This window comes from Dechloromonas denitrificans, from assembly GCF_020510685.1.
GTDB lineage: Bacteria > Pseudomonadota > Gammaproteobacteria > Burkholderiales > Rhodocyclaceae > Azonexus > Azonexus denitrificans_A.
The window spans coordinates 2,045,625-2,103,295 of the sequence record NZ_CP075185.1 but is presented as its reverse complement, the minus strand read 5'-3'; the positions used below and the strand labels follow the sequence as shown (position 1 = coordinate 2,103,295).

Below are 57,671 nucleotides of genomic sequence, written 5' to 3'. Positions count from 1 at the left end.
CGCAATAACCGTCGGGGTTCTTGACCAGGTAGTTCTGGTGGTATTCCTCGGCCGAGTAGTACTTTTTCAGCGGCGCGATTTCGGTGGTGATGGCGCCGAATTTCTCGGCGGACAGGGCCTTCTGGTAGGCATCCTTGGTTTTCAGGGCGAGCGCCTGCTGGGCATCGTTGTGGGTGTAGATGGCGCTGCGGTAATTGGTGCCGACATCGTTGCCCTGGCGGTTGCCCTGCGTCGGGTTGTGGCTTTCCCAGAACTGGATCAGCACCTTTTCCAGATCGACCTTGGCCGGGTCGAAGGTCACCTTGACCACTTCGGCGTGGTTGCGCTGGCTGGACTTGCCGGCACGCAGCGCTTTTTCGTGGGCGAGCACCGCTTCGTAGGTGCCAGCGACCTCGCCGTTGGCGTAACCGCTTTCGACATCGAGCACGCCGGGGATGGCCGCCATTCGTTTTTCGGCGCCCCAGAAACAGCCCATGCCGAGCACGATGCTATCGGTGACCGCCGGTTTTGCCGCCTTGGCGGCGGTCTTGTCGTCGGCGCAGGCGCCGACCAGAAAACTGGTAGAGAGGACCAAGATGATTCCTTGTATGAGTCGTCGGGGTGACATTGCTTGCCTTTCGCTGGCCGAAGAAGCCGACCGGGCCGAAACGCCCGGTCGCCACCTTCCGCCTGTGGTGGACGATCCGTTTGCGCAGTGGTTCCCTTGAGTCGACGGCGGCGATTTGCTGCCGAGTTCCGGAAAGTACCTCAAATCGCGCTTAAGGTAGCCGCCCTGACTCAAAAGGCGAGGCGTGCCCGCCGAATCAATCCCAGGCCAACGCCCCACCCGTCTGGTACTCGGTCACCCGCGTTTCGAAGAAGTTCTTCTCCTTGCGCAGGTTGGCCTGCTCGTCGAGCCAGGGCAGGACGTTCTCGGCGCCCGGGAAGGGCTCCTCGACACCGACCTGCCTGGCCCGCCGGTTGGCGACGAAGCGGAACTGCCGGACGTGCAGATCGGCGTTGTAGCCGAGAATCGGTTCTTTCAGGATGAACCCGGCGTAGGCGACTTCGGCGGCCTCGGCTTCATCCCACAGTTCGCGCAGCGCGACGGGATCGAGCGTCAGGTTTTCTTCGATGAGCAATTCGCGGATGACGCGAATGCCGAAAGCGCAGTGCAGCACCTCGTCGCGCATGATGTACTGCAACTGCTCGGCGGCGCCCTTCATCAAACCGCGCCGCTGCAGCGCGAAGATCGGCGTGAAGCCGTTGTAGAACCAGCAGCCTTCGAAAATCACCGCGAAGAAGAAATAGGAGAGTGCGAATTCGTGCAGGTTGGCGCGGTCGGTGAGATCGAAGTCCGAACGGAGTACCTTTCCCAAGCGCCGATTGGCGAGCGCGATCTTGCCGTGGATTTCCGGCACGACACGGTAACGGTTGTAGATTTCCTGCTGATCGAGACCGATGCTTTCGATGCAGTGCTGGTAGGTCCAGGTGTGCAGCGCTTCTTCATAGACCTGGCGGGCCTGGTAGATCTGCAGTTCCGGCGCGCTCATCTTCTCCATCACCGCCAGGCCGATGTTGCGCATGGCGAGGATGTCGGAGGTCGTCAGATAGGCCAGCACATTCTCGAAAACGTGGCGCTCGGCCGGGCTGAGCTTGTGGTGGTAGTCGTGCACGTCCTGCGCCATGCTGATTTCGAGCGGCGTCCAGTGGTTGCGGTTGGCCTTGAGGAAGAACTCCCAGGCCCACGGGTACTTGAAGGGCGCCAACTGGTTGATGTCGGCCTTGCCATTGACGATGCGCTTGTCCGCCGCGTTGATCGGCGCCAGGGCGGCGGTGGGTGGCATTGGGGGAAGTACGCCGTTCGCTGGTATTTCAGTGTCGATCGCAGCGGCAACCGGCTTTGGGGCAGCAGGCTGATCCCAGTCGTCAAAGCGGAGCGCGCTCATTGGCAGGCCTCGCATTCCGGATTATCGATGGCGCAAAATTTCGGTTCTTCCGGTGCAACCGCCTCGTCGCGCCCGCCCGCTTTCTCGGCCTGACTGGCACCGAGCGTGCGCAGGTAGTAGGTGGTTTTCAGGCCGCGCGTCCAGGCCAGCTTGTAGATTTCGTCGAGTTTCTTGCCGGAGGGCAGCGCCAGATAGAGGTTCAGCGATTGCGCCTGATCGATCCATTTCTGCCGGCGCGCCGCCGCTTCGATCAGCCACACCGGGTCGATCTCGAAGGCGGTGGCGTAGCGCGCCTTGAGTTCGTCCGGCACGCGCTCGATGCGGGCCAGCGAGCCGTCGAAATACTTGAGGTCGGCGACCATGACTTCGTCCCACAGATCGAGCGCTTTCAGATCGCGGACCAGCGCATCGTTGACGACGGTGAACTCGCCGGAGAGGTTGGATTTGACGTAGATGTTCTGGTAAGTCGGCTCGATGCTGGCCGAGACGCCGACGATGTTGGAAATGGTCGCGGTCGGCGCAATCGCCACGCAGTTGGAATTGCGCATGCCGTAACGGGCGATGCGTTCCCTGAGCGCGTCCCAGTCGAGACTGGATTCGCGGTTCACCTCGAGATAGCCGCCCCGCCCTGCTTCGAGCAGCCGGATCGAGTCGAGCGGCAAAATACCCTGATCCCACAGGCTGCCGGTGAAGCTGGAATAACGGCCGCGCTCGCGGGCCAGTTCGCTCGATGCCGAGTAGGCGTGGTAGCAGACGGCTTCCATGGCTTTGTCGGCGAATTCCACCGCAGCGGTCGACGCGTAGGGCAGGCCGATTTCGTAGAGGCAATCGGCAAAGCCCATGATGCCGAGGCCGACCGGACGATGCCGCAGGTTGGCATTGCGCGCCTTGGGCGTCGCGTAGAAATTGATATCGACGACGTTGTCGAGCATGCGCAGCGCTGTGTTGATCGTGCGGGCCAGCTTGGCCTGGTCGAGCTGGCCGTCCTTCAGATGCGCCAGCAGATTGATCGAACCGAGATTGCAGACGGCGGTTTCCGAATCCGAAGTGTTCAGCGTGATCTCGGTACAGAGGTTCGAGCTATGCACGACACCGACGTGCTGCTGCGGCGAGCGCAGGTTGCAGGCATCCTTGAAGGTGATCCACGGATGGCCGGTTTCGAACAGCATGGTCAGCATCTTGCGCCACAGCTGCACGGCCGGGATTTTCTTGTGCAGCTTGAGTTGACCGCTGGCCGCTTGCGCTTCGTAGCCAAGGTAGGCGATCTCGAATTCAGCACCGAACAAATCGTGCAGATCGGGCACGTCGACCGGCGAGAACAAGGTCCATTCGGCATTTTCGATGACCCGCTGCATGAACAGGTCGGGAATCCAGTTGGCGGTGTTCATGTCGTGCGCGCGGCGGCGCTCGTCGCCGGTATTCTTCCTGAGGTCGAGAAATTCCTCGATGTCGAGATGCCACGTCTCGAGATAGGCGCAGACGGCGCCCTTGCGTTTGCCGCCCTGGTTCACGGCGACCGCCGTGTCGTTGACCACCTTCAAAAAGGGAATCACCCCCTGGCTCTGGCCGTTGGTGCCTTTGATCCGGCTGCCCAGCGAACGCACCGGCGTCCAGTCGTTGCCCAGGCCACCGGCGTATTTCTGCAACAGGGCGTTTTCCTTGATCGACTGGAATATGCCTTCGAGATCGTCGGCCACCGTGGTCAGGTAGCAGGATGACAGCTGCGAATGCAGCGTGCCGCTGTTGAACAGGGTCGGTGTCGAGCACATGAAATCAAAACTGGAAATCAGGTCGTAGAACTCGATGGCACGGGCTTCGCGGTCGATTTCGTTGAGCGCCAGGCCCATCGCGACACGCATGAAAAAAATCTGCGGCAGCTCGATGCGCCGCCCTTCGATGTGCAGGAAGTAACGGTCGTACAGCGTCTGCAGGCCGAGGTAGCCGAACTGCAGGTCGCGCTCGGGTTTCAGGGCGGCGGCGAGGCGCGCCAGGTCGTAGGTGGCGAGGCGCGGGTCGAGCAGTTCGGCGGCGATGCCCTGCTTGATGAAATCGCCGAGATAGTCGGCCTGGACGACCGCCAGCTCATCCAGCGTCACCGGCTGGCCGAGCACTTCGCGGCCCAGACTGGCCAGCAGCAAGCGGGCGGTGACCTGGTTGTAGGCCGGCTCGCGCTCGATCAAGGTGCGCGCGGCGAGGATCAGCGCCTGGTAGACGTCGGCCAGCGGCACGCCATCGTAGAGATTCTTCAAGGCGTGCTCAAAGATGGTCCGCGGCGACACGACCTCGCCCAGACCGAAGCAGGCGGCTTCGCAATTCTTCAGCAGCAGTTCGCGGTCGAGCGGCTGGCGCACGCCGTTATCGAGCACATGCAGCTCGGCGACGTTGATTTCCTCGGCCTGGCTGGCCGCCCGCTCGGCGGCGCGGCGTTCGCGGTAGAGCACGTAGGCCCGCGCCACGTCATGCTCGCCGGCACGCATCAACGCCAGTTCGACCTGGTCCTGGATGTCCTCGATATGCACCGTACCGCCATCCGGCGAACGGCGGGTCAGCGAGCGAACGACGCTCTGCGTCAGGCGGGCGACGAGTTCGCGGAGGCGCGACGACACCGAACTCTGGCTGCCCTCGACGGCGAGAAAGGCCTTGCTCAGCGCAACGGCGATCTTGTCGGCATCGAAGGCAACGAGCGCGCCGTTACGGCGGATGACCTGCAGGGCGGCAACCGCGAATTCGTTTGCGGCAGAGAGAGACTGGACATTGGATTGCAAGGCGATTCTCCGTATCGGGGGGGCGGAGAACCGAGTACGTGTGCCGCCGGAACAGGCCAGCCGATGCGACGGGAAGAATCCCGGCAACGGCTCGACGCGACGGACCAACGGCAACAGACCACGCAAAAACCTCTCGTCAGGGACACCCCGCCCCAAAAACATCAAAAAAAGGACACATTGAGGCAGGTCTCCTGGCTCTCGGCTCAGCGCGTTTCACCCGCCTTCCCGGACGCATCCAGTGGCATGGGGTGGCGAAACGCTCGCCGATTACAGTTGCGGGGGCAGCCCCGGAATTCAGGTCGAAGACCTGGCACCGGATTCCCTTTCAATCCCCTTGCGGGGAACCTTCAATGAACGGCAGTCTAGCTGCCCGGCATTATCGAAGTCAAGAAAAACCACTACATACGGTAACAAAAAACAAAAATTGAACTACATATAGTTTCAGGTCACGCCACCGCAACGATTCATTGGCGCCCGCCGGAGCTTACCAACCGCGACGTTCCTGGCGGCATCTTCACCATTCCGGTCACCGGCTCGTTCTGACGGTATCATCGCGGGCTGTCCGGCACTTATTTTCCCCATGCACCGCAAACCCCTCGCTTTCGTCGACCTGGAAACCACCGGCGCCACCGCCACCTTCGACCGCATCACCGAAATCGGCATCGTCGAGGTCGATGCCGACGGCAGCGTTCGCGAGTGGCAGCAACTGGTCAATCCGGGCATCCGCATTCCGCCTTTCATCGAACAACTGACCGGGATCAGCAACGCCATGGTGGCCGATGCGCCGGCATTTGAAGAGGTCGCCGGCGAAGCCTTGTGTCGCCTGGAAGGCCGCCTGTTCATCGCGCATAACGCGCGCTTCGACTATGGCTTCCTGAAAAATGAATTCCAGCGCCTGGGCATTGTGTTCCGGGCGCCGGTGCTATGCACGGTGAAGCTGTCGCGTACGCTGTTTCCCGAACACAAGCGCCACAATCTGGATTCGCTGATCGAGCGCCATGGCTTGCAGGCCGAGGCACGTCACCGGGCACTGGCCGATGCCCAGTTGATCCACCAGTTCTGGCAGCGTATCCACGTCGCACCCGGCCTGGAAACCGTGCAGGCTGCGCTGAAGACGCTCAACGCCCATCCCAGCCTGCCTTCCCAGCTTGATCCCGGGATCATCGACGAGTTACCGGAAACGCCCGGTGTCTATCTTTTCTACGGTGAAAACGAACTGCCGCTCTACATCGGCAAGGCCAAGGACATCCGCAAGCGCGTGCTGTCCCACTTCGCCGCCGACCACAAGTCGGCCAAGGACATGGCCCTGTCGCAACAGCTCAGGCGCATCGACTGGATCGAAACCGCCGGCGAAATCGGTGCCTTGCTCAAGGAAGCGGCGCTGGTCAAGCAACTGCAGCCGAGCAGCAACCGCCAGTTGCGCAAGAACGACGACATTTGCACCTGGACTCTGGTCGACGAGGGCGAAGGCTGGCTGCGCCCGGAACTGACATCGGCCCGCGATCTTGAATTCGGCATCCATGCCTCCTGCTACGGCCTGTTCAAGAACAGCAAGGAAGCCACCGACGTGCTGCGCGCACTGGCGACCGAATACAATCTGTGCGACACCCTGCTCGGCCTGGAGAAAAACGTTCCCGGCAAACCCTGTTTCGGCTACCAGATCCGGCGCTGCAAAGGCGCCTGCGTTGGTCACGAACCCTATGCCAAACACACGATGCGGCTGGTCGGCGCACTGACCCGGCTGAAGCTGGTCGCCTGGCCGGTGAACGGACCGGCACTGATCCGCGAAGGCAAGGAACTCCATCTGATCGAAGGCTGGCGCTACCTCGGGACGGCCCGTTCCGAAGTTGAATTGCACGACCTGCTGGACGCCACTCGCCCGCCATTCGATCGGGATATCTACAAGCTGTTGGCGAAGCATGTTGGCAAGATGATTCCCTTATCATCGGCCCATGCGTCATTGACGAGGAATTGACATGAAATACCTGACCGCCCTGCTCCTTGCCGCGCTTACCCTGCCGGCAAGCGCCGAGGAAATCGCCTGCACCACGACGACCTGGAAGCTGATCGGGGCCAATCATCGGATCTGCGTCTATGCCTACGACGATCCGAAAATTTCCGGCGTCACCTGTCATGTCAGCCAGGCGCGAACCGGCGGCGTCAAGGGTAGTTTCGGGCTGGCCGAAGACCCTTCGCAATTCTCGCTAGCCTGCCGCCAGATCGGCCCGATCAACCTGCCGGCCAAGCTGCCGGACGATGAAGTGGTGTTCAGCGAAGACACCTCGATCCTCTTCAAGGAAACCAAGATTCACCGCTTCCTCGACGAAAAGCGCAAGGTGCTGGTTTATCTGGCGATCAGCCGGAAGATTATCGAAGGCGCCCCGGCCAATGCGATTTCCACGGTGCCGATCCAGCCATGGGGTGGCAAGTGAGTCACAAGACCGCGTTGAAAAATGCGCCGCCTTACATCACCAAGGACGGCTCGGAAATCCGCGAACTGCTGCACCCGGCCCTGCACCCGGTGCGCCACCAGAGCCTGGCCGAAGCGGTCGTCCCGCCCGGTGTCGCCACCGTGCTGCACCGCCATCTGGCAACTGAAGAGATTTACCACGTGACCAGTGGCAATGGCACGATGACGCTCGGCGCCGAACAGTTTGGGATCGAAGTCGGCGACAGCATCGTCATTCCGCCCGGCACGCCGCATCGCGTAGAAAACCTTGGCCACGATTCGCTGCATATTCTTTGCTGCTGTGCGCCAGCCTATTCGCACGACGATACCGAACTGCTCGAATAGGTTTCCGTGGCAGCCGGCCATCAGGCCAGCTTGGCGTCAGGCCAGATAGAGCGTCGCGTGCTCGAGGTCTTCGTGCGTATGCCCCTGTTGCAGCACATTGACGAACTTTCTCCAGATCAGGTCCGGCTCGCCTACCCGAAAGCCGTAAAACCCGTTGAAGCCATTGGCCTTGCCCCGTACCGCCAGAACTTTGACCACGGAAATCTCGCTTTTCCCGAGGTGTACCGTCGCCGAACTCCAGATGTTGAGCGGCAATTCTTCCTTGGTGTAGGCCTGAAAGCCGAATTCGGAAACTTCGATGACTTGAATCGCGAACTCGTCGGCCTTTTCTTCGGAAGAGTCGAGGCGAATCTGGCCAGGGCATTTCACCGAGAAACGCTGGTGTTGCCGGACCTGAACGTCTTGCTGCGGCACTTCCGGCAACACTTCGCGATAGGCCTGCAGATCGTAGATCGAATGGAGCAACACCTTCTTGCGCGGATCGAGATTGGCAAAGCCCTGCGTCCGCTCGTTGAAAAAATAGTCGAGCAAGGCCGGGGTCAGCACCGGATCATTGGTCGTGAAATATCGCCGATGAGGCAGTATCAGGTTCGGTAACTGGGTTTTGGTGAAGTAGGCGTAGAGGTCTTTACGCGGTGACTTGTTCTGGTAGACGTGTTCCAGAGTGGCGGGCGCCAGTTGGAGATCGAGGGATGCGCCAACCGCCGGGGCGCCATTGGCAAAATCATAGTTCTCGACCACATTGGCCGTCAGGCGCTCGAAAAAGAGCAGCGATTCATACATTTCGATGCGATTGGGATTGACTGCAATCAGCAGATGACGGGTATCGAAGTAGTGCGTCGCATACTCGTACATGAACTTCATCAGAGGAAAAAGAATCGCCCCACCGGTCTTGCGAAAACTGGGATGAACCGCCAGCGCCGAAACCTCGGCCAGTTTCCCGGCCTTTTGCCTGACGCCACTCAGGTCGAAAACCTGTTGCAACGGAAAGCCGAAGGCGCTTTCGCGGATCAGGGATATCGTTCCAACCACCTCGCCATCCCATTTGGCACAAAGCGTCGTCGTCGTTGGCAGCGCATGGTAAATCGTCACCCGCATGCCGGATGGATCGGGCCGCATGAAACCGCTGTCGACATAAGCGTCGTGGAGCAACGAAAAGCACGCTTCCAGTTCTTCCCGACTTTCGGCAATTTTCAGTACCAGCCGCTCACTTGGTGTCGGATCGCAATCGACAAAGGAACGGTAGACGGCAAACCGGGTATCCCGCGGCAGAGCCGAGAACGCCTTGCGCAAGCCCTGATGCAGGCGCTTTCTCAGTACTTTGGTCCAGCTGATTTGCATCTGAAAGCCCCCGCCTTGCCGAAAGTGAATCTCGAATCAATGTTGATGTTATATACCAGACGCCAGTCAAATGAATAGTGCAGGCATCGGCGTGACTTGATCGCCCATGACGATCTATTACTTTGGTCGTAAAGATTTTTTTCCAGACCACGCGTAGACTTGCCGGCCCGTTTGCCACATTCCAGTGCCAGACAGCGTGCTTTCACCCGGTATCTGCATCAGCCAGCCCCGATATCACCCTTGGATTTGTTGTTTCAGCCCTCCGTCATTGGCCAGCCGGAACAGCGAAGCGATTATTTCCAAGGGCGGTGAGCAAGTCCCGCACCTGCCTCTGCGCTGCTTATATCAAGCATTCCCGCGAACTTGAAGTCACCGTGAAATACTACACAAGCAACATACTCCGTCATCACTACAATCGATGCCAACAACTTGCGACTCCGGCACAAACGCCGTGGCGTCGACAAAGTTATGCTCAGCGGTACGCGCAGGCAATTGAAATGCGGTCTGTTATCTTTGTATTTGACGATTTGCGGGACGGAGACCGATCATGATCCGATTGTTCAATCACTGGTTACGCTGGCACTCGATAGGCCAGATGCTCTTTGACTTTTCCTTCGTGATTGTCGGCTTGGTGATCGCCGTGATGTGGGTTGGCAACGGCCTCCCGGTCAACATCAAGCAAGTCCTGATTTTTGGCCTGCTGCTCGGCGTGGCGATGCTGGTGATCAACTCCTGGCTGGGCTTCTATCAGCGCTACAACAACCGGACCATCATGGAAAGCCGGGCGCGCGCCGTACTCTCGCTCTACCTCGCCGTTCCGATTGCCTATGGCATTTTCGCCCTCCTCCCGCTGACCGGGGTGAGCCATGAGTTCCTCCAGCTATCCGCCATGTCGGCCGTTTTCGGCATGCTGGTGACCCGCGTCAGCGCCGCCCATGCGCCCACCACCGGCATGCCGACCCGGAAAATCATGGTTTTCGGAACGGGCGCCCGCGCCCTGGGCGTCAAGCGGGCGCTGAATAAATCCGACCCGTCCGCCGAAATCGTTGGTTTCTTCCCGAGCCCGAATGAAGAACAAACTGCGGTTCCCGGCGCGATGCTCATCTCGCGCGACCGCTCCCTGACCGATACGGCAATTTCGCTGAAAGTCGATGAAATCGTCGTGGCCCTTACCGAGCGTCGTGGCGGCTCAATGCCGTTGCGCGAACTGCTCGACTGCAAACTGCAGGGCATTCGCGTTCTCGACCTGGCCAGCCATTTCGAACAGACGCTCGGCCAAATTCGCCTCGAATCCCTTTATGCCGGCTGGCTCATTTTCGGCGAAGGCTTCCGACAGGGAACCATGCGCACCGTCGTGAAGCGCCTCTTCGACATCGTCTGCGCAAGCATTCTGATCTTGCTCTCCCTGCCGATCATGGCGGTTACCGCCATCGCCATCGTCGCCGAAAATGGCTTTCCCATTTTTTATCGTCAGGAGCGCGTTGGCCTTAACGGACGACTTTTCAACGTCATCAAGTTCCGCAGCATGCGTAACGATGCCGAGAAGGATGGCAAGCCGGTCTGGGCAACGGCGCAGGATGACCGGGCGACCAAGGTCGGCAAGATCATCCGCAAACTCCGGATTGATGAATTGCCCCAGCTGTTCAGCGTTCTCAAAGGCGATATGAGCCTGGTCGGTCCCCGTCCCGAACGCCCCTTCTTCGTCGATCAGCTGACCAAGGAAATCCCTTTCTACGCCGTACGGCACAGCGTCAAGCCGGGTGTTACCGGCTGGGCACAGGTTCGCTACCATTACGGTGCGACCGTCGAGGACTCGGCAGAAAAGCTCCAGTACGATCTCTATTACGTCAAGAACCACTCCCTGTTTCTCGACATTCTCGTCCTCTTCGATACCGTAGGCGTCGTGCTTACCGGCAAGGGCGCCCACTGAAATACCTGATGCCACGCACCGCCGTGGCGTTTTCATTGATCGCTCATGGATACTGAATCAGCCTCGCTGATCGTCTGGAGTTTCGGGATTGCCGCGGTTGCATATGCGCTGCTGGCCACCTATCTCTTTACTCTTGGTAGTGAATGGCGCTCCGGTCAGCGGACCGGAACGATGTTTCTGGCCGTTTCATTTTCGGCACTCTGGGCTGGACTGTCCTTCCTGTCGACCATCAGCCCCCAGCCGTTGTTCGCGCTTTCCGCTTCGCTGAGCGATGTATTGCGACACGGCGCCTGGTATGCGTTCGTGATTTACCTGCTCGGTTCCGAGCGTGGCCAATCGGCCACCCGCGCATTACTTCCAGCCTGGCTGATCCCGGCGTGCTGGGGCCTCGTGCTCGGTGGCCTCGGCCTGCAACTCTCACTGGCCTTTGGCTTATTGCCAGCCGACCAGTGGTTTCGAACCGCGTTGTTTCATGCCCTGGCCATGCCTGTCCTCGGCCTCATGCTGGTCGAGCAGTTGTTCCGCGCCGTATCCGACGACTCCATCTGGAACATCAAGCCGCTGTGCCTAGGCCTCGCCGGTCAGTTTGTATTCGATATCTATCTATTTTCCGACGCATTGATGTTCAACCGAGTCGACGGCGACGCCATCAGCATTCGCGGATTCATTCATGCAATGACCATTCCGCTGCTGTTGGTGGCCACCCTGCGCAGCCGCGACTGGACATCAAAGATCCACCTTTCGCAGAAAGCGGCATTTCACTCCGCCACGTTGCTGATCGCCGGACTCTACCTGCTGTTGATGGCCAGCGTTGGCTACTACGTCCGCTATTTCGGCGGCGACTGGGGCCGCGCCATGCAATTGGCGCTCGTCTGCGCCGCCATTCTCGGCTTGGGCGTCCTTGTCGCATCGGGTTCAATGCGGGCCAAGCTCCGCGTTCTGGTCGGCAAGCATTTTTTCCGTTATCGCTATGACTATCGTGAAGAGTGGCTGCGCTTCACGCAAACGCTTTCCGCCCAAGTCTCGCCGGAAACCATGGGACAACAAGTCATCCGCGGCTTGGCCAACATGGTCGAAAGCCCGGCTGGCGGACTCTGGCTGAGGGAGGCAGGACAGGATAGCTACCGCCAGACGGCCCGCTGGAACATCCCGGTCAGCGACGTGGCGGAAGCCCCCGAATCATCGCTCTCCCGCTTCCTGCTGAATAGCGGCTGGGTAATCAATCTTGAGGAATATCGCTGCTACCCAGGTCGTTATGGCGACCTGGAAATACCGGCATGGATCCCCGAGATTCCGAATGCCTGGCTGGTGATACCGTTGATGGTTGGCAATCAGATGAATGGATTCGTCGTTCTGGCCAGCTCGCGAACCCCGATCGATGTGAACTGGGAAGTCAATGACCTGTTGCGTACCGCCGGTTGTCAGGCCGCAGGATTCCTGGCCAAGATGCAAGCCACCGAAGCATTGCTCGAAGTACGGAAATTCGAAGCTTTCAACAAGATGTCGGCTTTCGTCGTCCACGATCTGAAAAACATCGTCACCCAGCTCGCATTGATGCTGAAAAATGCCGAACGCCACCGTGACAATCCGGAGTTCCAGCAAGACATGCTGATGACGGTAGAACACTCCGTCGAACGGATGCGGCAACTGATGATGCAGCTGCGAGAAGGCGCCACTCCCCCGGGAACCGCATGTGGTGTTAATCTTCCAGACGTCATTCAACGGATTCAGAAGGAAAAGATGGATCAGGGAAGGTCAGTCGAGGTCAGGGTCCAGGAACGACTGGCGACGCGCGGTCATGAAGATCGTCTGGAACGGGTGATTGGCCACTTGGTGCAGAATGCCCTTGATGCCACCGACCCTGCCGGCAAGGTATGGGTCGCACTCGAACGGCGTGGCGACCGTGCCGCGCTGGAAGTCGGCGATACCGGCCTCGGCATGACCCCTGAGTTCATTCGCAACCGCCTGTTCAAGCCTTTTCAGAGTACCAAACGGGCGGGTATGGGCATTGGCGCTTATGAAAGCGCTCAGTACATTCGCGAACTGGGTGGCGAAATGCAAGTCGACAGCGAACCCGGAAAAGGCACGCGGATGACCGTGATCCTGCCGCTTTTCAAAATCAGCACCGAATCCGACTTGCGCACAAAGGAGCATGCTTGAGCACAGATAAGCCCCGTCCCCTGCTGATCGTCGAAGATGACCCGGCTTTGCAGAAACAATTACGTTGGTCCTTTGACCAATTTGAGACCTTGACCGCCGGCGATCGGGAAAGCGCCCTCACCCACGTTCACCGCCACAGCCCGCCCGTGGTGACCATGGATCTTGGCTTGCCACCGGATGCCGACTCGGTCTCGGAAGGTTTTCGCCTGCTTGAACAGATACTCTCGGCGGCCCCCGACACCAAAGTCATCGTACTTACCGGCCAGAATGATCGGAGCAATGCCTTGCGCGCCATCGGCCTCGGTGCCTACGATTTCTTCGCCAAGCCGTTCGAGCCGGAACTCCTTGCCCTGACTATTGACCGGGCCTTTCGTCTGTACGACCTGCAGCAGGAAAACCGGCGCCTGCAGGCCGCCCAGCACCCGGCAGCCCTGGCCGGTCTGCTGACCCGGAATGCCGAAATGCTGCGTGTTTGCCGCACCATCGAGAAGGTAGCCAGCAGCAATGCCACAGTGTTGCTGCTCGGCGAAAGCGGAACTGGCAAGGAGGTACTGGCGCGCGGGGTACATGAAGCATCGCCACGCAAGAACGAACGCTTCGTTGCCATCAACTGCGCCGCCATCCCGGATAACCTGCTGGAGAGTGAACTATTCGGTTATGAAAAAGGCGCTTTCACCGGCGCCGCCAAAACCACACCGGGCAAGATCGAAAGCGCCAATGGCGGCACGCTGATGCTTGACGAAATCGGTGATTTGCCACATTCACTGCAGGCCAAGTTGCTGCGCTTTCTGCAGGAGCGGGTCGTTGAACGGGTTGGCGGGCGCCAGGAGATTCCCGTCGATGTACATATCGTCTGTGCCACCCATCAGGATCTCAAGACACTGATCAAGGAAGGTCGTTTTCGCGAGGATCTTTTCTATCGCCTGGCCGAGATCGTTATCAATATCCCCCCTTTGCGCGAGCGCAAGGGTGATGCGACATTGCTCGCCCATGCTTTCGTCCGCCGGTTTTCAGCAGAACAGAACCGCGGCACCATGACGCTCACCGAGGATGCTGTTCGTGCCATCGAATCCCATCCCTGGCCAGGCAATGTCCGGGAACTCGAAAACTGCATCAAGCGAGCGGTGATCATGGCCGATGGGCAGCAAATCACCCGTGAAGATATTGGCCTGGATACCGAGGATGACGCCAACACCGAATTTATCGACCTGCGTCGAATTCGCGACGATGCTGAACGCAATGCCGTCGTTACCGCGCTGGGTCGCGCCAATGGCAATGTGGTACGTGCTGCGGAGATCCTCGGCATCAGTCGCCCCACCCTCTATGACCTCATGCACCGCCTGGGTTTGAAATAGCTGATATTTTTTGAAAGCACACGTCATGAAAAAACGTCAATCGATCATTTCCACCGCGATTTCAACCGCTTTGCTGGCGGCGTTCCTTGGCGGTTGCGGCGGCGACAGCCCGGATGCGCTGATTGCCTCCGGCAAGGATTTCCTCGCCAAAAAGGACAGCAAGGCAGCCGTCATCCAGTTGAAGAATGCCTTGCAGAAAAACCCGGAGCTTGGCGAGGCACGCTTCCTTCTGGGGAAAGCGCTACTGGAAAGCGGCGATATGGCTGGTGCAGAGGTTGAACTGCGCAAGGCACTCGACCTCAAATATGCCAGCGACCAAAGCATCCCCCTGCTTGCCCAGGCGCTCCTGGCGACCGGCAAAGCCAAGAAAGTCACAGACGAATTTGCCAAAGTAGAACTTCCGGCCAGCGAAGCGCAGGCCAACCTGAAAACCACGCTGAGCATTGCCTACTCCGCCCAAGGCGACCGCCCAACTGCCCAGAACGCGCTTGACGCGGCGCTCGCCGCCAAACCCGATTATGCCCCAGCCCAACTGGCCGACGCACGCAACAAGGCTGGCAGCCGTAAATTCGATGAAGCGCAGACCATAGTCGATGGCGTACTGGCAAAAAATCCGAACAGCGATGAAGCACTGCTGCTCAGCGGCTCATTGCAGGCGGTCAAGGGCAATCAGGAGGCGGCCATTGCGCTCTACCGCAAGGCTATCGAGGCCAGACCGGACTCTCTGCAGGCCCACTCCGCCGTTATATCCAGCCTGTTCCAGCAGCAAAAACTGGACGATGCAGTCAAGCAGATCGATGCACTAAAGAAAGTCGCCCCCAAGCATCCTCAGACTCTCTATCTTGACGCACAAGCAAAATACCAGCTCAAGGACTACAAGGCAGTCCGCGAATTGACGCAACAACTGCTGAAAATTGCCCCGAACAATCCGGCCAGTCTTCAATTAGCTGGCGCTGTCGAGTTTCAACTGGGCTCCTATATCCAAGCCGAAACCTACCTGACCAAGGCACTCCAATTAAGTCCGGCTCTTCCGCTGGCCCGCAGGCTTCTTGTCGCCAGTTATCTGCGCGCAGGTCAGCCGGCCAAAGCCCTCGGCGCAATACAACCGGCACTTGAGAGCACCGAGAAAGATCCAGGCCTGCTCGCGCTCGCCGGGGAAACCTATCTGCAAAATGGTGACGCAAACAAGGCCGCGGAATACTTTGCCACAGCGAGTACGCTCGACCCTGAGGACTCCGCCAAGAAAACCTCTCTTGCCCTAGCTCATTTAGCCCAAGGCAAGTCTGTCGGAGCGTTCGAAGAACTCGAACAGATTTCCCTTACCGACAAGGGCACGACAGCTGACCTTGCGCTGATCGCCGCCTACCTGCGAACCAACCAGGCTGACAAGGCGCTGAAGGCCATCGGCAGCCTGGAAAAAAAGCAACCAAATAACGCAGCCACCTACAATCTGCGAGCCCGCACGCTGCTGACCAAGAAGGATATTCCGGGAGCCCGCCAGAATTTTGAAAAGGCACTCTCAATCAATCCAAAGTTCTTCCCGGCGGCAGCCAGTCTCGCGGCGATGGATATCATGGAAAAAAAGCCCGACGATGCCCGCAAACGCTTTGAGTCGGTTCTTGCCGCGGATCCGAAGAACATACAGGCCATGCTTGCACTGGCGGAACTGCGTGCATCGAGTGGTGGCACACCTGACGAAGTCACCGGACTGATCAGCAAGGCAATCGCTGCCAATCCAGAGGAAGCCGCACCACGCCTGGCGTTGATCCAGTATCACCTGAGCAGGAAGGACAACAAGAAGGCTTTGACGGCGGCCAGCGACGCTTTGGCAGCCCTGCCTGACAAACCGGAAATACTCGATGCACTGGGTAGGACGCAGCAGGCCACAGGTGACTTGAACCAGGCACTAATAACCTACGGCAAGCTGGCGGCCATGCAACCCGCCTCACCGCTAGCCCAGATGCGGCTGGCAGAAATACATCTAGGCAGCAAGAACAAGGATGAAGCCGCAAAAAGCCTCAAGAAAGCACTGGAAATCAAGCCTGATCTAATTGAGGCTCAGCGTGGCCTGATCCTCTTTGCGATGGATTCCAAAAAATTTTCTGATGCCATTAACATCGCTCGCCAGGTTCAACAGCAAAGACCGAAGGAAGCTGCCGGTTTTGTATTTGAAGGGGATATACGCGCTACGGAAAAGGCTTGGCCTGAAGCCATCGGCGCCTATCGCGCCGGTTTGAAACAGGTTGCCGCTCCAGAATTAGCAGTCAAGTTGCATACCGCCCTACTTGCTTCCAACGCGGTGGCTGAAGCAGAAAAAATGGCAACGACGTGGATCAAGGAACATCCGAAGGATGTTGCACTCCGCGTCCACATGGGAGATATCGCTACCGCACGCAAGCTATATCCGCAGGCCGTCCAGAATTACCGCGGAGCACTTGAAATTCAGCCAAACAATCCATTGGTGTTGAACAACCTGGCTTGGGTTTCGGGCCAACTCAAGGCGCCGAAAGCGCTCGAGTACGCGGAGAAAGCCAACCAGTTGTCCCCCAACCAGCCGTCTTTCATGGATACGCTCGCCATGTTGCTCGCCGACAAGGGTGAAACCGTTAAGGCAATCGATCTTCTGCGCAAGGCAATGGCAATTAACCCACAGGCAACGGAAATTCAACTGAACCTCGCCAAGGTATTGATCCGCGCCGGCAAGAAAGATGAAGCGCGTAAGGAACTGGACGCCATCACCAAGCTGGGCGAAAAATTCTCCGGCCATGCCGAAGTCAGCCAGCTACAGAAAGAACTTTAAGATTTTGTTCAACTTTAATTTCAATAATTAATCGCGGGTAAAAAATGACAACAATTGCAGTCGTTGGTCTCGGTTACGTCGGCTTGCCGCTGGCGGTCGAATTTGGTAAAAAATTTCGCACCATTGGATTCGATCTCTCTGCAGAGAAGATCGAGTCATACAAACGCTACGTAGACCCGACCGGGGAAGTCAGCAGTGAAGATCTCAAAGCAGCAACACTGCTTGAGGTAGGCACCAATCCGTCCGCTCTGAAAGAAGCTGATTTTGTCGTGGTCGCCGTACCGACACCAGTAGACGATGCCCACCAACCGGATTTCAGTCCGCTGGTAGGATCCTCAAAGGCAGTCGGCCAGAACCTCAAACAAGGGGCAATCGTTGTCTATGAATCAACGGTATATCCCGGGGCGACAGAAGAAGTTTGTATTCCTATTCTCGAGCGGGAGTCGGGCAAGACATGGAAAGAGGACTTCTTTGTCGGTTACTCCCCCGAGCGCATCAATCCTGGCGACAAGGAACGTACCGTCACCAAGATCGTCAAGGTAGTCTCCGGGGACACACCCGAGACGCTGGCCACCGTGAAGGAAATCTACGGCAGCATCATTACGGCTGGCGTCTATCCCGCGTCGAACATCAAGGTGGCCGAAGCGGCCAAGGTCATTGAGAATACCCAGCGCGACCTGAATATCGCACTGATGAACGAACTGGCTATCATTTTCGACAAAATCGGCATCGATACGCTGGAGGTTCTGCAGGCGGCCGGTACCAAGTGGAATTTCCTGCCATTCCGTCCGGGGCTGGTTGGTGGCCACTGCATTGGTGTCGATCCGTATTACCTGACGCACAAGGCCCAAAAACTCGGCTATCACCCCGAGGTTATTCTGGCCGGCCGCCGGATCAATGACGGAATGGGCAAGTTTGTGGCCGAACAAACGATCAAGCAGCTAATTCGCAATGGGCACCCGATCAAGGATTGTCCGATTATCGTCCTCGGCCTTACTTTCAAGGAAGACTGCCCCGACCTGCGCAACTCGCGGGTTATCGACGTCATTCGCGAATTGGAATCCTATGGTGCCAAGGTCGTCGTCCATGACCCAGTTGCCGATGCCAAAGAAGCAAAACACGAATACGGTGTCGATCTTGTTGCCTGGGACGATCTGCCAAAATCCGGAGCCATCGTCGCTGCGGTGAACCATCGTGAATTCAAAATGCGGTCAACTGCCGATTTTTTGTCTAAACTGAAAAACGATGGTGTGATCACCGATGTAAAAAGCATGCTCGATCCGGCTGCATTCGCAGCCGCGGGCGTGGATCTCTGGCGTCTCTAAGGAGGCTCGCATGAAGCGCTCAAAGTCGACGAAACCAGGTCACAGGCCTTGGGCGCTATGCATTCTTATCGCCATCACCGCACTCTCCAAACCAGCTCAGGCTGATTTGGAGAAAAATGAGCAAGCGGTGGCATTGCGCAACGAAGCGCGCAATTACGAGCACGGCAACGGTGTCCCACGCGACCCGGGCAAGGCTGTTCAGTTGTATTGCGAAGCCTCTCGTCTGGGTGACGTCGAGGCTCAATACAATCTCGGCTGGATGCACGCCAATGGTCGCGGCATTACCCGTGACGATGCGACAGCAGCCTATTTTTTTGCGATGGCGGCGAAACAAGGCGATGCGCTTTCCCAGCGCATGCTGCGTCAGGTTGGAGAACCCGTCAGCAAGCCTCCTGAGTGCCTTTTTGACAGCGACGGTCATGATATCGTCACCACGGCCATGCCGGAGCACCGAAAAGTCATGGATATGGTGCTCAAGCTGGCTCCGGAATATGGCGTATATCCCCGACTTGCAATGGCTATCATCCGTGCCGAATCGAACTTCAATCCGGGAGCAGTGTCCCCAAAGAATGCTCAAGGACTGATGCAACTGATTCCTGAAACGGCCGAACGATTCAACGTAAAAAAGCCTTTCGATCCTGAACAGAATATCCGCGGCGGCCTTTCGTACTTACGTTGGCTTCTTGCCTACTTCAAGGGTGATGTAGCGCTGGTAGCAGCAGCCTACAATGCGGGGGAAGGTGCGGTGAATCGATACGCCGGGATTCCTCCCTATGCCGAGACGCAAGGCTACGTCAAACGCATACGCGATATTTTCAAGCGGGAGAATCATCCTTTCGATCCGACAATCACTGGCCCATCACCTGAATTGCCAAAAATAACTTCGCGCAGGGTGATGTGAGGACCAGTAAATGTTTTAGCGGATGGCTTTTTGCCGCCCTTGGATTATGTCTGGCAACTGAAGCAGTTGCCGAACTGGCCGATACCATTGAGCGCGTCAAACCTTCGATTGTCGTTGTCGGGACTTACAAAAAAACAAATAGTCCACCGTTTGTCTTGCGCGGTACGGGGTTCGTGATCGGCAATGGAAATCTGGTTGCGACAAACTCACACGTCGTTCCGGACACCCTAGAACCGGATGCTCCGGTTCTGGTCATTCAGACACGCAACCTCAGCGGAGAGTCGCAGGTTAGGCGCGCTTATCTCGCCACCCGCGATAAAGAACACGATCTGGCAGTCCTGCGTATTGAAGGGACGGCCCTACCGGCACTTAAACTGGGCAACTCGGACTTGGTGCGCGAGGGCCTGTCGGTCGGATTTACCGGTTTTCCGATCGGGGGTGCCTTGGGCTTTTCACCGGTCACCCATCGCGGCATGATTTCCTCAATAACCCCAATCGCCCTGCCCGGTGCGACTGCCCAGCAACTAAATGAAAAAGTGATCCGTCGCATCAAGGGCGGAACCTTCAACATTTTTCAACTGGATGCCACGGCTTATCCCGGAAACAGCGGCAGCCCGGTCTTTGACACGGAAAGTGGTGACGTGATCGGGATCATCAATATGGTTTTCATCAAAGGTAGCAAGGAAACTGCCTTGAGCCAACCATCGGGAATCAGCTATGCGATTCCTGCAAACTTCTTGAAAAGCATCGTCGATATACCTTAGGAATACATCGACTACACTGGTTGGCGCTCGACGGAAACCTCGGCATCGTTTTTTCCCGGTCGGGTCATTGCCTTGTGCGCCAAATGGCGGGTCAACATAAAAATTGGCATCCGGATCCAGTGCGAACGGATATAAAGCGCTTTTCTTGCCAACCAACTCCCTCGGCTATCGCAACTTGCATGATTCGGACGCAAAACCCTCGTATAGCACAGCCGCATCAACCACATAACCACTTTAGGTGGAGAGATCGACTCGATCTCTCGAACTAGCGTTTCGGGAAACGGCGTATCGAGAATTTTCGCTGAAAAAAAGACGGCATAGTAGAGCGGACGTTCCAAACCGAGCTCTCTGGCTCTCGGCAACAGCTTGCTCCAGAAACCATCTTTGTCACCAAAATGACGGAACATAGAATCAAGATCGAAAAGATCGCGCAATCCGTTATCGAGTTCGCCCTCGTGGAAAAGATGGGTTGCACTATGTAGCACCATGTCGACAGGTTTAAGCACAAAGATATTGTCGAATCCGGCGATCGGCAGGGGGTCTTCAAGAAGTGCGGCGGTATTGACCTTGATGCGGGCTGTTTCCGGCAGGATTGTGTGATGAACGTCGATATTCGTTCCTCGCCGGACATGTAGCATGGGGGGGATTTCATGCATCCATTCCCGGTAATAGCGCTGATCGTACTGGTCGTGATGCGAGCCCTGCCAGCCGTGAATCATCAAGGCACTTTCAACTTCGCAGATCCGCTCCTTGGGAACCAGAATGTCCACATCCGAGAACGTGCGTCCGCGTGATGTCGGCAAACCAGCCATGACATAGGCAGCGCCCTTGAGCAAAATGACTTTCACGCCACTACCCAGCAAGGCCTCCGAGATACATGAGACCTCCCAGCGAATAGCCAGATCCTGGCGGTCAGCCATCTTTAATGCGGAAACGAGATGCGCTTGCGGCGATTTTGGCACGAGCGCCAGACTTTCGGGCAAGAGGTGAAAAGCCAGTTTGCCGAGCAAATTGGCCCGGCGCGCCTGGCGTATCAACAAATCCCACTGTGCCGTATCGAGAGATGCCGTTACGGGAGGCTGGTGCAGAGCCCGCACGACAAGATCAGTTGGGTGCATTGCCTGCCCCAGCAAGCAAATCCGTGAAGATGCCTTCGGCATCGCTCAGACGGCTGTAGGTAAATTGATAACATGAGCACTGCTCGACAAGGTCACCAACAGCATCAAATCCGGAACGACCATGAACGTTGTAATTGAACGACTGATCAGCAATCAGCATGAATGTTCTTGCCTTGGAGTACTTCTCAAGGAGTGGCTCCGAGTCAGCCTGGTAGTGCGGCAGGACTATCCAAGCCGGGAGAGCAGGCTCGGCAACACGCCGAACACTCTCCTCCGGTGGCCTCATCAGCGCCACGGTACCTTTGGTCGTGTCCGGCACAGGAGAAGTCATTACCGTATCCGGTGAATATCCCTGAATAACCTCGATGGACCGGTTCTTTAAATTGACCGGGCGGGCCATGCCATAAATCAGTTTCTGCTCGACATCGTAAAGAGCCAGTTCATCCGACAGCAACCGCCAGCCGCGATTGATCATTGCCGCACACAAGGTGCTCTTACCGGAGCCTGGCGGTGCCGGCAGAATCAGCGCTCGCCCCCCTTGCTCGATCACTGCGGCATGAATGATCAAGTATTGGTGACTATGCGCTGCGACACACCAATTGATTCCCCATTCCAACATAGGGAAAGCCTGATGAGCCGGCAGTGGAATAAACGAAGGCCGACCGTCGAAATAAAACCGCGCGAGCGGCTTTATCCAGCGGCGAAACCCTCGTTCATAGGAAACTTCAACGTGAAAATCGGAAAAACCATCCGGGTCGGCTAGCGGAAAATCTCGGTAAACACGACAAATATCGTCCGCCAAACTTGGAATATCAGAACGCACCCGGACCTTGAACGGGTGCATATCAATCAGCAGATCACCATCTTTAAGACGGTCGAACACTGCATTTCTGGAAAACTCGGAAACTCTCAATTAGCCGCAGCAAAAATAAAACCGGCGCCTTCAAGCTGCATGAGCGCGGCATCAACGCCATCCGTAATCAGGTCCGGATCATCTTCGGGAAAGTTCAGCAGCATGCGGCGCTTTAATTCATCCGCCGTCGCAGGCGAATCAGCTAAAAATTGGCATAACTCATAAGCCACCTCGCCTAGCAGATGGGTATCCCCATTTCGAGCATCGTATACGGTGACAAGTTCTTCGCCGGAAAAGACTCGGAAGATCAGATCGGTATCTCGCAACGAGAACTGCGCAGGCAAAGCTACACGCTTGTTCAAAGCCGGCTCAAGACTACTTATGACGGCCTGACAATCCAGTTGTTATACAGATAGTCCACGATAGACTGCGCCCCCCAAGTGACATTTGGCATATTGGGTGGCGAATAGGAACCAGATGCCATCTGCCGAAGGTCTAAAAGTGTCACACAACTGTCGAGATTGTTGGGGGAACTCAGCGGGGCAAGCAGGATGTAGTTCAACTGCGCAACGATCGTGTATTTTTGCAGATCGGACCCCATGGACAAAATATCCTTAACCATGGCTGTGTCGTTCAGTCCTGTTGGCCTGCCCAAGCCGGTAACGGTGTCAAAAAGCTTCTTTACCGTTACTTTCTTGTAATCAAAACTTCCGCTGGTCTTTGTGGACTTATCGAGGAGCAAAGGGAATTTTTCCTTCAGTTTCACCCACGGCTGACCAAAATTGTTTCGTGCGGTATTGCTCACCCAGTTCGAGATAGTCCAAGTCTCATCCGTATATGAATTGTGTCCGGCATTGGTACTCAAGCTCGTGTTCGGATTGATCTGCTCAGAACCCCACGCCGACGGCGACTTGCAGTGCCATGCCAGCACTGGGCGACTGGCCAGTGTCACGGCAACGACAGAAGCTCCTTGGCGGAACAGGCGGCGACGAGAATGAGCGACACGTTCCTCACTTGGCTGAATTTGCGGCTCAACGGAAGCATCGTTTGTCGCAGCCAAATTTTCTTTATCGTTCATTTCCCGTACCTAGCCTTTCAGGTTTTCTTTGACATCCCGGCCAAAGGATAGCAGAGACCTAATCATATTGTTGTGATCCACTTCACGCTTGATGCATGCGAACAGCGCATTGGCAACCTTATCAAGCACATTTCATACCGGATTAATACAATAAAACTAACACGATGATTATATTGAAATTTAACAAGAAGCCAGCCCACTACCACAAAGACATGAGCATGGAATGTAAAAATTTCCGACAGCTTTTTTCCTGAAGACAATCAAAACCCGCGTTACCGCCAATTATCATCGTTCACTGACATCCCCGTCTTTGCCCGTCGCAGCAGGCTTTCCCGATTTTTCGAGCCATCGGCGAAGGCCATATGCACCGCCCAAGATGATTATCAATATTGCAACAGTCAGTACAATTGACTGCCACCCGGGAGAACGAAAGACGGCAACAATCTGATCAACAAATAGCGTGATCGCCAGAACCCCTGGAATCATCCCGACAATCGTCCCGAGCAAGAAATCGCGCATTCGAACATGCGATGAGCCGATGATCATATTGGCAACGGCAAATGGTGCTGCGGGAATCAAGCGGATGACGATTACCGTTATGACACCACTACGCCCCAGATTTTCGCTGAGTTTTCTGGCCTTTTCTCCGGCCAATAGCCGGAGCGCGTCATGACCAAGGTACTTGCCCAAGACAAAGCTGATGACCGCCCCGATCTCAGCGCCTGACAGCACGTAAACCGGCCCAAGGATCGGCCCGAAGATTAACGCGCCGACAACAATTATGACCGCCAGCGGAATCGCAATTATGCTGGCGAAGACTACCGCACCGATGGCGACCAGCGGATTCTGAAGTACTCCGGAGACTCGTAGCAAACCGATCAGTTTGTCCGGATCAAGAAATGCATGGAGCGAACTCCAACGCCACGCGATGGCCAAGCCAAGTAGTCCAAGAATAAGCGACAGCAATAGCAGAGCACGCTGCCGATGCCGGCCATGAGGGGTAATAACCGGCCTATCGCTCAAGTTTTGACCACCTCCGGGTGGTTAAACTCCGGCAAATCGAGCAGCGCGCGAGCCAGGCTCTGTATGTTGTCCCGCTCGAAAATCGACCCATGCAAGCCCTCAATCAGTATTTCATCAAGCGGCTGTTCCATCTGTTTTCGCCAAGGTTGAAACACCCAGCGCTCCCATCGCACAAGACCTGACGACTTGATAAGGCTCACCGCCCCGCTGTAGCTGTCGAGCCGATAATCGGCCATGGCATTGATCTGGGCAATCAGTCCCGGGTCGCTGAACAAGGCGCCGAGATGGCGACCATTCATACTCAGTTCATGCGCATTCATGTGTCGGGCCAACCAGCCGAGCGACTTCCAGAAAATGGCACTGCGCAGTAAGCGCCCGGGATATACCGTATCGACCAGACAAAGCCGGGGAACGGGAAAGCCAAGTGCCTGCAGATGCCGTGCTGTCTCCAGGGCGGCAATGCCACCGACCGAAAACCCGGCCAGCACGCCCGGTCGGCCATGCGCCAGGATGCGCTCAGCGTAATCTCGAGCCAGTCCGGAAATACTCAGCACTGGCCGGCCAGTCGGCGGTTGCAGCATGTACAGGTCACAGTGCTCGCCCAAGACATCGGCAAGATTCCGGAAACGGATCAGGTCGCCATGCCCGGAGGCGGCAAAATATAGGGGGGTTTTCCCCTGACTCCGGCCAAGGTGCAACATGACGTCACTGGTCAGCCTCTGGCCTTTGCCTTGGCCAAGCGCCAGCGCAAGTTGTTCGACCGAAGGGTTTTCGGTCAGGATAAAGAGCGGAACGCTGCGACCGACCAAGGTTTCCACCCCAACCAGGATGTCGACCGCCGCCAGAGAGTCACCGCCGACATCGAAGAAGTTGTCGGTGACTCCGAAGCCATCCCGCTTCAAGACGACCTGCCATAGCGCGAGGAGCGCGCGCTCCATGTCGTTCGCCGGGAGCCTCGAAGAAGCCACAGGAACCTCGGCCTCCGGCTCAGGCAAGCGGTCATAGGCGATTTTTCCCGTACCGTTGACCGGCAATTCTGGCAGGCGGGAGATCCCAGCCGGCAGCATGTAGTCGGGCAGGCGACATGCAAGGTATTGGCGAATGCGGCTTGCCGACAACTGTGGCGAGCCGGCGACCCAGGCGTAAATGGCCGGCTTGCCGTGCCGTTCGAGCAATTTGATCGCTGCCTGCTGAACGCCATCGACAGCGAGCAGCGTGGCCTCGATTTCCCCTTGCTCGATACGGTAACCACGCAGTTTGATTTGGCGATCAAGGCGACCAAGGAAATACAGATTGCCATCGGTCGCCAGCCAGCCACGATCACCGGTCCGGTACATGCGTTGACCGGGAACGAATGGATCGGCAAAGAAGGCTTCACGATCCAGCTCAGGGCGGTTGATGTATCCCCTGGCAATTGCCGCTCCGGCGAGATAGACCTCTCCGGGAATACCGAAGGGCAGCAAGGCACCGCGGCTGTCGAGTATGTAGATTCGCGAGCCATCAATTGCCCGCCCAATCGGCAGGCTTGCATCGGTCGATTGTTTTTGACATTCCCAGGCGGAGGCGAAGATCGTTGCTTCGGTGGGGCCGTAGACATTGAACAGGCGCGCCCCGGTCTGGTCAATGAAACGATTGGCCAGTTCGACCGGCAAGACCTCGCCACCACAGCACGCGACGCGCAGTTTCAAGGCCGAGAAATCGGGAACCGAATCGAGAAGACCACGTAGCGTAGACGGCACCAAGGCCATGATGGTCACCGCATGGCGGACGGCAAAGGGGCCGAGCGAACGCGGTGAAAGCCGGCCGGCTGGCGGCAAGGCAACGCTGGCCCCATTGATTAACGGCAGAAACAGCTCGATCAGCGAAGGATCGAAAGTCGCCTGGGTGCACTGCCCTGTCCGATCCGATGGCACGACGCTGTAAGCGCGGGAAATCCAGGCCAGCCGGGAACTCAGCGCAGCATGCTCGACCATGACGCCCTTCGGCTGCCCGGTCGACCCCGAGGTGAATAAGACATAGGCGAGATCACCCGGCGTGGGCTGAGGCAGAGCATTCAGGGACGCCCGACTGGCCGGCTCGGGAAAAACGGTGAACAGTTTTGCCTGCAGCGCGGAAAACCGTTCGCGTTGGGCCGGTTGCACCAGCACGGCCAGCGCGCCGCTTTCGTCGACGATACCTTGCAAACGGGCCAGCGGCGCATCCGGGTCCAGCGGCAGAAAGGCGGCACCGACCTTGTTGATGGCCAGCATGGCGGCCAGCATCTCCGGTGAACGCTCCATGACCAGCGCCACGATGCCCCTCTTGCCGGCTTCGAGACTGACTAACTGATCAGCGAGATAGCCAGACCAGGCATCGAGCGCCGCGTAGTCAAGACTGCCGCCATCCCAGACTACCGCACTGGCGTTGGGGGTGATTTCCGCCTGGCGCTGAAACTGACAGATATAGGGCTCCGGTGATGCTTGCGCCGTACTCAGCGCCTGGGTCAGTGCGGCAAATTCAGCCGGAGGGAGTAGATCGAGGTCTTCGACACACTGATCGGGATGCGCCGCCATGCCCTGCATCAGATGAGCGATACGTTGTCCGAGATAGCGGACTTCAGCCGCGGAAAAACAAGCAGGGCTTGCCTCCAGGGTCAGTTCCACATCCTGTACCGACTGAAATTCGCACAAGGTAATGCCCAGCGGATAGCGCGCCAAACCGGAGAATATTTGCCGCGATCCGAACGAGCGACCTGCACCGAAATTCAGATCGTAGTCCTGGCGCTCGTAGGAAAAGAGAACATCGAAAACGCTGTCGCGTCGGTGCCGAATAGCCGCCAGATGCCGGGCGAGTTCGCTGACCGGATAGCGCTGGCGGCGCACGGCTGCCTTCAAGGCAAGATTCACCGACCCAAGCAGCTCACGCACGGTGATGCCTGGCGACACCTTGACGACCAGCGGAAAGACGCCGACGAACATGCCGAAGGTTTCGCGATAGCGTTTTCCGGAACGATTCAGGCTCGGCAAGCCGATCACCACCTCGTCGCGGCCATAAGCCCGGGCAAAATAGGCGGCGAGAACGCCGACCAGATAACCAAAAAGTGTTACGCCGAGCCCCGCGGCAAACGAAGCCAGGTGGTCATAGTCGGCCCGGGGCAGATTCTGGGTAATAAGATGCGCGGCCGGCAAGCTTTCTGATGATTCGATCGCATAGCGCCGCTCGAATAGCGGCGGTGGCAACACCGGTAGCTGCTGCTGCCAGAACTCCGCGTCTTTGGCAAAGCTCGGCGAATGCCGGTACTCCAGCGAATCCGCGACAAACTGGCGATAACCCGGATCGCAGGTCGGCCGTCGCGCTTCCGAACCGGCCAGCACGTTGTACAGGGTGGCCCAACGCTGCATTACCTGCGAAGTTCCCCAGCCATCCATGATCAGGTGGTGAAACTGGATGGTCAGTCCGTGCAAGGTATCGCTATGACGCAGCAGAGCAAAACGCCAGGGCGGGTTGCCATCAAAAACGAAGGGCTCGGCCATCCAGTCCTGCCACCAGACGCGCATGGCGGCCAGTGGATTCTCCGCCGTCGAAACATCGACCAGCAGCAACGGCGCATCGTAGGCCGGGAGCAGCCTCTGCCCGCCCTCAAGAAGCGGGACCAGACGCAAAGCCTCGTTTTCGGCAACCAGCTGAGTCAGCGCCTGGTGGAACAAAGCGAGGTCAAACGGACCGTCGATATACCCTGCCCCACCGATGTTGAGATGGGTGCTTCCCGGCCAGGCGCGCTGATCCAGCCACACTTCCTGCTGGCTCAGCGAGAGCGGAAGAAGCTCTGGCTCTAGGGCCGAAGCAACGGATCGGTCCATCGGGATATTTCTTCCTGTGCATAACGATAACCGGCCTCGACAATTTCGTCCGACCGACGGTAGGCCATCAGCGGAAAATCGGCGACCGGCGGCTCCAGGCAGTAATCCGCCAGGGCCATGGTCCGTGCACGCTGGTGCATGCCGCCGATGTGGCCGGCCCGATAGAGGATCGACGCAATCGATGGGGAGCCGTCACCGGCCGAGCGCAAATATCCCTTGAGGGTCCGCCAGACGGACAGCCGCACGGTTTCCGGATGGACACACATATTCTCGCGAACATCGACGTCGACGGCGATCACCGTCCCGTTCCCCCGGCGCTGTTCGAGCGGCGTACCGAGGCGCCCGCGCATGGCACTGACCGGCACGTTATCGAGAATCGCCCCGTCGACCAGCAGATCGCCTTTGTAAACCACGGGCGGCAGCAGCCCGGCCGGCGAGTTGCTGGCCAGTACGGCCCGCCAAATCGGACCACTATCCTGCACCGTGGTACACACCTGACTGAGATTGCAGGCAGCGGCAAAGAAGGGGCGCCACAGTTGTTCGATGCAGGTTTCGCCGAACATCCTGCGCAGATCGCGTTCGAGGCGCTTGCCGGACAGCAGCGAAATCAACGGCAGGGTTGGCCGCTCACCACCCAAGGCAAAGCGTTCCGTCCGCTGACGGATTTCGTCAATCGGCACACCACTGGCGTATTGCGCTCCAATCAAGGCACCCATGCTGTTGCCACCGATCAGGTCGACCGGGATGGCGTTTTCCTCAAGTGCCCGCAGAACGCCAAGATGCGAAAAGCCGCGCGCCCCGCCACCGCCAAGCACCACGCCGACGGCAGTACCGGTCAGAAAGCGCGCCAGACGGGCATAGTCGCGTTGCCGGCCAGCGCGCACCGGATAAACCCGTTCAATCTCCCGCCCTCTTTGCCAGGCTGGCATATCGCCTGGATGCTCGCCCAGCGCCTTGTGCAGCAGCACCAGATGCTTGCGCTTCATGACAAAGCCGGCCTCGCTTGAGAGACCGCGCTCGACCCCGGACAACCCGGGAGACTCCCCTTCCGCCGCAACAAAGACCACCTGGTCGGCCTGGCGAACAGCCCGGTGCGTGCGCTCCGAGTTCGTTTCGTCGGTTTCCAGCACGAGATATTCGAAGCGGCTCTCCAGATCATCAAAGTGCGGCAAATCGAGCGCTGCCTCGCGCACTTTCTCGGTCCGCCCGATCGCTCCGAGCGCCTCGGCCAGACCGGCCGCCACTTCAGCCCCCAGGCGACGGTCGTGGAGCGGAACGACGACGAAGGTATGGGCTCGACGTTGTTCGACCAGCTGCGGGGCATGCCGCAGTTGCTGATAGACGGCCTGAGCAAAAACGCGATTCAAGGCCACCGGGTGGCGGCGCAGGAGCACTTCAAAAGACTCGCGCCGCAGCAAGGCAATGGTCGAGTCGCGAACCGCCGTCACATCGGCAAAACGCGATTGTTGCAGGACCATGCCGGTTTCGCCGACGGATTCGCCCGGGCAAATTTCGTTATACAGAAGAAGCGAACCATCGGCATTTCGCCGTGACACACGCAGCCGGCCACTGACCAGTATCAACATGCTTTCAGCGGTATCACCCTCGTGCTGAACGAGATCCCCCCCTCTCACCGAGGTGAGTTCCAGCTCGCCGGCCAGATCTTGCAGAACAGGCATTTCGAGCATGCCAAACACGCGGCTGGCCTGCAGCACCTCGACCAACTGGTCGGCGGCAATCGACGTCGTCAGCACCCCATGCCCCGAGCGCGCCCCGGCTCCACTGCTCAGACGTTGAAGCCGGACGGATTGGCCGACTGCCAGCGCCAGGCATCGGCACACATGGTGTCGATATCCCGGTCGGCCGACCAGCCAAGGACTTCCCTGGCCCGGGCGGGGTCGGCGTAACAGGCGGCGATATCGCCGGGGCGGCGATCGACAATGCGATAGGCGATTTTTTGGCCACTTGCTTTCTCAAAAGCCGCAACCACTTCCAGCACGCTGTAGCCACGGCCGGTCCCCAGGTTGATCGGGACGATGCCGGACTGCCGGTCCAGCGCTGCCAGCGCGGCTAGGTGGCCGCGGGCCAGATCGACGACATGGATATAGTCGCGCACGCCGGTACCGTCGGGCGTCGGGTAATCGCCGCCAAAAACGCTGAGTGCTTCGCGGCGGCCGACCGCAACCTGGGCAACGAAAGGCATCAGGTTGTTGGGGATACCCTGCGGGTCTTCGCCGATCAATCCGCTGGCATGCGCGCCCACCGGATTGAAGTAACGCAGTAACGCGACACGCCATTGCGGGGCAGCCTGCCCAATATCGCGCAGCATGTCCTCGATGACGAGTTTGCTGCGCCCGTACGGATTGGTCGCCTGGAGCGGGAAGCTCTCGTCGATCGGCACCTTGTGCGGATCGCCGTAGACAGTGGCCGAGGAACTGAAAACCAGCCGATGGACGCCCGCCTTGGCCATTGCTTCGAACAGCCGCAAGGAACCGACCACGTTGTTGTCGTAGTAGCGCATCGGCTGCGCGACCGACTCGCCAACCGCCTTGAGACCGGCAAAATGAATCACCGAGACAATGGGATAGGCGGCAAACAGTTTTTCCAGCAGCACCGCGTCGCGAATGTCGCCTTCAATGACGACAGGGCGCTTGCCCGATATCTGCTCGATCCGCTCGAGGACCTTGGGCGAACTATTGGAAAAATTGTCCAGAATCAGTAATTCGTGGCCCGCAGCGAGCAATTCGACGACAGTATGCGAGCCGATATAACCCGCCCCTCCGGTTACCAGTATCATTTTTTCCCCGAACGCCAGATGTAGATGCTGAGCACCTGATGGTTATCAAGTGTCATTCTGCCTTATTAACAACTGGAAAAGAACCGGCCGAGGCAATCGTCTCAACGGAACCCGCCACTCAGCTTGGTACATATTCCCTGACGCATGAAACACAATGGCCGGTGGGTGATCTACTGGTGATCAACCCATCGGCCATGCCTTCAAGCCCAAGGAGGTCTCGGCTCGTTGCCGAGGGGCTTCAGTTGCCAACCTGGAAACCCTTTAGGCTCTGGGGTCGATACCGAAGTATCCGAGCGATCCAGTTCGCCGTCTCAGGAGGCACTTCTAATATAGGCCAGGAACGGCCCAGGCGCCAGGAATGAAACACCTAGCCTCCTTGAACGCTCTTATAAGAAAGGAGTCACCATACAGATGATAACTGCTGAACGAGTGGTTTTTACCATTCGATCAACCCGCCAAACCCGTTGCGAATGCTGGTGTGCCCGGAGGGACTCGAACCCCCGACCTGCTGCTTAGAAGGCAGCTGCTCTATCCAGTTGAGCTACGGGCACTTGAGGTGCGATACCGAAAACAGGGAAGAAATTGGTCGGGGCGGTGGGATTCGAACTCACGACCCTCTGCTCCCAAAGCAGATGCGCTACCAGGCTGCGCTACGCCCCGACACGAGGAGACGTAGTCTATCACCTGCCGGAAAGCCGCACCAGATCAAGAGCCTATCTTTTTGAAATAAACTTTCCTTGCCTCACCGGCGCCTTTCTGATATTTAATCGCCTTTTTCGTCACTGGGACGCACAAGAAAATGGCAGAAGAACTGCTCCACAAATATTTCGCACCGTACGAACCCAAGCCGGGTGAGGACTACATGAGCGCGAAACAACTCACCCACTTTCGCAAGATTCTCGAAACGCTCAAAAAGGAGCTGAGCGAGGACATCGACCGCACGGTGCACACCATGCAGGACGAAGCGACGGTTTTTGCTGACCCGAACGACCGGGCCAGCCAGGAGACCGACATAGCAATCGAACTGCGCAACCGCGACCGTGAACGCAAGCTGATCAAGAAGATCGAGGAAACGCTGGGCAGCATCGAAAGCGGCGATTACGGCTTCTGCATCAAATGCGGCGTCGAAATCGGCATCAAGCGCCTGGAAGCCCGCCCCACGGCGACACTGTGCATTGACTGCAAGACACTGGACGAAATGAAAGAAAGACAAATGGCGAAATAACATTCGCGATTTGCTGGTTTTGCGGCAAATCTTCAGAAAACCGCAAAAAAAAGGCACCGAAAGGTGCCTTTTTCTTGACTGACGCCGCCCGTTTGCACGGGAGGCACCAGTTGATAGCTTACTGCTGTTGCTGCTGAGCCGCTTCCGGCGCAACCGCCGGCTGGCTAGAACCTTCTTCAGCGGCAACTGCCTTCATCGACAGCTTGACGCGACCACGGTCGTCCGTCTCGAGAACCTTGACGCGAACAACCTGGCCTTCCTTGAGGTAGTCCTCGACCTTGGCAACACGCTCCTGGGCGATCTGGGAGATGTGCAGCAGACCATCCTTGCCCGGCAGCACGGAAACGATTGCGCCGAAATCAAGAATCTTCAGCACGGTGCCTTCGTAGATCTTGCCGATCTCGACTTCCGCCGTGATCGCATCGATGCGCGAACGGGCAGCGGCGGCAGCTTCGCCGCTGGTTGCAGCGATGGTGATCGTGCCGTCGTCCTGGATATCGATGGTCGTACCGGTTTCTTCGGTCAGCGCACGAATGACGGCGCCGCCCTTGCCGATCACGTCACGGATCTTTTCCGGATTGATCTTGAAGGTGTAAAGACGCGGCGCGTAGGCCGACATTTCTTCACGCGGACCGGCAGCGGATTCCTGCATCAGGCCGAGGATGTGCAAACGGGCTTCCTGGGCTTGTGCCAGCGCGACCTGCATGATTTCCTTGGTAATGCCCTGGATCTTGATGTCCATCTGCAGCGCGGTGATGCCAGCGGTCGTGCCAGCCACCTTGAAGTCCATGTCGCCGAGGTGATCTTCGTCACCCAGGATATCGGTCAGCACGGCGAAACGGTTACCGTCCTTGATCAGGCCCATGGCAATACCGGCAACGTGTGCCTTGAGCGGCACGCCGGCATCGAGCAGCGCCAGACAGCCGCCGCAGACGGAAGCCATCGACGAGGAACCGTTGGATTCGGTAATTTCCGAGACCAGGCGCATCGAGTAGGAGAAATCCTCCGGCTTCGGCAGCACGGCCAGCAGGGCGCGCTTGGCCAGACGGCCATGGCCGATTTCGCGACGCTTCGGCGTACCGACACGGCCACATTCGCCGGTGGCGTACGGGGGCATGTTGTAGTGCATCATGAAACGATCGCGGTACTCGCCAGCCAGCGCGTCGATGATTTGTTCGTCGCGATTGGTGCCGAGGGTAGCGACAGCCAGAGCCTGGGTTTCGCCACGGGTAAACAGCGCGGAACCATGGGTGCGCGGCAGGACGCCGGAACGCATGGTGATCGGACGCACGGTACGGGTGTCGCGACCATCGATACGCGGTGCGCCGGAAAGGATGCGACCACGAACGATGGAGGCTTCGATTTCGTGGAACAGGTTGCCGACGGTGTTTTCATCCGGAGCGCCTTCAGCACCGGTGCACAGGGCAGCCACAGCCTCGGCACGGATGACCTTGACGGCCTGGCTGCGCGTTTGCTTGACGGTGATGTTGTAGGCCTCTTCGAGCTTGGCAGCGACCAGTGCAGACAGGTTGGCAACCAGCGCTTCATCCGTCGGAGCAGCTTGCCATTCCCATTCCGGCTTGCCAGCCTCTTCAACCAGTTCGTTGATGGCGTTGATCGCCTTCTGCATTTCGGTATGACCGAAAACGACGGCGCCGAGCATGATCTCTTCGGACAGCTGATCGGCTTCGGACTCGACCATCAGCACGGCGGCTTCGGTACCGGCGACGACGAGGTCGAGCTGGCTGGCCTTGAGCTGGCTCAGGGTCGGACACAGGACGTACTGGCCATTGATATAACCGACGCGGGCAGCGCCGATCGGTCCATTGAACGGCACGCCGGAAATCGCCAGGGCAGCAGACGCACCGAGCAGAGCCGGAATATCAGAATCGACTTCCGGGTTCAGCGACATCACGGTGGCGATGACTTGAACTTCATTGTAGAAACCGTCCGGGAACAGCGGGCGGATCGGGCGGTCGATCAGACGGCAGGTCAGCGTTTCCTTTTCGGAAGGACGGCCTTCGCGCTTGAAGAAGCCACCGGGAATACGGCCGGCAGCGTAAACTTTTTCCTGATAATCAACGGTCAACGGGAAGAAATCCTGACCCGGCTTGGCACTCTTGGCGGCCACAACGGTTACCAGAACGACAGTCTCTTCCATCGACACCAATACGGCGCCGCCAGCCTGGCGGGCGATTTCGCCTGTTTCGATGGTGACCTGATGGTCGCCATAGGCGAAGGTTTTTTTCACGACATTAAACATAATTTCCTTTCACTCTCATCACAATGAACAACACACAACACAACAATAAAAACGAAAAAAGCGGCCGGGATATTTCCGGGCCGCTTTTTTTACGTGGCTTTGCTCTGGCTTATTTGCGCAGACCAAGGCGGGTAATCAGGGTGCGGTAAGAATCGATGTTCTTGCCCTTCAGGTAATCCAGCAGCTTGCGGCGCTGGCTGACCAGACGCAACAGACCACGACGGGAGTGGTGATCCTTCTTGTGCTCTTTGAAGTGCGGGGTCAGATCGTTGATGCGGGCGGTCAACAGCGCGATCTGGACTTCGGAAGAGCCAGTGTCGCCAGGAGCGCGCTGGAATTCGGCAACGATGCCGGCCTTGATTTCAGTAGTGAATGCCATTTCAAACTCTCTTTCATGGTTACGACGCCGCCCCGGTTTGATAGAGCCAGCGCCAAGTTAAAATTGGTTTTTCCGTTTGGCGACGGAAAGCGCGCGATTATACCCGCTTAAGCAGCCAATTGCACCAGTCGTTTCGGCCACAAGCGGCCATCGCTTCCCGGCTCGCCGACGCCGATCAGTCGGTCATCGGCATAGACACGAATTTTTCCGGCTAGATCGTCCGGCAAATCAACCGGATTGCCATGACGAAAGCGTTCGGCCGCCTCGCCCTCGACGGTCATCACCGGCAAACTGAGCAACAAGGCATCGACCGGTTGCAGGCGCCCTGCCCGCCCCGCTTCATCCAGCGCCTCCAGTTCAGCCAAGGTGACGGCATTGGCCAGATCGAGATCACCGACCATGGTGCGACGCAGCCCGGTCAGATGCGCGCCACAACCGAGCGCCTGTCCGATGTCGGCCGCCAGGACGCGGATATAGGTTCCTTTGCTGCAAGCCACACGCAAGGTCAGGCTATCGCCGGAAAAATTCAGGCAGTCGATGGTGTAGATAGTCACCGCCCGCAGCTCCCGCTCGACTTCGATTCCCTGGCGCGCCAACTCGTAGAGCGGCCGGCCATTCCGCTTGAGCGCCGAGTGCATGGGCGGGATTTGCTGAATATCGCCGGTAAATTGCGGCAACACCCGAGAAATATCATTTTCGGAGACGTTGACCGGAGCGCTAGCGATCACCACCCCTTCGGCATCGCCCGAATCAGTTGTGATGCCCAATTTGACAATCGCTTCGTAGGTCTTGTCGGCATCGAGGAGGTCAGCCGAAAACTTGGTCGCCTCACCGAAACAGAGCGGCAACAAGCCGGTCGCCAGCGGATCAAGAGTTCCGGTGTGCCCGCCCTTCGCAGCCGAAAACAAGCGCCGGGCCTTTTGCAGAGCATCGTTGGAGGTCAGGCCGATCGGTTTGTCGAGCAACAAAACACCATCGACCTGTTTCCAGGTCTTCTTGACTTGCATGAATGGTCAGTCTTCCGGCGTCAGGTCGCTGAGTGCGTTGGCCTGCTCGATGAGCAGCGACATGCTGGCACCGTGAACGATCGAATCGTCGTAGACGAAGTGCAACTCCGGCAAGGTATGAATATGGATTCGCCGTCCCAATTCGCGCCGCAGAAAGCCGGCGGCACGCTTCAGGCCACGCTCGACCTCTTCCAGATGCTCGTCATTGAGCGTCGCGAAGAAGACCTTGGCGTGGGCATAATCCGGTGTCAGCTCAACAGCCGTCAGGCTGATCATGCCGACACGCGGATCCTTCAACTCGGTACGAATCAGGTCGGCAAGGTCGCGACGAACTTGCTCCGCGACCCGATCACTACGCTGAAATCCCTTCTTTTTCATTACAGCGAGCGCGCCACTTCCTGGATTTCGTAAGCTTCGAGATGGTCGCCGACGAGAATGTCGTTATTGTTCTTGAGCGACAGACCACATTCGAAGTTGCTGCGAACTTCCTTGACGTCATCCTTGAAGCGCTTGAGCGAATCCAGCTCGCCGTCCCACTGCACAACGTTGTTGCGCAACAGGCGGACGCGCGAATTGCGCTTGATGAGACCTTCCAGCACGTAACAGCCGGCAATGGCGCCGACCTTGGAAACGTGAAAGACCTGGCGGATCTCGACCATACCGGTGATCTGCTCGCGCTTCTCTGGCGAGAGCATGCCGGAAAGCGCCGCCTTGACCTCGTCGACCGCGTCATAGATCACGTTGTAGTAACGGATATCAACGCCGAAGGTCTCGGCCAGCTTGCGGGAGTTGGCATCGGCCCGCGTGTTGAAGCCGATGATGACCGCACCGGAAGCCTGCGCCAGATTGACGTCGGATTCGCTGATACCGCCGACCGCGCCGTGAATGATCTGGACACGAACCTCTTCGTTCGACAGCTTGGCCAGAGTTTGCACCAGCGCCTCCTGCGAACCTTGCACGTCGGCCTTGACGATAAGCGGCAGGGTCTTGACCTCGCCCTCTTCCATCTGCTGGAACATGTTTTCGAGCTTGGCGGCCTGTTGCTTGGCCAGCTTGACGTCGCGGTACTTGCCTTGACGGAAGAGCGCGATTTCGCGAGCCTTCTTTTCATCAGCCAGCACAATGGCTTCTTCACCTGCCGCCGGCACATCCGACAAACCGAGAATCTCGACCGGAATCGACGGCCCCGCTTCGGTGATCGGCTTGCCATTCTCATCGAGCATGGCACGGACCCGACCGGAGACCTGACCGGCCAGCACGACGTCGCCACGCCGCAAGGTACCGGACAGAACCAGCATGGTCGCCACGGCACCACGTCCCTTGTCGAGACGCGCTTCGATGATCAGCCCCTTGGCCGGCGCATCCTTCTGCGCAGTCAGCTCAAGAACTTCGGCCTGCAGCAACACCTGCTCCAGCAACTCGTCGATGCCAGTGCCTTTTTTCGCCGAAACCGGCACGAAAGGCGAATCGCCACCATACTCTTCCGGGATGACGCCCTCGGCAACCAGTTCCTGCTTGACGCGATCCAGGTTGGCATCGGGCTTGTCGATCTTGTTGACCGCGACAACCAGCGGCACACCGGCCGCCTTGGCGTGGTGAATCGCTTCCTTGGTCTGCGGCATGACGCCGTCGTCGGCCGCCACGACCAGGATGACGATGTCGGTCGCCTTGGCGCCACGGGCACGCATGGCGGTAAACGCCTCGTGACCCGGGGTGTCGAGGAAGGTAACCATGCCACGGTCGGTTTCGACGTGGTAGGCACCGATATGCTGGGTAATACCGCCCGCTTCACCGGCCGCCACCTTGGCACGGCGAATGTAGTCGAGCAGCGAGGTCTTGCCGTGGTCGACGTGACCCATGACGGTAACCACCGGAGCGCGGGGCTCCTTCGGCACATCCTTCTGCTCGCCGACCAGAGACTCTTCGAGGAAGGCATCCGGATCGTCCAGCTTGGCAGCAAATGCCTTGTGGCCCATTTCCTCGACCACGATCATGGCCGTTTCCTGGTCCAGCACCTGATTGATCGTCACCATCGAACCCATTTTCATCATCACCTTGATGATTTCGATCGCCTTGACAGCCATCTTGTGGGCCAGATCGGAGACGGAAATGGTTTCCGGCACATGAACTTCACGAACAACCTGTTCGGTCGGCGCCTGGAAGCTGCCCTGACCATCATCAGTCGCGTGGCCGTGCTTTTTGTGGCCACCGCGCCCGCTCTTCCAGGAACTGCCGGTATCGGAAGAACGCGTCTTGATACCCGGCTTTTTCTTGCCCTCGTCGGCGCGGCCGTTGCCGCCCTTCTTGGCATCCTTGCCCGGCGCATCCGGCTTCTTGTGCAACGTTCCTTTTTCAGCAGCCGGGGGCTGTGCGGCGGCTAGCGCAGCGGCTTCCTGCTTTGCCTGTTCGGCCGCCTTGGCAGCGAGCGAAGCAAGCTCGGCCTGCTGGCGCATGCGCACCATATCGGCTTCGCGAGCCTGCTTTTGCCGTAACTCGCGTTCCTGAATTTCACGCAACTGGGAGTGGCGACGATCCTGCTCCTCACGAGCCCGCAGTTCGCTTTCGCCAATGATGGAAGCACGCGTTGGCGCAACGGGGGGCGGCGCAACCGGCGCAGCAACGGGCGCCTCAACGACAGGTTCGGGCTCCGGTTGGGGCTCGGGAACAGGCTCCGGCTCGGGTTCCGGCTGGGGCTCGGGAACGGGTTCCGGCTCGGGTGGCAACTCGACGACCGGCTCCGGAATCGGCGTCGGTTCGGTAAATTCTTCAATTTCGCTGGCTTCCGCCGGAAACTCATCATCTTTCATTGCCGCCTCCGGCAGATGCTCACCCAACTCGCGCTTGACCAGGACGCGCTTCTTGCGCACCTCGACCTGAACGGTGCGGGCTCGACCATGCGCGTCGGTGGCCTTGATTTCTGACGTCTGCTTGCGGGTCAGGGTAATCTTGGTCTTCGACTCGTCACCATGCGCCCGGCGCAGATAATCGAGCAGCTTGGCCTTGTCCTGATCGTTCAGCATATCGTTGCTACCTTCTTTGCCGACGCCGGCCTTGCCCAATTGCTCGAGCAGGGCCGTAACCGGCATTTTAAGTTCAACGGCAAATTGTGAAACTGTTGTTGCAGACATATTTGCTACCTCCCGCTCACTCGAACCAGTGAGCCCGTGCCTTCAGAATAAGTTCCTTGGCACGCTCTTCGTCGATGCCGGTCAATTCCGTGAGTTCATCCACCGCCAGCTCAGCGAGGTCATCGCGGGTCTTGACGCCATTTCCGGCCAATTTGGCGGCCAGTTCCTTGCTCATGCCATCGAGACCGATCAGGTCTTCGGCGACACTTTCCAGCTGTTCTTCGGTGGCAATCGCTTCAGTCAACAAGACATTACGGGCGCGATTACGCAACTCGTTAACGATGTCTTCGTCCAGCCCCTCGATTTCGAGCATTTCAGCCAGCGGCACATAGGCCACTTCTTCCAGCGTCGAGAAACCTTCCTCGATCATCAGATCGGCCAGCTCTTCATCGATATCAAGCTTGTCCATGAAGATGACCCGCGTCGCGGCGGATTCTGCTTCGGAACGCTTGGCTGACTCATCCTGGGTCATCAGGTTGATGGTCCAGCCGGTCAGCTCGGAAGCGAGGCGGACATTTTGTCCGCTGCGCCCGATGGCGATGGCCAGATTATCTTCATCGACCACGACGTCCATCGAATGCTTCTCCTCATCGACAACGATCGAGGAGACTTCCGCCGGCGACAATGCGCCAATGACGAACTGGGCCGGATCAGCAGACCACAGCACGATATCGATGTTCTCGCCGCCGATTTCGTTACGCACGGCAGTAACACGCGAGCCGCGCAGACCGACACAGGTGCCGATCGGATCGACCCGCGGATCGTTCGACTTGACGGCAATCTTGGCACGCAGACCGGGGTCGCGGGCACAAGCCTTGAGTTCCATCAGGCCGTCGGAGATTTCCGGCACTTCCATGTCGAACAGCTTGATGACGAATTCCGGCGCGGTACGCGACAGAATAATCTGCGGGCCGCGGGCATTGCGGTCGATGCGCAGCAGGTAGGCCCGAATACGGTCGCCGACCCGGAGATTCTCCTTCGGGATCATCTGGTCGCGGGGCAGCAAGGCTTCGATCTTGCCAGCTTCGATAATCGCGTTACCGCGCTCCATCCGCTTGATGGTGCCAGAAACGACATGTTCCTTGCGCTCCAGGAAGTCGGCCAGGATCTGCTCGCGCTCGGCGTCGCGGATCTTCTGCAGGATCACCTGCTTGGCCGCCTGAGCACCGATGCGACCGAAATCGATCGGTTCCAGCGGCTCTTCCAGGGAGTCGCCGGCTTCGATCTCCGGATCATCTTTTTGTGCCTCGGACAGCGGCACCTCGAGGTATTCATTGACGTATTCGTTATCTGGCACGACCTGCCAGCGACGGAAGGACTCGAAACCACCGGTGTTGCGATCAATTGAGATGCGCACATCGGCTTCATCATGGATGCGTTTTTTGGTCGCGGACGCGAGCGCCAGTTCAAGCGCACCGAAAACGATGTCCTTGCTGACGTTCTTTTCGCGGGCCAGAGCATCGACCAGCAGCAAAATTTCACGGCTCATGGGCTAAAACCTCCTAGTCCTTCAGTCGAAACGAGGCACCAGACGTGCCTTCTCGATATTGGTGAATTCCAGTTCCACTTCATCTTTTTCCAGGCGCAGACCAACCTTGCCGTCTTTGCAGCCCAGCAGTTCGCCCTGGAAATTGCGGCGACCGCCATGTGGAATTCGTACCTTGATCTGAATATCCTGACCGGCAAATCGCTCGAAATCTTCGGCTTTTTTGACGACACGATCCAGACCCGGCGAGGATATTTCGAGGCGGTCGAAATCAATATTCTCGACCTCAAAAACACGCGACAACTGGTTTGATACCTTGGCGCAGTCCTCGACATCAATGCCGCTCTCCTTGCTCGGCACATCTATGAAGACGCGAATGGTGCGGCCGCGCGGCGACATCTCGACATCAACGAGTTCATAACCCAGACCGACAACGGTCGTTTCAAGCAGCGTGTTTAAATCCATAGCCACAAATAAAAAATGGGCGAAACGCCCATCTATATAAAAAAGATGCCCCGCCAAGAATGACGGGAGGAACAAACCCGTGAATTATAACGAGTTTATTCCCTCCAGTAAATGAATCAGCCAGACTTTATGCACCTTCCGGGGGCATTTCCTCCGGCTTGATCATTTTGTCCAACTCGCGCATGAATGCCTTGACTTCGACCTCGTTCAACTCGTGCACGCGTCCCCGCTTCAACTGCGGCGGCAAACCGAACGGACCGTAACGAACACGAATCAGGCGACTGACCGTACACCCTACCGCTTCGAACATCCGGCGCACTTCGCGATTGCGACCTTCGTAGATTGTGGCGCGATACCAGTGATTGGCCCCCTCGCCGCCGGCATCCTCCAGACTAGCGAAACTGGCCGGGCCGTCTTCGAGCTGGATCCCTTCCAGCAGCAACTTTTGCGATTCCAGCGTCAGCTCGCCAAGCACGCGGACAGCATAATCACGCACCAGTTCCGAGCTCGGATGGGTCAACTTGTTGGCCAACTCGCCCGAGGTCGTGAACAGCAACAGGCCCGAGGTATTGAAATCCAGGCGACCGACCGCGATCCATCGCCCGCCACGGATTCGCGGCAAAGCATTGAACACCGAAGGGCGCCCCTCCGGATCGTCGCGCGAGACGATCTCGCCTTCCGGCTTGTGATACATGACAATGCGGGGCGTCTTGGTGGTGGTGAAGCGCAAATTGACCAAGCGACCACCGATCTTGACCTTGTCGGTCGGCACCACGCTCTGACCGAGCTGAGCGGTCACACCATTGACGCTGATCCGGCCGGCGGCAATCCACTCCTCCATTTCGCGGCGCGAACCGATACCGGCCTGAGCCAGTACTTTCTGCAGGCGTTCCGGCTTAGATTCGAGCAGTGGCTTGCCATTGCGCCCGACGGCACCGCGATTGGCCCGCCCCGACGCCGGCCCCATACGTTGCCGCTTCGGCTTGGCCGGCGCTTCTACCGCCTGCGCCGCCGCTGCCTCACGACGCGCCCCGCGCTGGCGCGGTTCTTCATCTTGATCAACGGCAGCCACCGCAACACGATTATCGAAGGCACCATCGCTATTTTTCGGCGACTGGCGGAAGGGAGTACGTTTAGTTTTCATGGTTCAGCTCCAGTGTCTGGCTGATTTGTTCAAGCGGCGGCAGTTCGCTGACGGCACGCAGTCCCAGATCATCGAGAAATTGTTTCGTCGTGGCAAATAGTGCCGGGCGGCCCGGCGTGTCGCGGTGGCCGACGACGTCGATCCAGCCCCGCTCTTCCAACGTCTTGATAACGTTGGCGTTAACGGCAACGCCGCGAATTTCCTCGATATCGCCGCGCGTCACCGGCTGACGGTAGGCGATGATGGCGAGGGTTTCAAGCATGGCACGCGAATACCGTGGCGGTTTTTCCGGATTCAGGCGCTCAAGGTAAGGCAGATATTCGGCGCGCGTCCGGAAACGCCAGCCGGAGGCCAACTGGATCAGCTCGACCGGCCGCTCGGCCCATTCCTCGCGCAGCTCACTCAGCAATTTCCGCAGGACGTCCGTCGACAACTCCTCGTCGAACATCTTGCGCAACTCGAGCGGCGTCATCGGCTCGCGGGCGGCGAGCAGCGCCGCTTCAAGCACCTTCTTGACCAGGCTCGGTTCCACCTTGATGCACTCTCACGTAAATGGGCTGAAAAGCCTCGGTTTGGGTAAATTCGACCAGCTTTTCGCGTGCCAGCTCCAGCATCGCGAGAAAATGAACAACCAGGCCAGGGGCGCCCATTTCGGGATCGAACATCGTTTCAAACTGGACGAAACCACCACGCTCCTGCAGCAGACGCAGGATGATGCCCATATGTTCGCGTACCGACAACTCTTCGCGGCTGATTTTGTGACTCTTGGTCAGTCTGGCCTGGCGAAAAATGGCATCCCAGGCCTCTTTCAGATCGGCCACCGAAACATCCGGATGGCGCACGTAGAGCGACTTCTCGACCAGCGTTTCGACCCAGAAAAACTCCCGTTCGGCCTGCGGCAACTCGTTCAGCTTCTGGCCGGCGATTTTCATCTGCTCGTATTCCATCAGCCGGCGTACCAATTCCGCCCGCGGATCTTCGGCCTCGTCGCCCTCGCCCAGCCTGTGGCGCGGCAACAGCATGCGCGACTTGATCTCGATCAGCATGGCCGCCATCACCAGATAATCGGCCGCCAATTCGAGATTGGTCGCCTGCATGCTGTCGATATACGTCAGGTACTGCCGGGTCAGCGGCGCCATCGGGATATCGAGAATATCGACGTTGGCCTTGCGGATCAGATAGAGCAGTAGGTCAAGCGGCCCCTCGAAGGCATCGAGCATGATCGCCAGTGCATCGGGCGGGATATAGAGATCCTGCGGCAGATGCTCAAGCGGCTGGCCATAGATCCGGGCAACCGGCGAGAAGAGCGCCGCCTGGGGCGACTCGATGACCGCATTCATAGTCACGAAGCCGCGCTGCGGCCCTTGCTCTTGTAATGCAGATGAAGGTTGCGCAGATAGATCACCAGCGGCAGCGCCTGACCAAAAATAAATACCGGGTCTTTGCGATGAATGGCATAGACGACCAGCACCAGGCTACCGGCCAGACTGAAATACCAGAAGGCGACCGGGATCACCACCCGCTTGGCCTTCTCACTGCTCCACCACTGGATGACGAAGCGCATCATGAACAGCGCCTGGCCGGCGAAGCCAATGCCGATCCAGACCAACGCCTCGATATCAAGGTTATCCATCAATGGTATTCCAGCCCCATCGATTCCCGGACGTCGCGCATCGTTTCGCGAGCCAGTTCGCGAGCCTTCTCGCAGCCGTCGGCAATGATGTTCTTGACCAACGTCGGATCGTCGAGATAGACCTGCGCCCGTTCGCGCATCGGCGCCTGTTCGCGCAGGATGCCGTCGATCACCGGCTGCTTGCATTCGAGACAGCCGATACCGGCAGTGCGGCAGCCTTGCTGCACCCATTCCTTGCAAGCATCGTTGGAATAGACCTGATGCAACTGCCAGACCGGGCACTTGGTGGGCTCGCCTGGATCGTTGCGACGCACCCGGGCCGGATCGGTCGGCATGCTTCTGACCTTCTTGCTGACCGATTCCTCGGATTCGCGCATGGTGATCGTGTTGTGATAGGACTTGGACATCTTCTGCCCATCCAGGCCCGGCATCTTGGAAGCCTCGGTCAGCAGATAACCTGGTTCGACCAGGATCATCTTGCCGGTACCTTCGAGGAAACCGAACAGGCGCTCACGGTCAAGCGCCGAAAGATGCTGAATTTCGTTGAGCATGGCCTTGGCCTGCTCGACGGCTTCCTTATCGCCATTCTGCTGGTAACGCGTGCGCAGCTCTTCATAGAGTCGCGCCTTCTTGCTGCCCAGCTTCTTGACCGCTTCGCGTGCCTTGTCCTCAAAACCCGGCTCGCGGCCATACATGTGGTTGAAGCGGCGCGCCAGTTCGCGGGTGAATTCGACGTGCGGAATCTGGTCCTCGCCGACCGGCACCTTGTCGGCGCGGTAGATCAGGATGTCGGCACTCATCAGCAGCGGATAGCCGAGGAAACCATAGGTCGTCAAATCCTTGCCGGCCATCTTTTCCTGCTGATCCTTATAGGTCGGCACGCGCTCCAGCCAGCCGAGCGGCGTCATCATCGACATCAGCAGATGCAGTTCGGCGTGTTCCGGCACTTTCGACTGAATGAACAAGGTGGACTGATTGGGATCGACGCCAGCAGCGAGCCAGTCGATGACCATGTCCCAGGTCGCTTTTTCAATACCCTGCGGGTTGTCGTACTGCGTGGTCAGCGCATGCCAGTCGGCGACGAAGAACAGGCAGGGGTATTCGTGCTGGAGCCTAACCCAGTTTTTGAGAACACCGTGATAGTGGCCAAGGTGCAAGGCGCCGGTCGGGCGCATGCCGGAAAGAACACGTTCTGCGTACATAGTTGATCAATAAAGCCCAAAAATGGATTCGATGGCCCGCGCCGAGAGTAAGACCAGCGGGTTCATGACGGCGCCAAGGACGCCGGTAAACAACAGGAGCAGCAATATCGGAAAGCCCCAGCGCTCGATACTGGCAAATTTCCAGGCCAGGCGGTGCGGCAACAGGCTGACGGCAATCCGTCCGCCATCAAGCGGCGGCAACGGCAACAGATTGAGCACCATCAGCACGCAATTGACCATGATGCCGATCTTGCCCATTTCCGACAGGGGGACCGTGAAATCGTTGCCCGGCATTAGCCAGGCCAGCTTGAGCATGAAGGCCCAGCAGAAGGCCATGAACAGATTGGCCCCGGGCCCGGCTGCGGCAACCCAAAGCATGTCGCGCTTTGGGTTGCGCAAGCGGCTGAAATCGACCGGCACCGGCTTGGCATAACCGAAGAGAAAGCTGCCGCCGGAAAACAGCAGAATGGCTGCCGGAATGATGATGGTCCCGACCAGATCGATGTGACGAATCGGGTTGAGACTGATCCGCCCTTGCTGCCAGGCGGTCGGGTCGCCGAAATGACGCGCCGCATAACCGTGCGCCGCCTCGTGCAGGGTAATCGCGAAGATCACCGGCAATGCGGCAACGGCAATCGTCTGGATCAAGCTTTCGAGCATGCTTGTTTCAATCCAGCCCAAACGGTGCCAGCGGTCCGCGACCGGCGCGGATCAGCTCGGGCGTGGCGCCGGTCAGGTCGATGACGGTAGTCGGCTCGATGCCGCAATGGCCGGCATCGAGAATTAGTTCGATCTGATCCTCAAGGCGATCCTGAATTTCCCAGCCTTCGGTCAGCGGCGCATCGTCGCCCGGCAACTGCAAGGTCGTGGTCAGCAGCGGTTCGTTGAGTTCCTCAAGCAGCGCCAAGGCGACCGGATGATTGGGCACGCGCACGCCGATAGTCTTGCGCTTCGGGTGCAGTACGCGGCGCGGCAATTCCTTGGTGCCTTCGAGAATGAAGGTGTAACTACCCGGGGTCGCCGCCTTGAGCAAGCGGTACTGAGCGTTGTCGACGCGGGCGAAATGGGCGATTTCGGAGAGGTCGCGGACCATCAGCGTCAAATGATGGCGTTCGTCCATCTGACGAATCAGGCGAATGCGATCCAGCGCTTCCTTGTCGCCCAGATGGCAGCCCAAGGCGTAACAGGAATCGGTCGGCAAGGCGACCAGGCCCCCGTCGCGGATGAATCCGGCAGCCTGCGCGAGCAGACGCTGCTGTGGTGTATCGGGATGAATATTGACTACACGGGCCATAATTTAACGAATCAGACGCCAGACAGGTTTGAGATCTTCCGGCAGTTGCGGCAATTTGCCGAGGTCGACATAGCTCTCTTCCGGCCCGTGAAAATCCGAACCGCGCGAGGCGTGGAAGGCGTAATGCCTGGCCAGTCGGGCGAAATGCATGACGTTATCGGGTGAATGACTGCCACAGGTGACTTCCAGCCCCTGCCCGCCCAAATCCTTGAAATCGTCGAGGAAGCGCCGCATGTCACCACCGGACATCTTGTAACGCCCGGGGTGGGCGACCACGGCGACACCGCCGGCGGTGGTGATCCAGCCAATGGCATCGGCCAGCGTAGCCCAGCGATGATCGACATAGCCCGGCTTGCCCGGAGTCAGGTAATGCTGAAAGACGCCCGGGACGTCGCGAGCAATACCGATCGACACCATGTAGCGGGCGAAATGGGCGCGGGAAATCAGGCTCGGGTTGGTCGCAAAGCACAAGGCGCCTTCGTAGACGCCGGGGATCCCGATTGCCGCCATCGCCTCCCCCATTCGTTTGGCCCGCTCGATGCGGCCGACACGAAGCTCATTGAGACTATCGGACAACACCGGATGCGCCGCATCGAAACCGAGGCCGACGATATGGATCGGCACCCCTTGCCATTCGATGGAAATCTCAACGCCGTTCTCGAACGCCATGCCAGCCTCTTCGGCAGCTTGCCGGGCGACCGCCAGGCCGCCCAGATCGTCATGATCGGTCAGCGCCCACAGGTCTACGCCGTTGGCCGCCGCCCGCCGGGCAACATCTTGCGGCGGCAGCAGGCCGTCGGAAACGACAGAATGGCAATGAAAATCGAAATTGGCGGGGGTCACGGATTCCAAACAGTTGCAAATGCAGGGTGGTTGGCGAGTTTATCACGAAGGCGGGCAGCCTCCGGATTCCCTTGTGCAGCGCAGCAGGTTGCCTCGTGCCAGCCATCCCGTTTATAGTCCTCCCCGTTCCATGGGAGAGCGCAGATTTCCTCTGCCGCCGAAGGCGCAATTTCACCCGAAAACGCTCAGGCAAAAGGACCACGGAACCGGGGCAACCCGAAACTCTGGAGAGCGATGTCGACCGTTCCGGTCGCCATCCACCGATGGGGCAAATCTCTCAGGTATCGAGGACAGAGGGGTGAAACGCAAGAAATCGTTCTTTCGTTTCACCCTTTTTCCGTTTCTAGAACCGGCATTAATAAACGCCCGTAAAGGATTGATATGCTGAAAAAAACAATTTTGAATGCCGCCCATCGCACGCTTGGCGCCCGGATGGTTGATTTCGGCGGCTGGGACATGCCGGTCAATTACGGCTCGCAGATCGAAGAGCACCATGCGGTACGCAAGGATTGCGGCATGTTCGACGTATCGCACATGTGTCCGGTCGATGTCGTCGGCGCCGACGTTCGCCCCTTCCTCTCCCGTCTCGTTGCCAACGACGTCGCCAAGCTAAAGGTTTCCGGCAAGGCGCTTTACGCCGCGATGCTCAATGAGGCCGGTGGTGTTATCGACGACCTGATCATTTACTTCCTGACCGACACGCGTTTCCGCATCGTCGTCAACGCCGGCACGGCCGAGAAGGATCTGGCCTGGATGCAGGCCAAGGCAGCCGAATGGAAACTGGATGTCAGTATCACCCAGCGCCGCGATGGCGATAACGCCCTCGGCATCATCGCCGTGCAGGGCCCCAACGCCCGCGCCAAGGTCTGGCAAGTGTTGCCGCAATGCAAGGCGGCGACCGAAGGTTTGAAAGCCTTCTTCGCTGCCGAAGTCGGCCAGTATTTCATCGCCAGCACCGGTTATACCGGCGAAGACGGCTACGAGATCATGTTGCCGGCCGGCGAAGCCGAAACCATCTGGAACGCCCTGCACCAGGCCGGCGTCGCGCCTTGCGGCCTGGGTGCGCGCGACACGCTGCGCCTGGAAGCCGGGATGAACCTCTACGGCCAGGACATGGACGAAACCGTCTCGCCGCTCGACGCCGGGCTGGCCTGGACGGTGTCGCTAGATACCGAGCGCGACTTTGTCGGCAAGGCCGCACTGCTCGCCAACGGCCAGCAGAAACAATTTCTCGGCCTCATCCTGCTCGACAAAGGCGTACTGCGTGGTCACCAACAAATAATTACAAAACAAGGTAATGGAGAAATTACTTCAGGTAGTTTCTCACCAACATTGCAGCAGTCCATCGCGCTCGCCCGACTGCCGCTCGGCGTGCAGATCGGCGACGAAGTCGAAGTCGATATCCGCGGCAAGCTGTTGAAAGCCAAGGTCAGCAAACCCGTATTCGCCCGCAACGGCAAAGCAGTCATCTAATCCCCCCATTCAGGAGAAAACCATGTCCAACGTTCCCGCCAACCTCAAGTACACCGCCTCCCACGAATGGATGCTGCTCAACGCCGACGGCACCGTCACGGTCGGCATCACCGATCACGCCCAGGAAGCCCTCGGTGACCTCGTTTTTGTCGAACTGCCGGAAGTCGGCGCGCATTTCGCGGCCGAGAAGGAAATCGCCGTCGTCGAATCGGTCAAGGCGGCGGCTGATGTGTACGCGCCACTTGCCGGCACGGTCAGCGAAGTGAACCAGGCCGCTGTCGATGCCCCGGAATCGGTCAATCAGGATGCCTACGCTGCCTGGCTGTTCAAGATAACGCCGGACAATGCCGCCGACCTCGACAAGATGCTCGACGCTGCCGCCTACCAGGGCCTGGCCGACGCCGCCTGAACAAGGATTGCCCATGCCGCTCAATCAACCGCTCTCCGCCCTGGAGCAGCGTGACGAGTTCATCGCCCGTCACATTGGCCCGTGCCCGACTGAAGTGGCTGCCATGCTCGCCGCCATCGGCGCCGACAGCCTTGATCAACTGATCAATCAGACGGTGCCCGCCGCCATCCGCCTGCCGGCCGACCTGCCGCTGCCCGCCCCGCAACGCGAGCACGACGCACTGGCGACGCTGAAAGCCATCGCCGGCAAGAACGTCATCAACAAGTCCTGTATCGGCATGGGCTATTACGACACACTGACGCCCACGGTGATCCTGCGCAACGTGCTGGAAAACCCGGGCTGGTACACCGCCTACACCCCCTACCAGGCGGAAATCGCCCAGGGTCGGCTGGAAGCGCTGCTCAATTTCCAGCAGATGGTCATTGACCTGACCGGGCTGGAAATCGCCAACGCCTCCCTGCTCGACGAAGCGACCGCCGCCGCCGAGGCGATGACCATGGCGCGCCGGGTTTCCAAATCGAAATCCAACCGTTTCCTGGTCGATGCTGCCTGCTTCCCGCAGACCATCGATGTCGTCAAAACACGCGCCGGCTATTTCGGTTTCGAACTGGTGATTGCCGCGCTCGACACGGTAAAGGACGAAGAATTCTTCGGCGCCCTGCTCCAATACCCGAACGACAACGGCGAAGTCCGCGACCTGACGGCCACCATTGCCGGCCTCAAGGCCACGGGGGCGACCGTTGCCGTCGCTACCGACCTGATGGCACTGGTCCTGCTCAAGTCGCCTGGCGCGATGGGTGCCGACATCGCGCTCGGCTCCAGCCAGCGCTTCGGCATCCCGATGGGTTTTGGCGGCCCGCACGCTGCCTTCTTCGCCACCCGCGAAGCCTTTGTCCGGTCGATGCCGGGCCGCATCATCGGTGTCTCGAAGGATGCCCGCGGCAACACCGCGCTGCGCATGGCGCTGCAAACCCGCGAACAGCACATTCGCCGCGAGAAGGCCAACTCGAACATCTGTACCTCGCAGGTACTGTTGGCCAACATGGCTGGCATGTACGCCGTCTATCATGGCCCGCGAGGCCTGAAGACCATCGCCAGCCGCATTCACCGGCTGACCGCGATCCTTGCCGCCGGCCTGAAACGCGCCGGCATCAACGTGCTGACCAAACAGTTCTTCGACACCGTGCACTTCGACCTCGGCGCCCGCGCCGAAAGCATTTACCGCGACACCTCGGGCGCCGGCTACAACCTGCGCCGCGTTTCGGCCGGCGTGCTCGGCATTGCGCTGGACGAAACGACCACCCGCCACGATCTCGCCACGCTGTTCAAGCTGATCACCCAGGTTACGCTTGACGTGGATGCCATCGACGCTCAGGTTGCCGCCGACCCGGTGTTGTCGAGTACGCTGTTGCGCAGCGACGCCATCCTGCCGCACCCGGTGTTCAACACGCACCACACCGAACACGAGATGCTGCGCTACCTGAAATCGCTGCAGAACAAGGACCTGGCGCTCGACCACTCGATGATCTCGCTCGGCTCCTGCACCATGAAGCTGAATGCGACCAGCGAGATGATTCCGGTCACCTGGCCGGAATTCGGCGGCCTGCATCCGTTCGCGCCGCGCGAGCAGACGGCGGGCTATCAGGAAATGATTGCCGGCCTGACCGAATGGCTGAAGACGGTGACCGGCTTCGACGCCATCTGCATGCAACCGAACTCCGGCGCCCAGGGCGAATACGCCGGCCTGGTCTCGATTGCCCGCTACCACGCCAGCCGCGGCGAAGCGCAGCGCAAGGTCTGCCTGATCCCGAAATCGGCGCACGGCACCAATCCGGCAACCGCCCAGATGGCCGGCATGCAGGTCGTCGTCGTCGATTGCGACGAGCACGGCAACGTCGATGTCGCCGACCTGCAGGCCAAGGCCGAGCAACATGCTGCCGACCTAGCCTGCCTGATGATCACCTACCCGTCCACGCACGGCGTCTTCGAGGAAGCCATCCGCGACATCTGTGCCATCGTCCATGCCAATGGCGGCCAGGTGTACATGGACGGTGCCAACCTCAATGCCCAGGTCGGCCTGACTTCGCCCGGCTTCATCGGCGCCGACGTCAGCCACATGAACCTGCACAAGACCTTCGCCATCCCGCACGGCGGTGGCGGCCCGGGCATGGGCCCGATCGGCCTGAAGGCGCACCTGGCGCCGTTCATGGCCAACCACGCGGTAGCCACGATCGACGGCCCGCACGCCGGACAGGGCGCGGTTTCCGCCGCGCCGTTCGGCTCGGCCTCAATCCTGACCATCTCCTGGATGTACCTGGCCATGCTTGGCGGCAGCGGCGTCAAGAAGGCAACGCAAGTCGCCATCCTGAACGCCAACTATGTCGCCCGACAGCTCAACGACCACTATCCGGTGCTCTATTTCGGCAAGAACGGCCGCGTCGCCCATGAATGCATCCTTGACATCCGCCCGCTCAAGGCCGTCACCGGCATCAGCGAAACCGATATCGCCAAGCGCCTGATGGACTACGGCTTCCACGCCCCGACCGTCAGCTTTCCGGTGGCCGGTACGATGATGGTCGAACCGACCGAGTCGGAATCGAAAACCGAACTGGATCGCTTCATCGCCGCCATGGTCAGCATTCGCGAGGAAATCCGCCAGATCGAAAACGGCGTCTGGACGCCCGACAACAATCCGCTGAAGCATGCGCCGCATAGCCTGGCCGATGTCGTCGATGCCGCCTGGCCGCATCCGTACAGCCGCGAACAGGCGGTCTTCCCGCTGCCCTGGGTGGCGGCCAACAAGTTCTGGCCGAGCGTCAATCGCATCGACGATGTGTTTGGCGACCGCAACCTGAACTGCGCCTGCCCGCCGATGTCAGCGTACGCCGACTGATGGCCGTCGATCTCTCTGCCATCGCCAAGTGGCCCAACGTCCCCGCCTGTTACGACTGGCTGTCGCTCGACCGGCGCGGCGACTGGCGTTTGCAGGGGGAGCGCGTGACGCACAGCGGCCTGATTGCCTTCATCAACCGGCAGTACGGTTGTGACGAATCAGGCTGCTGGTTTCTGCAAAACGGGCCGCAGCGGGTTTTTGTCAGCCTGGCTTGCACGCCGTGGGTATTTCGTAGCGCCGACGATGCCTTCGTCAGCCACACCGGCCAGCCCGCCGGCAGCGTCGAGGCTGTCTATCTCGATGAAGAAGGCAGCATCCTGCTGCACACCACACTGGGTATCGGCCTGCTCGATGACCGAGATCTGGCCGGTTTTCTCGGTCAATGCAGGACCGCCAAGGAGCAGCCGGCCGACGAAGCGGACTTCCTCGCGCTGCTCGGTGGTGGTTCCGGGCATGTTTATTGGCACAAACTGCCGATCCAGCCAATCGTTGCAGCAGACCTGCCCAAACGCTACAACTTCAATCCCCAGCCTCAGCCCTGAGCGTGGTCTCGCCCGGTAACCCCGGGCAGTATTTGGCCGATCAGATCGGCGATCAGCCGCGCCGTCGTCCCCTGCCAGTCGCGATCCGGGTTGTATTCGACAATTTCCACCGCACGCAGGCCCGGCATCGCCGACAGGCGGCGCATCGCCACCAGCACATCGCCATCCCACAAACCTTCCGGCTCGGGGCTGCCAACCCCCGGGGCAAGCACCGGGTCAATGGCGTCGAGATCGAGCGTCACGCCGAAACCGGCCGGCGCCTTGGCGACGATGCCGATCGCTTCGTCGAGGCAAGCGGCAAAACCACGGGCCTGTACCTCGTCGCTGTCGATAATCCGGACGCCCATCTGGCGCAGAAAATCCATTTCTTCCGGCTCATAGCTGCGCGGCCCGAGCACCACCGTATGCGCCGCGCTGACTTGCTCACCGACCCGGCCGATGTTGAGCAAACGCTTGTCGCCCCGGCCGAGCAGACACGCCAGCGGCATGCCATGCACGGCGCCCGAGTAGCTCGTTTCCGGTGTATGGCTATCGAGGTGGGCATCAATCCAGAGCAAGCCGGGCGGCGCTCCGACAAACCGTGCCACGCCGCTCCAGGTCCCAATCGCCACCGAGTGGTCGCCGCCGATGACGAGAGGAAACTCGTCGGCCCGCAAGGCGACCGCCACCTCGTCGGCCAGATAACGACACAGGGCGGCAATCCGGCCGAACTCCGACAGCCCCGGGGCATCGGAGGCAAACAGCGTCCTCCCCCAATCGACCCGCGGATGATGCTCCAGTTCATGCCAGGCCTGCGATCGATGAAAGGCAACCGGGCCGTCCTCGCAGCCTTGGTCCTGGGCGCCAAGACCGCTGGCCGCGCCGATGATGCGGATTTTGCTCGCCATGTTCACCTCCTGGTAAATCAGACCAGCGCGCCGGCCATTAATTGCATGCCACGCTCCATCAGCGGCAAGCGCTTATTCCGTAACGTTCGCTGCCTGCCAGGCGGCAATCTCCGGATAACTCTCCGGCAGATTGTCCATCAGAGCCGCATTGGCCTGCAGCAACAGCTTGCGCTGCCGCGCATTGAACCGGCTCGGGAACACCGGCGTCAGTTTGACCACCAGATCGCCAGCATGAACCTTGCCCCGCCCCGGGTAGCCCTTGCCGAAAACCCGAAGCTCGCGGACATCCGGCGGGCCGGCGTCGAGTAGACGATTCACCACCCCGGCCAGCGAGGGCAGTTCGACTTCCCCGCCGGCCAGCATCAACAGGGCACTGACCGGCATGCTGCAGTGCAGATCCCGGCCATGCAGTTCAAACAGGGGATGCGTAGCGATCACGATGGTCAGGTACAGATCACCGGCCAGCAGCCCCTCCGACGCCGCCTCGCCCTGCCCGGCCAGACGCAGTTCGTCGCCGGGCAGCATGCCTCGCGGGACGGTAATTTCGAGACTGACGCTAGCAGTTTCCCGGCCGCTTCCCGCGCAGTCGGGACAAATGCGTTCGCTGAAAAACCCGCGTCCGCCACAGTCGGTGCATGGCACCAGTTCGCGCTTGGCGCCATGGACCCGGCCGCTACCGTGGCAAACCTTGCAGAAGCGCGTTCGCGTCATGCCTGATTCGCCCGATCCAGCACAGGTCGGACAGGCTTTGCCACGGGTATAAGCGACGGTCTTCCGGCAACCGGCGGCGGCCTCCTCCAGACTGACCGTCAGATTGAGACGGATATCGGCGGCCCGCGCAACGCTTTCCTCGGCTTCCGGCCCGACATCGTTGTCCGGAGGAGTGTCGGCATCATCGGAAAGGTCTGCCGTCAGCAACAAATCGTAAGCAGCACGGATCTGCTTGAAGCGTTCGGTGGCATCGGGATCGGTATTCCTGTCCGGATGCCAGCGCATCGCGAGCCTGCGGTAGGCGCGCTTTATATCCGCCAGGGAGGCATCTTGCGAAACGCCAAGAATTGCATAGGAATTCATCATTACGCCGACATAATTGCAAATCCGCGACAAAACCGGACTTTTCGATATAGCGGGCGGGTCACCGGGTACACCGGTGATCAAGAGCTCGATCAGGCGCCTTGGGCCCGCCGCGAAGGCGTCGATTATAGGTCACTTTGACCGCCTGCCCCGCGATCGGCGCAGGTCGCCTGCGCCACAAGCAAGCAGGACAAGCTCAGCCGCGACGCTCCCGAACCGGAATGTTCCGTGAAAACCTCGGCTGCGCCGAGCGCATAAGCATAAACAGGAAGGTCCCGTCGCCAGCGAATTATTCGTTTCCCTGGCGATTTTTTTGCCAATGCCAAACACCGCTTTTCTCTTCGAAGCTATCAGATACCAGGCAGATATCCCGCTTCGTTGCAAGGAAGCGTTTTTCATCAGCTTTCTCGATAAATACACAATAAGAGACAGAGAGTTATGTTTTAATTGAATCTGATTTAAGTAAAAAACAGCATAACCACCAGAACTCGTCAACTCGACAATTTGAGCCCGTTCCCTATTCACTCTCCCGGTGCCTATTTGGGTTAGTCATGTACAAGCTCCCCGAACCCATCATCCACGCCATCGAATCTGGCAGGGTACCGTCGCCGCCCCAGTTGCTGCTGCGCCTGCTGCAGATGGTCGATGACGAACGGACCACGATGGGTGAGCTGGCTACCTTGGTCGAACAGGATCCCGGCTTGGCGACGCGCATACTGAGCGTGGCCAATTCTCCCGCATTAACGCGCGGCTCCGAGCTGCGCAGCCTTGAGGGTTGTCTCGTTGCCCTCGGCACCCGGCTGGTCCGCTCGATTGCCACCTGCCTGTCGATCCAGGGCCTTTTTGACCGGCGCGCAGGCACCCCGGCCATCGATCTATCGCGATTCTGGTCGCACTCCCTGCTGGTTGCCGAGATTTCCCGCGGCCTGGCTTCGGCGACCGGCTATCCACATCCGGAAGAGGCATATCTGGGTGGGCTCCTGCACGACATCGGCGAACTGATCCTGCTTTCGGCGCTCGGTGAACCTTACGCTCAGCTACTGGCAAGCTGTTCCAACGAGAACGCGCTGCCGCCGATCGAAACAGCCCAGTTTGGCGTACACCACGGAGAAATCGGCACCTGGCTGACCGAACAGTGGCATCTGGATTCGATGTTTGCCGACGGAATTCTCTTTCACCATGCGTCGCCGGAACAGATAGTCACCGCCACCGCGCTGCCGCAACTGGTCTGGCTGGCCCATGCACTGGCAGCGAGCGAGGAAATTTCTCCCGAACTGGATCTGCTGCAGCAAAAATTGTTCGCCACGGCCGGTAGCCAGAACCTGGCTCAGTTGCGCGACCAGGCGGAAGCCCGTACCCGATTGATCGCCGAAGCACTCGACCTGCATGGCCTCGATAAGGTCAGCAACATTCGGGTCTGGGAAAAACTCAAATTCGCCACGCCGCAAAAAACCCGGGAAGACGATGCCGAGGAAGCGCTTTCGGCAATGATCGGCGGCATGGCCTTGCTGCAGCCGCTGCAGCAGGATCTTTTTACGCTGGAGAGCGATGCCGAGGTGCTTCTCTCGCTGCGCGAATCAGCCCGCATCCTGTTCGACCTCAACCGGGTCGCCTTCCTGTTGTGCACCTCACCCGATGGCACCCTCTCGGGCGCCTCGATTGGCGGTCAGCCAGCGCTTTTCCGCCAGGTCGACATCCCGCTCGAGGAAAACCACTCGCTGCTCAGCAACGCCGCGCTGCAACGCCAGATCTGCAGTTCCTTCGACGCCGCGGAAACGCCGCAAGTGTCGCTGATCGACATCCAGTTTGCCCGGGCCTTTGCCACGCCGGGACTGCTGTGCATCCCGATGATCGCCCGCAACCGGGTGACCGGCGTCATGGTTTGCGGACTCAGCCAGTCACAGCATGCCCGACTCTCCCGACGCCTCCCCTGGCTGCTCAATTTCGGGCGGATTGCCGCGATCAGCCTGGAAACCCTCAACGAAGCACGCAGCTATCGCCAGCAGGCGGAACAGGAAGCATCCAGTCGCTTCACCCGCCAGGCGCGCCGTATCGTTCATGAAGCAGGCAATCCACTCGGCATCATCAAGAGCTACCTGATGATTCTTGATCGAAAGTTGCCGGAAGAAACCGGAGTCAGGCAGGAACTGGAAATCCTGACCGAAGAGATCGACCGGGTCGCCAGCATTGTCGGCCGCATGAGCGAGATCCCCGCTGAGCAGCCGATTGCCCACGGCCATGATGTCGGCGAGCTGATCAACGAATTGCTCCTGCTCTACCGCGAACCCTTGTTTCACGAGAAGGGTATCCGGGTCGAAACCAGCCAGCCCGCCGAGCCTCTGCGCGTACTTTGCGAGCGCGACAGCCTCAAACAGATCCTGCTCAACCTCTGGAAAAATGCCTCCGAAGCACTGACCAGCGGGCAACAGATCAGGATTTCACTGACCGATCACGTCGTCCACAACGGCAACACCTATATTCAGGTGCGCATGGATGACAACGGTCCCGGCATGTCGGAAACGGCGATGCGCTCGATCCACCATGCCCCGGATGTCCCGAGCACCGGCAAGCGCGGCATTGGCCTGTCCATTGTGGGCGAACTGGCCAGCCGCCAGGCTATTCCGATTACCTGCCGCAGCCAGGCCGGCAAGGGCACCAGCATCGCCTTGCTGTTACCGAAATTCGTCGTTGAGGCAACTCCACTCAAACCCCGCCCAGGCACCAGCGATACTGCCTTGAGACCGCTGTCAGGAACTGAGACAAAATGAACGTAGCCACTGGTATCGATTCCCTGATGCGTATACCGGAAATTTCCGGCAGCCAGCGCATCCTGATCGTTGATGACGAGCTCCGCTTCCGTAACGCCTATCGCGAATTGCTGGCCGGGGCCGGCCGGACGATCGAGGAATGCGGTACCGGCAAGGAAGCCATCCAGCGGCTGGCCGGCGCCGACATCGACGTCGTTGTCCTCGACCTCAAGTTGCCCGACATCGGCGGCATCGAAATCATGGAATGGATGGGACGCAACCACGTTTCCACATCCGTCATTGTCTTCAGCGCCGACCACTCCATCGATTCGGCCATCCACGCCCTGCGCCAGGGGGCCTTCGAGTTCATCCGCAAACACAGCGACCCCAAGGACCTGATCGAGAGCGTCGACCGCGCCTTGCGCCGGCGCCGGATGGAACAGGAGTATGCGGTGATGGCCGGCCAGCTGGAGCAGTCGGAGCATCTGCATCGTTTCCTGGTCGAACAATCGCCCGACCTGATCTACACCCTCGATGAGAGCGGCCATTTCATTTTCCTCAACAAACGGGTCGAAACGCTGCTCGGCTATCGTCGCGAGGAACTGCTCGGCCAGCACTACTCGGTCATCGTCCATGAGGATGACGTCGAGCAAGCGCGCTACGCCTTCAACGAACGACGCATCGGCGAGCGCGCCACGACCAATTTCGAAGTCCGGCTCAAGAACAAGCAGAATGGCGCCCTGCATTTCGACCACCGCCTGGTCGTTGCGATACTCAGTTCGCAAGGCATCTACACCCCGGAAAAG

Annotated in this window: 46 protein-coding genes, 2 tRNA genes and 3 riboswitches (2 of these 51 cut by a window edge); of the genes, 17 read left to right on the top strand and 31 right to left on the bottom strand. The window is 59.0% G+C overall.

What is annotated here, in order from left to right; genetic code table 11:
- The 3 genes from msrA to KI611_RS10045 all read right to left on the bottom strand — a co-directional run.
- On the bottom strand, nucleotides 1-574 hold the beginning of the coding sequence (gene msrA, locus KI611_RS10055) for a peptide-methionine (S)-S-oxide reductase MsrA (RefSeq protein ID WP_226419680.1). 722 nt of this gene lie to the left of the window's left edge; the window shows 574 of its 1,296 coding nt (coding positions 1-574); its start codon is at nucleotides 572-574; the stop codon falls past the left edge of the window.
- 229 nt (nucleotides 575-803) lie between these two features.
- A complete protein-coding gene (locus KI611_RS10050; protein ID WP_226419679.1) occupies nucleotides 804-1,826 on the bottom strand; it encodes a ribonucleotide-diphosphate reductase subunit beta in 1,023 nt (340 codons plus the stop codon).
- A gap of 98 nt (nucleotides 1,827-1,924) precedes the next feature.
- Entirely contained in the window at nucleotides 1,925-4,693 is a 2,769-nt protein-coding gene (locus KI611_RS10045; RefSeq protein WP_226419678.1) for a ribonucleoside-diphosphate reductase subunit alpha, read from the bottom strand.
- A 163-nt stretch (nucleotides 4,694-4,856) separates the two neighbouring features.
- A riboswitch (cobalamin riboswitch) is annotated at nucleotides 4,857-5,057 on the bottom strand.
- A gap of 216 nt (nucleotides 5,058-5,273) precedes the next feature.
- On the opposite strand from KI611_RS10045, the gene KI611_RS10040 reads away from it, so the two are divergent.
- From KI611_RS10040 to KI611_RS10030, 3 genes are read left to right on the top strand one after another with little or no spacing between them, the layout of a single operon-like run.
- Nucleotides 5,274-6,668 (top strand): 3'-5' exonuclease family protein, encoded by a 1,395-nt coding sequence (locus KI611_RS10040; RefSeq protein ID WP_226419677.1) that lies wholly within the window; start codon nucleotides 5,274-5,276, stop codon nucleotides 6,666-6,668.
- 1 nt (nucleotide 6,669) lies between these two features.
- Entirely contained in the window at nucleotides 6,670-7,125 is a 456-nt protein-coding gene (locus KI611_RS10035; RefSeq protein WP_226419676.1) for a CreA family protein, read from the top strand.
- Nucleotides 7,122-7,487, top strand: a complete 366-nt coding sequence (locus KI611_RS10030) for a cupin domain-containing protein (RefSeq protein WP_226419675.1) — start codon at nucleotides 7,122-7,124, stop codon at nucleotides 7,485-7,487. The genes KI611_RS10035 and KI611_RS10030 overlap by 4 nt, the downstream gene beginning before the upstream one ends.
- A 36-nt stretch (nucleotides 7,488-7,523) precedes the next feature.
- Here KI611_RS10030 and KI611_RS10025 read toward each other — a convergent pair whose 3' ends face one another.
- Nucleotides 7,524-8,828: a GNAT family N-acetyltransferase gene (locus KI611_RS10025; RefSeq protein WP_226419674.1), complete on the bottom strand. Its 1,305-nt coding sequence runs from the start codon at nucleotides 8,826-8,828 to the stop codon at nucleotides 7,524-7,526.
- A 547-nt stretch (nucleotides 8,829-9,375) separates the two neighbouring features.
- Between KI611_RS10025 and KI611_RS10020 the strand changes: the two genes are divergently transcribed.
- The 7 genes from KI611_RS10020 to KI611_RS09990 are packed head-to-tail and all read left to right on the top strand — an operon-like array spanning nucleotide 9,376 to nucleotide 20,063.
- Nucleotides 9,376-10,758 carry a TIGR03013 family XrtA/PEP-CTERM system glycosyltransferase gene (locus tag KI611_RS10020; protein WP_226419673.1) on the top strand — a complete coding sequence of 461 codons (1,383 nt, stop codon included), beginning with the start codon at nucleotides 9,376-9,378 and terminating at the stop codon, nucleotides 10,756-10,758.
- Between the two features lie 45 nt (nucleotides 10,759-10,803).
- Nucleotides 10,804-12,918 (top strand): XrtA/PEP-CTERM system histidine kinase PrsK, encoded by a 2,115-nt coding sequence (gene prsK / locus KI611_RS10015; RefSeq protein WP_226419672.1) that lies wholly within the window; start codon nucleotides 10,804-10,806, stop codon nucleotides 12,916-12,918.
- Nucleotides 12,915-14,273 carry a PEP-CTERM-box response regulator transcription factor gene (prsR, locus tag KI611_RS10010; RefSeq protein WP_226419671.1) on the top strand — a complete coding sequence of 453 codons (1,359 nt, stop codon included), beginning with the start codon at nucleotides 12,915-12,917 and terminating at the stop codon, nucleotides 14,271-14,273. The genes prsK and prsR overlap by 4 nt, the downstream gene beginning before the upstream one ends.
- Before the next feature lie 25 nt (nucleotides 14,274-14,298).
- On the top strand, nucleotides 14,299-17,073 hold the full coding sequence (gene prsT, locus KI611_RS10005) for an XrtA/PEP-CTERM system TPR-repeat protein PrsT (RefSeq protein ID WP_226419670.1): 2,775 nt from the start codon (nucleotides 14,299-14,301) through the stop codon (nucleotides 17,071-17,073).
- Between the two features lie 44 nt (nucleotides 17,074-17,117).
- Complete coding sequence (locus KI611_RS10000) at nucleotides 17,118-18,398, top strand: nucleotide sugar dehydrogenase (protein WP_226419669.1); 1,281 nt, start codon at nucleotides 17,118-17,120, stop codon at nucleotides 18,396-18,398.
- 10 nt (nucleotides 18,399-18,408) lie between these two features.
- On the top strand, nucleotides 18,409-19,299 hold the full coding sequence (locus tag KI611_RS09995; protein WP_226419668.1) for a transglycosylase SLT domain-containing protein: 891 nt from the start codon (nucleotides 18,409-18,411) through the stop codon (nucleotides 19,297-19,299).
- Entirely contained in the window at nucleotides 19,296-20,063 is a 768-nt protein-coding gene (locus tag KI611_RS09990) for a S1 family peptidase (protein ID WP_226419667.1), read from the top strand. The genes KI611_RS09995 and KI611_RS09990 overlap by 4 nt, the downstream gene beginning before the upstream one ends.
- Before the next feature lie 11 nt (nucleotides 20,064-20,074).
- On the opposite strand, the gene KI611_RS09985 is transcribed toward KI611_RS09990, so the two are convergent.
- The 10 genes from KI611_RS09985 to KI611_RS09940 all read right to left on the bottom strand — a co-directional run bounded on the left by KI611_RS09985 (nucleotide 20,075) and on the right by KI611_RS09940 (nucleotide 31,431).
- Nucleotides 20,075-21,181 carry a nucleotidyltransferase family protein gene (locus tag KI611_RS09985; RefSeq protein WP_226419666.1) on the bottom strand — a complete coding sequence of 369 codons (1,107 nt, stop codon included), beginning with the start codon at nucleotides 21,179-21,181 and terminating at the stop codon, nucleotides 20,075-20,077.
- Entirely contained in the window at nucleotides 21,168-22,064 is an 897-nt protein-coding gene (locus KI611_RS09980) for an HprK-related kinase A (RefSeq protein WP_226419665.1), read from the bottom strand. Before KI611_RS09980 ends, KI611_RS09985 begins: the two co-directional genes overlap by 14 nt.
- Nucleotides 22,065-22,090: 26 nt before the next feature.
- Nucleotides 22,091-22,396 (bottom strand): HPr-rel-A system PqqD family peptide chaperone, encoded by a 306-nt coding sequence (locus KI611_RS09975; protein ID WP_226419664.1) that lies wholly within the window; start codon nucleotides 22,394-22,396, stop codon nucleotides 22,091-22,093.
- A gap of 17 nt (nucleotides 22,397-22,413) precedes the next feature.
- A complete protein-coding gene (locus tag KI611_RS09970) occupies nucleotides 22,414-23,112 on the bottom strand; it encodes a hypothetical protein (RefSeq protein ID WP_226419663.1) in 699 nt (232 codons plus the stop codon).
- Between the two features lie 285 nt (nucleotides 23,113-23,397).
- Nucleotides 23,398-24,135, bottom strand: coding sequence for a TVP38/TMEM64 family protein (locus tag KI611_RS09965; RefSeq protein ID WP_226419662.1), 738 nt, complete (start codon nucleotides 24,133-24,135; stop codon nucleotides 23,398-23,400).
- A complete protein-coding gene (locus KI611_RS09960) occupies nucleotides 24,132-27,974 on the bottom strand; it encodes a non-ribosomal peptide synthetase (RefSeq protein WP_226419661.1) in 3,843 nt (1,280 codons plus the stop codon). Before KI611_RS09960 ends, KI611_RS09965 begins: the two co-directional genes overlap by 4 nt.
- Nucleotides 27,947-29,728: a cyclic nucleotide-binding and patatin-like phospholipase domain-containing protein gene (locus KI611_RS09955; RefSeq protein WP_226419660.1), complete on the bottom strand. Its 1,782-nt coding sequence runs from the start codon at nucleotides 29,726-29,728 to the stop codon at nucleotides 27,947-27,949. Before KI611_RS09955 ends, KI611_RS09960 begins: the two co-directional genes overlap by 28 nt.
- Nucleotides 29,729-29,760: 32 nt before the next feature.
- Nucleotides 29,761-30,771 (bottom strand): UDP-glucose 4-epimerase GalE, encoded by a 1,011-nt coding sequence (galE, locus tag KI611_RS09950; RefSeq protein WP_226419659.1) that lies wholly within the window; start codon nucleotides 30,769-30,771, stop codon nucleotides 29,761-29,763.
- Between the two features lie 474 nt (nucleotides 30,772-31,245).
- Nucleotides 31,246-31,322, bottom strand: a tRNA-Arg gene (locus KI611_RS09945).
- 32 nt (nucleotides 31,323-31,354) lie between these two features.
- Nucleotides 31,355-31,431, bottom strand: a tRNA-Pro gene (locus KI611_RS09940).
- A 139-nt stretch (nucleotides 31,432-31,570) separates the two neighbouring features.
- Between KI611_RS09940 and dksA the strand changes: the two genes are divergently transcribed.
- A complete protein-coding gene (gene dksA / locus KI611_RS09935; protein ID WP_226419658.1) occupies nucleotides 31,571-31,996 on the top strand; it encodes an RNA polymerase-binding protein DksA in 426 nt (141 codons plus the stop codon).
- Nucleotides 31,997-32,114: 118 nt separating this feature from the next.
- Here the strand turns inward: dksA and pnp are convergent, their stop codons facing one another.
- From pnp to KI611_RS09860, 15 genes are all read right to left on the bottom strand, one after another.
- On the bottom strand, nucleotides 32,115-34,259 hold the full coding sequence (pnp, locus tag KI611_RS09930; protein ID WP_226419657.1) for a polyribonucleotide nucleotidyltransferase: 2,145 nt from the start codon (nucleotides 34,257-34,259) through the stop codon (nucleotides 32,115-32,117).
- Between the two features lie 109 nt (nucleotides 34,260-34,368).
- Entirely contained in the window at nucleotides 34,369-34,638 is a 270-nt protein-coding gene (gene rpsO / locus KI611_RS09925) for a 30S ribosomal protein S15 (RefSeq protein WP_226419656.1), read from the bottom strand.
- 107 nt (nucleotides 34,639-34,745) lie between these two features.
- Nucleotides 34,746-35,645, bottom strand: a complete 900-nt coding sequence (truB, locus tag KI611_RS09920) for a tRNA pseudouridine(55) synthase TruB (RefSeq protein ID WP_226419655.1) — start codon at nucleotides 35,643-35,645, stop codon at nucleotides 34,746-34,748.
- Nucleotides 35,646-35,651: 6 nt separating this feature from the next.
- Nucleotides 35,652-36,023 carry a 30S ribosome-binding factor RbfA gene (gene rbfA, locus KI611_RS09915; protein ID WP_226419654.1) on the bottom strand — a complete coding sequence of 124 codons (372 nt, stop codon included), beginning with the start codon at nucleotides 36,021-36,023 and terminating at the stop codon, nucleotides 35,652-35,654.
- Entirely contained in the window at nucleotides 36,023-38,773 is a 2,751-nt protein-coding gene (gene infB, locus KI611_RS09910; protein WP_226419653.1) for a translation initiation factor IF-2, read from the bottom strand. The genes rbfA and infB overlap by 1 nt, the downstream gene beginning before the upstream one ends.
- 16 nt (nucleotides 38,774-38,789) lie before the next feature.
- Nucleotides 38,790-40,262 (bottom strand): transcription termination factor NusA, encoded by a 1,473-nt coding sequence (gene nusA / locus KI611_RS09905; protein WP_226419652.1) that lies wholly within the window; start codon nucleotides 40,260-40,262, stop codon nucleotides 38,790-38,792.
- A gap of 21 nt (nucleotides 40,263-40,283) precedes the next feature.
- Nucleotides 40,284-40,724 (bottom strand): ribosome maturation factor RimP, encoded by a 441-nt coding sequence (gene rimP, locus KI611_RS09900; protein ID WP_226419897.1) that lies wholly within the window; start codon nucleotides 40,722-40,724, stop codon nucleotides 40,284-40,286.
- A 127-nt stretch (nucleotides 40,725-40,851) separates the two neighbouring features.
- The gene (gene rluB, locus KI611_RS09895; RefSeq protein WP_226419651.1) at nucleotides 40,852-41,868 is read right to left on the bottom strand and encodes a 23S rRNA pseudouridine(2605) synthase RluB; all 1,017 of its coding nucleotides are present in this window, start codon (nucleotides 41,866-41,868) and stop codon (nucleotides 40,852-40,854) included.
- Nucleotides 41,858-42,340 (bottom strand): SMC-Scp complex subunit ScpB, encoded by a 483-nt coding sequence (gene scpB / locus KI611_RS09890; RefSeq protein WP_264180055.1) that lies wholly within the window; start codon nucleotides 42,338-42,340, stop codon nucleotides 41,858-41,860. Before scpB ends, rluB begins: the two co-directional genes overlap by 11 nt.
- A 28-nt stretch (nucleotides 42,341-42,368) precedes the next feature.
- Complete coding sequence (locus KI611_RS09885) at nucleotides 42,369-43,208, bottom strand: segregation and condensation protein A (protein WP_226419896.1); 840 nt, start codon at nucleotides 43,206-43,208, stop codon at nucleotides 42,369-42,371.
- A gap of 2 nt (nucleotides 43,209-43,210) precedes the next feature.
- On the bottom strand, nucleotides 43,211-43,501 hold the full coding sequence (locus tag KI611_RS09880) for a lipid-A-disaccharide synthase N-terminal domain-containing protein (RefSeq protein ID WP_226419649.1): 291 nt from the start codon (nucleotides 43,499-43,501) through the stop codon (nucleotides 43,211-43,213).
- Nucleotides 43,501-44,703, bottom strand: coding sequence for a tryptophan--tRNA ligase (locus KI611_RS09875; RefSeq protein ID WP_226419648.1), 1,203 nt, complete (start codon nucleotides 44,701-44,703; stop codon nucleotides 43,501-43,503). The genes KI611_RS09880 and KI611_RS09875 overlap by 1 nt, the downstream gene beginning before the upstream one ends.
- A 6-nt stretch (nucleotides 44,704-44,709) precedes the next feature.
- Nucleotides 44,710-45,363, bottom strand: a complete 654-nt coding sequence (locus tag KI611_RS09870) for a site-2 protease family protein (RefSeq protein ID WP_226419647.1) — start codon at nucleotides 45,361-45,363, stop codon at nucleotides 44,710-44,712.
- Nucleotides 45,364-45,370: 7 nt separating this feature from the next.
- Nucleotides 45,371-45,997, bottom strand: coding sequence for an L-threonylcarbamoyladenylate synthase (locus tag KI611_RS09865; protein WP_226419646.1), 627 nt, complete (start codon nucleotides 45,995-45,997; stop codon nucleotides 45,371-45,373).
- Nucleotides 45,998-46,000: 3 nt separating this feature from the next.
- Complete coding sequence (locus KI611_RS09860; RefSeq protein WP_226419645.1) at nucleotides 46,001-46,840, bottom strand: 3',5'-nucleoside bisphosphate phosphatase; 840 nt, start codon at nucleotides 46,838-46,840, stop codon at nucleotides 46,001-46,003.
- A 121-nt stretch (nucleotides 46,841-46,961) separates the two neighbouring features.
- Nucleotides 46,962-47,051: riboswitch (glycine riboswitch) on the top strand.
- 3 nt (nucleotides 47,052-47,054) lie between these two features.
- Nucleotides 47,055-47,144: riboswitch (glycine riboswitch) on the top strand.
- 77 nt (nucleotides 47,145-47,221) lie between these two features.
- Here KI611_RS09860 and gcvT point away from each other — a divergent pair.
- Genes gcvT through KI611_RS09840 form a run of 4 tightly spaced genes read left to right on the top strand, consistent with a single transcriptional unit; the run spans nucleotide 47,222 to nucleotide 52,157 of the window.
- On the top strand, nucleotides 47,222-48,313 hold the full coding sequence (gene gcvT, locus KI611_RS09855) for a glycine cleavage system aminomethyltransferase GcvT (RefSeq protein ID WP_226419644.1): 1,092 nt from the start codon (nucleotides 47,222-47,224) through the stop codon (nucleotides 48,311-48,313).
- A 22-nt stretch (nucleotides 48,314-48,335) separates the two neighbouring features.
- Nucleotides 48,336-48,722 (top strand): glycine cleavage system protein GcvH, encoded by a 387-nt coding sequence (gene gcvH / locus KI611_RS09850; protein ID WP_226419643.1) that lies wholly within the window; start codon nucleotides 48,336-48,338, stop codon nucleotides 48,720-48,722.
- 13 nt (nucleotides 48,723-48,735) lie between these two features.
- Nucleotides 48,736-51,615, top strand: coding sequence for an aminomethyl-transferring glycine dehydrogenase (gcvP, locus tag KI611_RS09845; protein WP_226419642.1), 2,880 nt, complete (start codon nucleotides 48,736-48,738; stop codon nucleotides 51,613-51,615).
- Nucleotides 51,615-52,157: a DUF2946 family protein gene (locus tag KI611_RS09840; RefSeq protein ID WP_226419641.1), complete on the top strand. Its 543-nt coding sequence runs from the start codon at nucleotides 51,615-51,617 to the stop codon at nucleotides 52,155-52,157. Before gcvP ends, KI611_RS09840 begins: the two co-directional genes overlap by 1 nt.
- Here the strand turns inward: KI611_RS09840 and KI611_RS09835 are convergent.
- Nucleotides 52,148-53,044 carry an arginase gene (locus tag KI611_RS09835; RefSeq protein ID WP_226419640.1) on the bottom strand — a complete coding sequence of 299 codons (897 nt, stop codon included), beginning with the start codon at nucleotides 53,042-53,044 and terminating at the stop codon, nucleotides 52,148-52,150. The genes KI611_RS09840 and KI611_RS09835 overlap by 10 nt on opposite strands.
- 72 nt (nucleotides 53,045-53,116) lie before the next feature.
- Nucleotides 53,117-54,118, bottom strand: coding sequence for a DnaJ C-terminal domain-containing protein (locus KI611_RS09830; protein WP_226419639.1), 1,002 nt, complete (start codon nucleotides 54,116-54,118; stop codon nucleotides 53,117-53,119).
- Nucleotides 54,119-54,669: 551 nt separating this feature from the next.
- Between KI611_RS09830 and KI611_RS09825 the strand changes: the two genes are divergently transcribed.
- Complete coding sequence (locus KI611_RS09825; RefSeq protein ID WP_226419638.1) at nucleotides 54,670-56,886, top strand: HDOD domain-containing protein; 2,217 nt, start codon at nucleotides 54,670-54,672, stop codon at nucleotides 56,884-56,886.
- Nucleotides 56,883-57,671, top strand: partial view of an EAL domain-containing protein gene (locus KI611_RS09820; RefSeq protein WP_226419637.1) — the 5' portion only. Its footprint extends 1,383 nt past the window's final position; the window shows 789 of its 2,172 coding nt (coding positions 1-789); the start codon lies at nucleotides 56,883-56,885; its stop codon lies off the right edge, out of view. The genes KI611_RS09825 and KI611_RS09820 overlap by 4 nt, the downstream gene beginning before the upstream one ends.

Excerpts from the sequence above, each read along its gene's own strand:
- KI611_RS09835 (WP_226419640.1), bottom strand. The coding sequence starts at position 53,044 with ATGGCGAGCAAAATCCGCATCATCGGCGCGGCCAGCGGTCTTGGCGCC.
- KI611_RS09880 (WP_226419649.1), bottom strand. The coding sequence starts at position 43,501 with ATGGATAACCTTGATATCGAGGCGTTGGTCTGGATCGGCATTGGCTTC.
- gcvP (WP_226419642.1), top strand. The coding sequence starts at position 48,736 with ATGCCGCTCAATCAACCGCTCTCCGCCCTGGAGCAGCGTGACGAGTTC.
- KI611_RS10020 (WP_226419673.1), top strand. The coding sequence starts at position 9,376 with ATGATCCGATTGTTCAATCACTGGTTACGCTGGCACTCGATAGGCCAG.
- truB (WP_226419655.1), bottom strand. The coding sequence starts at position 35,645 with ATGCAAGTCAAGAAGACCTGGAAACAGGTCGATGGTGTTTTGTTGCTC.
- galE (WP_226419659.1), bottom strand. The coding sequence starts at position 30,771 with ATGATACTGGTAACCGGAGGGGCGGGTTATATCGGCTCGCATACTGTC.
- pnp (WP_226419657.1), bottom strand. The coding sequence starts at position 34,259 with ATGTTTAATGTCGTGAAAAAAACCTTCGCCTATGGCGACCATCAGGTC.
- KI611_RS09885 (WP_226419896.1), bottom strand. The coding sequence starts at position 43,208 with ATGAATGCGGTCATCGAGTCGCCCCAGGCGGCGCTCTTCTCGCCGGTT.
- KI611_RS09970 (WP_226419663.1), bottom strand. The coding sequence starts at position 23,112 with ATGAACGATAAAGAAAATTTGGCTGCGACAAACGATGCTTCCGTTGAG.
- KI611_RS09960 (WP_226419661.1), bottom strand. The coding sequence starts at position 27,974 with ATGGACCGATCCGTTGCTTCGGCCCTAGAGCCAGAGCTTCTTCCGCTC.
- rbfA (WP_226419654.1), bottom strand. The coding sequence starts at position 36,023 with ATGAAAAAGAAGGGATTTCAGCGTAGTGATCGGGTCGCGGAGCAAGTT.
- infB (WP_226419653.1), bottom strand. The coding sequence starts at position 38,773 with ATGTCTGCAACAACAGTTTCACAATTTGCCGTTGAACTTAAAATGCCG.
- rluB (WP_226419651.1), bottom strand. The coding sequence starts at position 41,868 with ATGAAAACTAAACGTACTCCCTTCCGCCAGTCGCCGAAAAATAGCGAT.
- rimP (WP_226419897.1), bottom strand. The coding sequence starts at position 40,724 with ATGGATTTAAACACGCTGCTTGAAACGACCGTTGTCGGTCTGGGTTAT.
- KI611_RS09875 (WP_226419648.1), bottom strand. The coding sequence starts at position 44,703 with ATGTACGCAGAACGTGTTCTTTCCGGCATGCGCCCGACCGGCGCCTTG.
- KI611_RS09830 (WP_226419639.1), bottom strand. The coding sequence starts at position 54,118 with ATGAATTCCTATGCAATTCTTGGCGTTTCGCAAGATGCCTCCCTGGCG.
- KI611_RS10000 (WP_226419669.1), top strand. The coding sequence starts at position 17,118 with ATGACAACAATTGCAGTCGTTGGTCTCGGTTACGTCGGCTTGCCGCTG.
- KI611_RS10050 (WP_226419679.1), bottom strand. The coding sequence starts at position 1,826 with ATGCCACCCACCGCCGCCCTGGCGCCGATCAACGCGGCGGACAAGCGC.
- KI611_RS09985 (WP_226419666.1), bottom strand. The coding sequence starts at position 21,181 with ATGCACCCAACTGATCTTGTCGTGCGGGCTCTGCACCAGCCTCCCGTA.
- KI611_RS09840 (WP_226419641.1), top strand. The coding sequence starts at position 51,615 with ATGGCCGTCGATCTCTCTGCCATCGCCAAGTGGCCCAACGTCCCCGCC.
- KI611_RS10035 (WP_226419676.1), top strand. The coding sequence starts at position 6,670 with ATGAAATACCTGACCGCCCTGCTCCTTGCCGCGCTTACCCTGCCGGCA.
- gcvH (WP_226419643.1), top strand. The coding sequence starts at position 48,336 with ATGTCCAACGTTCCCGCCAACCTCAAGTACACCGCCTCCCACGAATGG.
- nusA (WP_226419652.1), bottom strand. The coding sequence starts at position 40,262 with ATGAGCCGTGAAATTTTGCTGCTGGTCGATGCTCTGGCCCGCGAAAAG.
- KI611_RS09865 (WP_226419646.1), bottom strand. The coding sequence starts at position 45,997 with ATGGCCCGTGTAGTCAATATTCATCCCGATACACCACAGCAGCGTCTG.
- scpB (WP_264180055.1), bottom strand. The coding sequence starts at position 42,340 with ATGACGCCGCTCGAGTTGCGCAAGATGTTCGACGAGGAGTTGTCGACG.
- prsK (WP_226419672.1), top strand. The coding sequence starts at position 10,804 with ATGGATACTGAATCAGCCTCGCTGATCGTCTGGAGTTTCGGGATTGCC.
- rpsO (WP_226419656.1), bottom strand. The coding sequence starts at position 34,638 with ATGGCATTCACTACTGAAATCAAGGCCGGCATCGTTGCCGAATTCCAG.
- KI611_RS10025 (WP_226419674.1), bottom strand. The coding sequence starts at position 8,828 with ATGCAAATCAGCTGGACCAAAGTACTGAGAAAGCGCCTGCATCAGGGC.
- KI611_RS09825 (WP_226419638.1), top strand. The coding sequence starts at position 54,670 with ATGTACAAGCTCCCCGAACCCATCATCCACGCCATCGAATCTGGCAGG.
- prsT (WP_226419670.1), top strand. The coding sequence starts at position 14,299 with ATGAAAAAACGTCAATCGATCATTTCCACCGCGATTTCAACCGCTTTG.
- dksA (WP_226419658.1), top strand. The coding sequence starts at position 31,571 with ATGGCAGAAGAACTGCTCCACAAATATTTCGCACCGTACGAACCCAAG.
- KI611_RS09995 (WP_226419668.1), top strand. The coding sequence starts at position 18,409 with ATGAAGCGCTCAAAGTCGACGAAACCAGGTCACAGGCCTTGGGCGCTA.
- KI611_RS10040 (WP_226419677.1), top strand. The coding sequence starts at position 5,274 with ATGCACCGCAAACCCCTCGCTTTCGTCGACCTGGAAACCACCGGCGCC.
- gcvT (WP_226419644.1), top strand. The coding sequence starts at position 47,222 with ATGCTGAAAAAAACAATTTTGAATGCCGCCCATCGCACGCTTGGCGCC.
- KI611_RS09870 (WP_226419647.1), bottom strand. The coding sequence starts at position 45,363 with ATGCTCGAAAGCTTGATCCAGACGATTGCCGTTGCCGCATTGCCGGTG.